This window comes from Pseudomonas frederiksbergensis, assembly GCF_003732275.1.
In the GTDB taxonomy this organism is placed as follows: Bacteria; Pseudomonadota; Gammaproteobacteria; order Pseudomonadales; family Pseudomonadaceae; genus Aquipseudomonas; species Aquipseudomonas frederiksbergensis_H.
The window spans coordinates 1-56,927 of record NZ_MOBM01000020.1 but is presented as its reverse complement, the minus strand read 5'-3'; the positions used below and the strand labels follow the sequence as shown (position 1 = coordinate 56,927).

53 protein-coding genes, 1 tRNA gene and 5 pseudogenes (1 of these 59 running past the window's edge) are annotated in these 56,927 nt (G+C 56.3%); 34 read left to right on the top strand and 25 right to left on the bottom strand.

Translation table 11 applies throughout. The features are described from left to right. The 3 genes in view from BK662_RS16040 to BK662_RS16030 are tightly spaced (each overlapping or abutting the next) and all read right to left on the bottom strand, a layout consistent with a single transcriptional unit that may run on beyond the window. Positions 1-367: the 5' portion of an RraA family protein gene (locus BK662_RS16040; protein WP_123358867.1), read on the bottom strand. 272 nt of this gene lie to the left of the window's left edge; 367 of the gene's 639 nt are visible here — the first part of the coding sequence; it begins with the start codon at positions 365-367; the stop codon falls past the left edge of the window. Then, positions 367-1,029, bottom strand: coding sequence for an RraA family protein (locus tag BK662_RS16035; protein WP_123358866.1), 663 nt, complete (start codon positions 1,027-1,029; stop codon positions 367-369). The genes BK662_RS16040 and BK662_RS16035 overlap by 1 nt, the downstream gene beginning before the upstream one ends. Beyond that, positions 1,029-1,694 carry an RraA family protein gene (locus BK662_RS16030; protein WP_123358865.1) on the bottom strand — a complete coding sequence of 222 codons (666 nt, stop codon included), beginning with the start codon at positions 1,692-1,694 and terminating at the stop codon, positions 1,029-1,031. The genes BK662_RS16035 and BK662_RS16030 overlap by 1 nt, the downstream gene beginning before the upstream one ends. Before the next feature lie 105 nt (positions 1,695-1,799). Between BK662_RS16030 and BK662_RS16025 the strand changes: the two genes are divergently transcribed. The 4 genes from BK662_RS16025 to BK662_RS16010 all read left to right on the top strand — a co-directional run bounded on the left by BK662_RS16025 (position 1,800) and on the right by BK662_RS16010 (position 5,493). After that, on the top strand, positions 1,800-2,693 hold the full coding sequence (locus BK662_RS16025; protein ID WP_123358864.1) for a LysR family transcriptional regulator: 894 nt from the start codon (positions 1,800-1,802) through the stop codon (positions 2,691-2,693). Between the two features lie 132 nt (positions 2,694-2,825). Beyond that, the gene (locus BK662_RS16020; RefSeq protein WP_123359007.1) at positions 2,826-3,644 is read left to right on the top strand and encodes an alpha/beta fold hydrolase; all 819 of its coding nucleotides are present in this window, start codon (positions 2,826-2,828) and stop codon (positions 3,642-3,644) included. Positions 3,645-3,818: 174 nt separating this feature from the next. Then, complete coding sequence (locus BK662_RS16015; RefSeq protein ID WP_123358863.1) at positions 3,819-4,706, top strand: universal stress protein; 888 nt, start codon at positions 3,819-3,821, stop codon at positions 4,704-4,706. 82 nt (positions 4,707-4,788) lie between these two features. After that, positions 4,789-5,493 (top strand): phosphoribosyltransferase, encoded by a 705-nt coding sequence (locus BK662_RS16010; protein WP_123358862.1) that lies wholly within the window; start codon positions 4,789-4,791, stop codon positions 5,491-5,493. A gap of 36 nt (positions 5,494-5,529) precedes the next feature. Here the strand turns inward: BK662_RS16010 and BK662_RS16005 are convergent, their stop codons facing one another. Continuing rightward, complete coding sequence (locus BK662_RS16005; protein WP_123358861.1) at positions 5,530-6,954, bottom strand: homospermidine synthase; 1,425 nt, start codon at positions 6,952-6,954, stop codon at positions 5,530-5,532. Positions 6,955-7,194: 240 nt separating this feature from the next. Here BK662_RS16005 and BK662_RS16000 point away from each other — a divergent pair, with 240 nt between their 5' ends. After that, positions 7,195-7,524, top strand: a complete 330-nt coding sequence (locus BK662_RS16000) for a hypothetical protein (protein ID WP_123358860.1) — start codon at positions 7,195-7,197, stop codon at positions 7,522-7,524. Between the two features lie 137 nt (positions 7,525-7,661). On the opposite strand, the gene BK662_RS15995 is transcribed toward BK662_RS16000, so the two are convergent. Next, complete coding sequence (locus BK662_RS15995) at positions 7,662-8,564, bottom strand: LysR family transcriptional regulator (protein ID WP_123358859.1); 903 nt, start codon at positions 8,562-8,564, stop codon at positions 7,662-7,664. A gap of 106 nt (positions 8,565-8,670) precedes the next feature. Here BK662_RS15995 and BK662_RS15990 point away from each other — a divergent pair, with 106 nt between their 5' ends. Both BK662_RS15990 and BK662_RS15985 read left to right on the top strand, forming a co-directional pair. Continuing rightward, positions 8,671-10,068: an MFS transporter gene (locus BK662_RS15990; protein ID WP_123358858.1), complete on the top strand. Its 1,398-nt coding sequence runs from the start codon at positions 8,671-8,673 to the stop codon at positions 10,066-10,068. Next, on the top strand, positions 10,065-11,339 hold the full coding sequence (locus BK662_RS15985; RefSeq protein ID WP_123358857.1) for a glucarate dehydratase family protein: 1,275 nt from the start codon (positions 10,065-10,067) through the stop codon (positions 11,337-11,339). Before BK662_RS15990 ends, BK662_RS15985 begins: the two co-directional genes overlap by 4 nt. Positions 11,340-11,424: 85 nt before the next feature. On the opposite strand, the gene BK662_RS15980 is transcribed toward BK662_RS15985, so the two are convergent. Next, positions 11,425-12,102 (bottom strand): glutathione S-transferase family protein, encoded by a 678-nt coding sequence (locus tag BK662_RS15980; RefSeq protein ID WP_123358856.1) that lies wholly within the window; start codon positions 12,100-12,102, stop codon positions 11,425-11,427. A 275-nt stretch (positions 12,103-12,377) separates the two neighbouring features. Here BK662_RS15980 and BK662_RS15975 point away from each other — a divergent pair, with 275 nt between their 5' ends. Beyond that, positions 12,378-13,295, top strand: a complete 918-nt coding sequence (locus tag BK662_RS15975) for an alpha/beta fold hydrolase (protein ID WP_123358855.1) — start codon at positions 12,378-12,380, stop codon at positions 13,293-13,295. Here BK662_RS15975 and BK662_RS15970 read toward each other — a convergent pair. From BK662_RS15970 to BK662_RS15955, 4 genes are read right to left on the bottom strand one after another with little or no spacing between them, the layout of a single operon-like run. Next, on the bottom strand, positions 13,272-13,736 hold the full coding sequence (locus BK662_RS15970) for a response regulator (protein WP_123358854.1): 465 nt from the start codon (positions 13,734-13,736) through the stop codon (positions 13,272-13,274). The genes BK662_RS15975 and BK662_RS15970 overlap by 24 nt on opposite strands. Continuing rightward, positions 13,733-16,060, bottom strand: coding sequence for an ATP-binding protein (locus BK662_RS15965; protein ID WP_123358853.1), 2,328 nt, complete (start codon positions 16,058-16,060; stop codon positions 13,733-13,735). Before BK662_RS15965 ends, BK662_RS15970 begins: the two co-directional genes overlap by 4 nt. After that, positions 16,057-16,710, bottom strand: a complete 654-nt coding sequence (locus BK662_RS15960; RefSeq protein WP_123358852.1) for a response regulator — start codon at positions 16,708-16,710, stop codon at positions 16,057-16,059. Before BK662_RS15960 ends, BK662_RS15965 begins: the two co-directional genes overlap by 4 nt. Further along, positions 16,707-17,891 carry a sensor histidine kinase gene (locus BK662_RS15955; RefSeq protein WP_123358851.1) on the bottom strand — a complete coding sequence of 395 codons (1,185 nt, stop codon included), beginning with the start codon at positions 17,889-17,891 and terminating at the stop codon, positions 16,707-16,709. Before BK662_RS15955 ends, BK662_RS15960 begins: the two co-directional genes overlap by 4 nt. A 171-nt stretch (positions 17,892-18,062) precedes the next feature. Between BK662_RS15955 and BK662_RS15950 the strand changes: the two genes are divergently transcribed. Next, positions 18,063-18,581, top strand: a complete 519-nt coding sequence (locus tag BK662_RS15950) for an SgcJ/EcaC family oxidoreductase (protein WP_048393224.1) — start codon at positions 18,063-18,065, stop codon at positions 18,579-18,581. 243 nt (positions 18,582-18,824) lie between these two features. On the opposite strand, the gene BK662_RS15945 is transcribed toward BK662_RS15950, so the two are convergent. After that, positions 18,825-19,793, bottom strand: a complete 969-nt coding sequence (locus BK662_RS15945; protein WP_123358850.1) for a bifunctional 5,10-methylenetetrahydrofolate dehydrogenase/5,10-methenyltetrahydrofolate cyclohydrolase — start codon at positions 19,791-19,793, stop codon at positions 18,825-18,827. Between the two features lie 248 nt (positions 19,794-20,041). Next, positions 20,042-20,401: a DUF6124 family protein gene (locus BK662_RS15940; protein WP_123358849.1), complete on the bottom strand. Its 360-nt coding sequence runs from the start codon at positions 20,399-20,401 to the stop codon at positions 20,042-20,044. Positions 20,402-21,259: 858 nt separating this feature from the next. Here BK662_RS15940 and nirB point away from each other — a divergent pair. The 4 genes and pseudogenes from nirB to BK662_RS35880 form a co-directional block, all read left to right on the top strand. After that, entirely contained in the window at positions 21,260-23,821 is a 2,562-nt protein-coding gene (gene nirB / locus BK662_RS15935) for a nitrite reductase large subunit NirB (RefSeq protein ID WP_123358848.1), read from the top strand. Then, positions 23,821-24,207, top strand: a complete 387-nt coding sequence (nirD, locus tag BK662_RS15930) for a nitrite reductase small subunit NirD (RefSeq protein ID WP_123358847.1) — start codon at positions 23,821-23,823, stop codon at positions 24,205-24,207. The genes nirB and nirD overlap by 1 nt, the downstream gene beginning before the upstream one ends. Positions 24,208-24,238: 31 nt before the next feature. Beyond that, positions 24,239-24,679, top strand: a complete 441-nt coding sequence (locus BK662_RS15925) for a CBS domain-containing protein (protein ID WP_123358846.1) — start codon at positions 24,239-24,241, stop codon at positions 24,677-24,679. Between the two features lie 35 nt (positions 24,680-24,714). Next, positions 24,715-24,895: pseudogene (locus tag BK662_RS35880) on the top strand (methyl-accepting chemotaxis protein); the annotation flags it as partial. A gap of 30 nt (positions 24,896-24,925) precedes the next feature. Here the strand turns inward: BK662_RS35880 and BK662_RS15920 are convergent. Next, the gene (locus BK662_RS15920; protein WP_123358845.1) at positions 24,926-25,699 is read right to left on the bottom strand and encodes an L-iditol 2-dehydrogenase; all 774 of its coding nucleotides are present in this window, start codon (positions 25,697-25,699) and stop codon (positions 24,926-24,928) included. A 180-nt stretch (positions 25,700-25,879) separates the two neighbouring features. Then, complete coding sequence (locus BK662_RS15915) at positions 25,880-27,190, bottom strand: ABC transporter substrate-binding protein (RefSeq protein WP_123358844.1); 1,311 nt, start codon at positions 27,188-27,190, stop codon at positions 25,880-25,882. Between the two features lie 324 nt (positions 27,191-27,514). On the opposite strand from BK662_RS15915, the gene BK662_RS15910 reads away from it, so the two are divergent. Both BK662_RS15910 and BK662_RS15905 read left to right on the top strand, forming a co-directional pair. Beyond that, positions 27,515-28,420 (top strand): helix-turn-helix domain-containing protein, encoded by a 906-nt coding sequence (locus BK662_RS15910; protein WP_123358843.1) that lies wholly within the window; start codon positions 27,515-27,517, stop codon positions 28,418-28,420. A gap of 283 nt (positions 28,421-28,703) precedes the next feature. Then, positions 28,704-28,777 (top strand) — tRNA-Cys (locus tag BK662_RS15905). A gap of 610 nt (positions 28,778-29,387) precedes the next feature. Here the strand turns inward: BK662_RS15905 and BK662_RS15900 are convergent. Beyond that, positions 29,388-29,612, bottom strand: a complete 225-nt coding sequence (locus BK662_RS15900; protein WP_259695923.1) for a helix-turn-helix domain-containing protein — start codon at positions 29,610-29,612, stop codon at positions 29,388-29,390. 653 nt (positions 29,613-30,265) lie between these two features. On the opposite strand from BK662_RS15900, the gene tnpA (BK662_RS15895) reads away from it, so the two are divergent. The 3 genes from tnpA (BK662_RS15895) (at position 30,266) to tnpC (ending at position 32,530) form a co-directional block, all read left to right on the top strand. Further along, the gene (tnpA, locus tag BK662_RS15895) at positions 30,266-30,589 is read left to right on the top strand and encodes an IS66-like element accessory protein TnpA (RefSeq protein ID WP_123358841.1); all 324 of its coding nucleotides are present in this window, start codon (positions 30,266-30,268) and stop codon (positions 30,587-30,589) included. Then, positions 30,586-30,921: an IS66 family insertion sequence element accessory protein TnpB gene (gene tnpB, locus BK662_RS35320; protein ID WP_038452917.1), complete on the top strand. Its 336-nt coding sequence runs from the start codon at positions 30,586-30,588 to the stop codon at positions 30,919-30,921. Before tnpA (BK662_RS15895) ends, tnpB begins: the two co-directional genes overlap by 4 nt. Before the next feature lie 61 nt (positions 30,922-30,982). Further along, positions 30,983-32,530 carry an IS66 family transposase gene (gene tnpC, locus BK662_RS15885; protein ID WP_123358840.1) on the top strand — a complete coding sequence of 516 codons (1,548 nt, stop codon included), beginning with the start codon at positions 30,983-30,985 and terminating at the stop codon, positions 32,528-32,530. A 41-nt stretch (positions 32,531-32,571) separates the two neighbouring features. On the opposite strand, the gene BK662_RS15880 is transcribed toward tnpC, so the two are convergent. After that, the gene (locus tag BK662_RS15880; protein ID WP_123359006.1) at positions 32,572-33,054 is read right to left on the bottom strand and encodes a GNAT family N-acetyltransferase; all 483 of its coding nucleotides are present in this window, start codon (positions 33,052-33,054) and stop codon (positions 32,572-32,574) included. Positions 33,055-34,551: 1,497 nt separating this feature from the next. Between BK662_RS15880 and BK662_RS15875 the strand changes: the two genes are divergently transcribed. Next, positions 34,552-34,812 (top strand): transposase, encoded by a 261-nt coding sequence (locus BK662_RS15875; protein ID WP_148057936.1) that lies wholly within the window; start codon positions 34,552-34,554, stop codon positions 34,810-34,812. Here BK662_RS15875 and BK662_RS34820 read toward each other — a convergent pair. Then, positions 34,804-35,046: a hypothetical protein gene (locus tag BK662_RS34820; RefSeq protein ID WP_185047144.1), complete on the bottom strand. Its 243-nt coding sequence runs from the start codon at positions 35,044-35,046 to the stop codon at positions 34,804-34,806. The two genes, BK662_RS15875 and BK662_RS34820, sit on opposite strands and share 9 nt — an antisense overlap. Positions 35,047-35,056: 10 nt before the next feature. Between BK662_RS34820 and BK662_RS15865 the strand changes: the two are divergent. The 3 genes and pseudogenes from BK662_RS15865 to BK662_RS15850 form a co-directional block, all read left to right on the top strand. Continuing rightward, positions 35,057-35,976 (top strand): annotated as a pseudogene (locus tag BK662_RS15865) (transposase); the annotation flags it as partial. 1,075 nt (positions 35,977-37,051) lie between these two features. Beyond that, positions 37,052-37,780: a metallophosphoesterase family protein gene (locus tag BK662_RS15855; RefSeq protein WP_123358836.1), complete on the top strand. Its 729-nt coding sequence runs from the start codon at positions 37,052-37,054 to the stop codon at positions 37,778-37,780. 109 nt (positions 37,781-37,889) lie between these two features. Next, positions 37,890-38,294 carry a DUF6957 family protein gene (locus BK662_RS15850; protein ID WP_123358835.1) on the top strand — a complete coding sequence of 135 codons (405 nt, stop codon included), beginning with the start codon at positions 37,890-37,892 and terminating at the stop codon, positions 38,292-38,294. A gap of 28 nt (positions 38,295-38,322) precedes the next feature. Here the strand turns inward: BK662_RS15850 and BK662_RS36025 are convergent, their stop codons facing one another. Continuing rightward, positions 38,323-38,958: a hypothetical protein gene (locus BK662_RS36025; RefSeq protein ID WP_259695922.1), complete on the bottom strand. Its 636-nt coding sequence runs from the start codon at positions 38,956-38,958 to the stop codon at positions 38,323-38,325. Positions 38,959-39,066: 108 nt separating this feature from the next. Further along, positions 39,067-39,366 (bottom strand): hypothetical protein, encoded by a 300-nt coding sequence (locus BK662_RS15835; protein WP_123358833.1) that lies wholly within the window; start codon positions 39,364-39,366, stop codon positions 39,067-39,069. 198 nt (positions 39,367-39,564) lie between these two features. Here BK662_RS15835 and BK662_RS15830 point away from each other — a divergent pair, with 198 nt between their 5' ends. From BK662_RS15830 to BK662_RS15815, 4 genes and pseudogenes are all read left to right on the top strand, one after another. Beyond that, complete coding sequence (locus BK662_RS15830; RefSeq protein ID WP_123359004.1) at positions 39,565-39,864, top strand: hypothetical protein; 300 nt, start codon at positions 39,565-39,567, stop codon at positions 39,862-39,864. A gap of 145 nt (positions 39,865-40,009) precedes the next feature. Continuing rightward, positions 40,010-40,146, top strand: a pseudogene (locus BK662_RS35310) (peptidase S24); the annotation flags it as partial. A gap of 340 nt (positions 40,147-40,486) precedes the next feature. Next, positions 40,487-41,858: pseudogene (locus BK662_RS15820) on the top strand (transposase). A gap of 347 nt (positions 41,859-42,205) precedes the next feature. Then, positions 42,206-43,519 (top strand): hypothetical protein, encoded by a 1,314-nt coding sequence (locus BK662_RS15815; protein WP_123358832.1) that lies wholly within the window; start codon positions 42,206-42,208, stop codon positions 43,517-43,519. 44 nt (positions 43,520-43,563) lie between these two features. Here the strand turns inward: BK662_RS15815 and BK662_RS15810 are convergent, their stop codons facing one another. Next, a complete protein-coding gene (locus BK662_RS15810; protein ID WP_123358831.1) occupies positions 43,564-43,842 on the bottom strand; it encodes a hypothetical protein in 279 nt (92 codons plus the stop codon). Between the two features lie 197 nt (positions 43,843-44,039). Beyond that, positions 44,040-44,237 carry a hypothetical protein gene (locus tag BK662_RS15805; RefSeq protein ID WP_123358830.1) on the bottom strand — a complete coding sequence of 66 codons (198 nt, stop codon included), beginning with the start codon at positions 44,235-44,237 and terminating at the stop codon, positions 44,040-44,042. A gap of 928 nt (positions 44,238-45,165) precedes the next feature. On the opposite strand from BK662_RS15805, the pseudogene BK662_RS15795 reads away from it, so the two are divergent. Both BK662_RS15795 and BK662_RS15790 read left to right on the top strand, forming a co-directional pair. Continuing rightward, a pseudogene (locus BK662_RS15795) lies at positions 45,166-46,595 on the top strand (IS1182 family transposase). Positions 46,596-46,903: 308 nt separating this feature from the next. Next, the gene (locus BK662_RS15790) at positions 46,904-47,143 is read left to right on the top strand and encodes a DUF1652 domain-containing protein (protein ID WP_123358828.1); all 240 of its coding nucleotides are present in this window, start codon (positions 46,904-46,906) and stop codon (positions 47,141-47,143) included. A 269-nt stretch (positions 47,144-47,412) separates the two neighbouring features. Here the strand turns inward: BK662_RS15790 and BK662_RS15780 are convergent, their stop codons facing one another. Next, positions 47,413-47,727 carry a hypothetical protein gene (locus BK662_RS15780; protein ID WP_185047134.1) on the bottom strand — a complete coding sequence of 105 codons (315 nt, stop codon included), beginning with the start codon at positions 47,725-47,727 and terminating at the stop codon, positions 47,413-47,415. A gap of 624 nt (positions 47,728-48,351) precedes the next feature. On the opposite strand from BK662_RS15780, the gene BK662_RS15770 reads away from it, so the two are divergent. The 4 genes from BK662_RS15770 (at position 48,352) to ltrA (ending at position 51,293) form a co-directional block, all read left to right on the top strand. Further along, entirely contained in the window at positions 48,352-48,783 is a 432-nt protein-coding gene (locus tag BK662_RS15770; protein WP_123358826.1) for a bleomycin resistance protein, read from the top strand. Between the two features lie 104 nt (positions 48,784-48,887). After that, positions 48,888-49,364, top strand: coding sequence for a GNAT family N-acetyltransferase (locus BK662_RS15765; protein ID WP_123358825.1), 477 nt, complete (start codon positions 48,888-48,890; stop codon positions 49,362-49,364). Continuing rightward, the gene (locus tag BK662_RS34815; protein WP_185047143.1) at positions 49,267-49,476 is read left to right on the top strand and encodes a hypothetical protein; all 210 of its coding nucleotides are present in this window, start codon (positions 49,267-49,269) and stop codon (positions 49,474-49,476) included. The genes BK662_RS15765 and BK662_RS34815 overlap by 98 nt, the downstream gene beginning before the upstream one ends. A 50-nt stretch (positions 49,477-49,526) precedes the next feature. Then, positions 49,527-51,293 (top strand): group II intron reverse transcriptase/maturase, encoded by a 1,767-nt coding sequence (gene ltrA / locus BK662_RS15760; protein WP_375538999.1) that lies wholly within the window; start codon positions 49,527-49,529, stop codon positions 51,291-51,293. A gap of 254 nt (positions 51,294-51,547) precedes the next feature. Here the strand turns inward: ltrA and BK662_RS15755 are convergent, their stop codons facing one another. Next, a complete protein-coding gene (locus BK662_RS15755) occupies positions 51,548-52,438 on the bottom strand; it encodes an alpha/beta fold hydrolase (protein ID WP_123358823.1) in 891 nt (296 codons plus the stop codon). A 2-nt stretch (positions 52,439-52,440) separates the two neighbouring features. Further along, a complete protein-coding gene (locus tag BK662_RS15750) occupies positions 52,441-53,520 on the bottom strand; it encodes a sugar phosphate isomerase/epimerase family protein (protein WP_123358822.1) in 1,080 nt (359 codons plus the stop codon). A gap of 107 nt (positions 53,521-53,627) precedes the next feature. Between BK662_RS15750 and BK662_RS15745 the strand changes: the two genes are divergently transcribed. Both BK662_RS15745 and tnpA (BK662_RS15740) read left to right on the top strand, forming a co-directional pair. Beyond that, positions 53,628-54,218: a TetR/AcrR family transcriptional regulator gene (locus tag BK662_RS15745; RefSeq protein WP_123358821.1), complete on the top strand. Its 591-nt coding sequence runs from the start codon at positions 53,628-53,630 to the stop codon at positions 54,216-54,218. 245 nt (positions 54,219-54,463) lie between these two features. Beyond that, a complete protein-coding gene (gene tnpA, locus BK662_RS15740) occupies positions 54,464-54,787 on the top strand; it encodes an IS66-like element accessory protein TnpA (protein ID WP_123358820.1) in 324 nt (107 codons plus the stop codon). A gap of 372 nt (positions 54,788-55,159) precedes the next feature. Here the strand turns inward: tnpA (BK662_RS15740) and BK662_RS15730 are convergent, their stop codons facing one another. Next, positions 55,160-56,146 (bottom strand): hypothetical protein, encoded by a 987-nt coding sequence (locus BK662_RS15730; protein WP_123358819.1) that lies wholly within the window; start codon positions 56,144-56,146, stop codon positions 55,160-55,162. Between the last annotated feature and the right edge of the window lie 781 nt (positions 56,147-56,927).

The following is a 56,927-nucleotide window of genomic DNA, read 5'->3' as shown; positions in this document are numbered from 1 at the left end:
ATACCGGGAACTGGCGTTTCTTCAACGCAGCGATATCGCGTACACCACCATCGATCACCAGACCAACCACACCAGCCGCTTCGGCCGCCACGGTGAGCACCTCGCCCCAGTAACCGGCGATGAAGCCGCCGGTGCCCACGACCAGTACGCTGCCACGGGGTACGCGTTCCATCGCCAGATGCAGGGCCAGGTTGTCGCCCGGCGAACATTCCAGCGGGTAGGCGGGGGCGGCGATGAAGGCGCCGTCCCAGATCGGGCGGATCGCACTGTCGACCGCGCAGGGCAGATGGGACGCTTCATACAGTGTCGAGCTGCCCAGTATTTTTGCCCGCACACGAAAATCCAGGGGGAAGGGGAGCGTCGTCATCAGACTTTCCTCTGCAGGTTGTGGTAACCCAGGGCGGCCCGGGCTTCTTTAAGGGTTTTGCCTTGGGTGATCAGGGCGCGAATGTCGGCTTCGACCGATTCGATCTGACGGGCACACGCCGCCACTTCAGCGGCATGGGCGCGAGGCACGATCACCACGCCATTGGCGTCTGCGATCACGATGTCACGGGAGCAGACCCGCGCCGTGCCGATGGACACCGGCTGGTTGACCGACTGCGCTTGCACGCGGTCTTTGCCGGTGCGCATGAAGCGACCTTTGCTGAACATCGGATAGCCATCGCCCAGCGCTTTGTTCACATCACGGCACACCCCGTCGATGACCGTGGCGGCGATCTGTCGGGTGCCGGCGTACTGGGTCATGATGTCGCCCCAGACGGTGCAGTCGGTGCGGCCGCCGTTGTCGATCACTACTACGTCGCCGGGCGCGACGTCTTCGATAAAGTCGCCCACCGTGCCCGGCGGGACACTGGCCGAGACGTACTGCACGGTGAACGCCGGTCCGACGATGACCTTGCGGTAATTGTCCAGCGGCGCCACACCGAGGCATTGCCCGGGCAGGCCGAGCTTGTCCAGGGCATCGGAGACGCCAGGAGTGTCGAGGCCTTCAAACAAGGCGACCAGTTCTTTATCTTCAAGATTCATCAGACGTGCTCCACGCGGATCGCTTCGAATTGGGTGTCATGCATCACCTCGGCCACCGAGCGACCGCTGCGAACGGCCTCGACCATGCCGTCCTGGCGGCGGGCGATGCGCTCGCCGAGATCGATGACCTTTTCGATATAGGTTTGGGGGACGAATACGGTTCCGCAGGTATCGGCAATGACATAGTCATCCTCGCTGACGTCGACACCGGCTACTTTGATCGTCACCGCCGCATCGATCTGCACCACGCGGTTGCGCGCACTGATCATGGTGACCCCACGGCCATAAACCGGGTAACCAATCGCTTCGCTACCGTCGATGTCGCGGCTGAAACCGTCGATCACCGTGCCGCGCACCTGCTTGCCGGCCGCCGCGTTGGCGAGGATGTCGCCCCAGCAGGAAATACCTTCGATACCGCCGGCGATCACCAACACACGATCGTCGCTGTCGATCTGTTCAACCACCGGGGTAATCAGGTGCACGGTCGGTACGGTGTCTGACTTGGGCGCCAGCAATACGGTACTGGCGCGGCCGACGATCTTCGGGCAGTTCCACAGCGGACGTAGCCCCACGGTGGTGCCCGGCAGGCCGAGGAAGTCGAGTGCGTCGGAAACCGTGTTGGTGTCCAGCGCCGCCAAGCGATCCAGTAAACTCTTATTGATCATGGGAAAGCCTCAGTGGTGACGGAGGCGCCCAGTGTCAGCGAGACAATTTGATAGGTATATTACTAATCACAGAAGCATTACATACGTTAAACCTATGGATTAGCCATGATCAATTTTCGTCTGATTCGTCACCTCTGGTTGTTCCTGGCCGTTGCCGAAGAACAGAATTTCGGCCGCGCCGCCAAACGCCTCGGAATGTCCCAGCCGCCGCTGAGCGAGCAGATTCAAGTGCTGGAGCAGGCGCTCAAGGTCAAGCTGTTCGATCGCTCGCGGCGAGGGGCGAAGCTGACTCCGGTGGGTGCGGCGATCCTGCCGGCGGTGCGCAAGTTCGCCGAGCAACTGGAACGCCTGGAACTGGCCGTGGAGGAGGCGGTGGCGGGGCAGTCGGGGATGTTGACCGTCGGCGCGATTTCCACGGCGATGTTCGATGTGTTGCCCGGGTTGATCGAGCAACTGAAGATCGATTACCCGCACCTCACCGTGTCCGTGCGGGAAATCGACAGCGTCGAAGCCGTACCTGCGCTGGAAGCCGGGGACATCGACCTGGCCTTCGCCCGTCTGGACGGTGATTTGGGGGCCTCGATCAAGTCGCTACCGCTGACTGAAGATCGCCTTGTCGTGGCCCTGCCCAGCGATCATCCATTGGCTTCGCGCAAGCGAATCAGCCTGTCGAGCCTGGCCACAGAGCCCTTGGTGATGTTTTCCCGAAAGGTCAGCCCGGTGTACTTCGACAACCTGATCGCGACCTGCCGCGCCAGCGGTTTTTCTCCACGCGTGCTGCATGAAGTGCGCTCCGTCGCTTCGCAAATCGCTTTCGTCAGTTGTGGACAAGGCATCGCTTTGGTGCCGGCGTCGCTGAAAAAACTGGCCCCCGATAATGTGGTGTTGCGACCACTGAGCCAGCCGCTCAATGTGGTGACGACAGCGGTGGCCTGGAACGCCGATCGGCCGAATCCGCTGGTGGAGGAGGTGGTCGCACGGCTGCAAAAAACAGTTTGATAGGTTTGACCTATGACGGTATTCCCGAATGAGGAATTTACAGAAGGCCCCGATCCCCGCGAAATTGTCGGCTTTGCTGCGGGCGGCAATTTCGGCCCGGCGGTCACCCTTTTCGTTCAAGGAATCCATCACGTGTCCAAACCCGAAACCTTCACTCAAGCGTACATCCCTCTGACAGTGGAGGGCGTCCAGTTGAACATCGCCACCCTTCATCGCGACGGTGGCCTGGCGCCGATTGTGTTCCTGCATGGGTTTGGCTCGACCAAGGAAGACTATGCCGACATCGTGCAGCAGGCTGCCTTCGCCGGTCATCCTTTCGTCGCTTATGACGCTCCGGGTTGCGGGGAAAGCCAGTGCAGTGACCTTTCGCGGATTTCCATCCCCTTTCTGCTGAAGACCGCGTTGCAGGTACTGGAGCATTTCGGTATCGAACGTTTTCATCTGGTCGGCCATTCCATGGGCGGACTGACCGCACTGATGCTGGCTCATCAGTGCCCGGACCGGGTGCTCAGCTTCGTCGACATCGAGGGCAACATCGCCCCGGAAGACTGCTTCCTCAGCCGGCAGATCGTCGATTACCCGGCGGACGATCCCGAGGTGTTTTTCGCCGCCTTCATCGAACGCGCCCGGCACGCGCCGGCTTATGCCAGTGCGCTTTATTCCGCCAGTTTGCGGCACAAGGTTCGTGCCGGAGCGGTGCGCGGGATCTTCGAGTCAATGGTCGATCTCTCCGACAACGCCGACTTGATGGGCAAGTTCCTCGGCCTGCAATGCCCGCGCATGTTCATGTACGGCGAGCAGAACGCTTCATTGTCCTATCTGCCGCATATTCAGGCCCAAGGCGTGCGGTTGGCGCCGATTGCGCAGTGCGGGCATTTCCCCATGTATTCCAACCCGATCGCGATGTGGCAGCAGATCGCCGATTTTCAGGCGAACGGCCATCGCGGATGAGTCCGGCACGAGTTGCACAGCACCGTTGTGAACTATTCTTTTCAAGTGGCCCCTGCAATGCCTCATTCAAGGAATTGATATAAATCAACGCTTAAGAGGCTTTAATGGCGGAGTCTGGGCCTGATGCTGGATTCTCGAGCCGGCGTCGAGGATCAACCTGTCTGGAGTCAGATCATGAGCCAGTATCAACGGTTATTACTGATCATCAACCCGCTGCTGCGCCATTCGCCTGCGATAAACCATGGCGCCGCCCTGGCCAAGGCCAGCGGGGCAAGCTTGCACATTGCCGGCCTGATTCCCTCGTTGGACATTCTGTCGCTGCTCGAAGAAGGCGACCGCAAAATGGCTCGGGCGACCTACCTGCAGGAGCACCGCGACTGGCTCGAGGAACAGGCGGTAAAGATGCACGGCCGGGGGATCGAGGTGACAACCGAAGTCGCATGGGCTGACAACATGCGCCAGGACATCCTTGACCTCGTCACGCAAATGCAGCCCGATCTGTTGATCAAGCAAGTGCAGCATGAGCCGGTGCTCAAGCGCGCGTTCTTCACGCCGCTGGATTGGCGTTTGTTGCGCCATTGTCCGGTCCCGGTTTATCTGGTGGGGGGTGAATGCCATGCCTTGCCGCAGAAGGTGGTGGCCGCGGTTGATGTGTCAGACACCGAGCCTTCGAACAATGAACTCAATGACCGGATCATCCTGCAGGCGTCGAGCCTTGCGCTGCAGTGCAATGCCGAGCTGCATCTGCTGTACGCGTGTGACATTTCGGCAGCCTTTCTGGCGGATATGGACGCCGGTCTGACGCTCGCGGAGCTTACCCGGGAGTTGCGCAGCGACCTGGAAAAGTCTTTTCTCCAGTTGGCCGCTCGGTTCGGTGTGACCGCTGAATGCCGGCATTTCATCATGGGGCACCCTGTCTCGGTACTGAGCGAATTTACCAATGAGCATCAAGTGGATGTGATCGTGATGGGCAGAGCTCAATACCGTGGTCTGGAGCGGCTGCTTGGCAGCACGACGGAACATATTCTGTACCAGGTACCTTGCAGCATTCTGGCGGTCTAGGGGCGCACGCCCCTATTGGAATGATGGCCGCCGTCAAACGAACGCCCGTTTTTTGGGGCTCCCGCCCCTGGGAGGTTTTCAAATGACTAGTCCTTCATTGCAAACCATCTTGCATGACCGGGTCGATGCCGGCCGAGGCCTGGTGGAACCGTTGCTTAAATACGCTAAAAGAGCCGACGTCATCGTCCTTGCCTTGCCCCGTGGCGGCGTTCCGGTCGCCTATGAAGTGGCCACGGCCCTGGAGGTTCGCCTGGACCTGATGCTGGTGCGCAAGCTGGGAGTACCGACCCACCAGGAGTTCGCCATGGGCGCGATTGCCAGCGGCGGCATACAAATCGTCAATGAAGATGCGCTGCGGGCTAACGGTATTGATCAACGCACGCTCGATGGCGTGGTTGCAAAGGAAACGCAGGAATTGTTGCGTCGCGAGCGGGTATACCGGGCATCCCGCGCACCTGTGGCGCTCAAGGATCAGGTGGTGATCCTGATTGATGATGGCCTGGCGACAGGCGCCACGATGATGGCCGCGATACAGTCCGTGCGCCTGCAAGCGCCGTCCCGCATCGTCGTTGCCGTGCCGGTGGCCCCCCTTGAGACGGCAGAGGCGCTGCGCGACGAAGTGGACGAGCTGATCTGCCCGCTGATCCCTGATTGGCTGATCTCGATCGGGCATTGGTACACGGACTTTTCGCAGACATCGGATGAAGAAGTCATCGATCTTCTGCACCGGGCGTGGCAGAGAGAGACCGGTTCGGGCGACTCATTTCAGAACGGTTCCGGTATTTGAGCCGTTGCCTGGCGTGGAATAAACCACGTCAGGCCTTCAAGTAATCCTGACGTTCACGAATTGCCATGGATCGGATTCATCGGTCTGCTCGGGCATCAGTGAGTGACGTCCGGAAAGCGGCGTCCAGTCGGTATAAATGCCTTCTACCTTTCCCAGGTAGGGCATGCAGATCTGCAGAATCTCCCTGAAGGGCAATTCATCCGGTTCGATGATGCCGCGTTGAGGATTGCGAATCGCCCAGATCACGCCGGCCAGCACTGCCGCCGTCACTTGCAGGCTGGTGGCGCTGTTATGGGGGCACAGGGCCCGGGCTTGGTGGATCGATAAGCGCGAGCCATACCAATAGCTGTTTCTGGCATGCCCCATCAGCAGCACGCCGAGTTCCTCATCGCCATCGAGGATGTCGTCATTGAGCAGACGTTGGCTGGTCTGGGGTTTCCAGTTGCGCTCGGCGAGTTCATGCACCGAGAGCAATGCATCGTCACAGGGGCGATAGGCGTAGTGGACGGTCGGCCGGTAGATTGGCTGCCTTCCCTGGCCAAGAGTCAGGTAGTCGGCAATCGACAGGGCTTCGTTGTGGGTCACGAGCAGCCCGTGGGTTGGCCCCGTCGAGGGTGTCCAGGTACGAACCGGCGTGGAGGCACCGGGACGTTGCAGGTAGATCCCGGCCTGACACCCAAAGGCGTGGTAATACCCATCCTCGGGAAGCGCTTTCTCGTGGCTGCCCCAACCCAGCTCTGCCGGTTGGCTGCCTTCACTGATGAACCCGTCCACTGACCAGGTATTGACGAACTCGTTGGCGGTTTTGTGTTGCGATGCATACTGCGAATCGCGCTCGGCAATGTGAATGCAGCGGATATTCAGCCGGCGGGCCAGTTGCGCCCATTCTTCGCGAGTGACGGGCAGGGGGGTTGTGTCACCCAAATCCCGGGCGAGGTTGAACAGTGCCTGCTTGACCAGATGGGATACCAGCCCCGGATTGGCCCCGTGGGTCAAGAGGGCGGTGGGCAGGCCTTGCGCGCTTTCATCCCGAAGCCGGAGTGCCGCTTCTCTCAATGCATAGTTGGATCGTTCGGACAGGGATTTGTCGGGATCGGTATAACCGCCTTCCCACGGCTCGATGCAGGTGTCCAGATACAGCACGTCTTTACGCTGGGCGAACTGAATCAGGGACAGGCTGGATACCCCCACCGAGAGGTTGAGCAGAAAGTCGCCAGCGCTCAAAAGAGGGGCCAGCACCGCCTCGTAATTGTTCTGATCCAGTTTCTCGGTTCGGTGTGCGACGCCGAATTCCTGCGCGAGCAAGCGTGCATCTTCATCGGGGCTGAGGATCAGCAGTCGCTGCGGCTCAAGCTCAAGATGACGCAGTAGCAGCGGGAGTACGCCTTTTCCGATACAGCCAAAGCCGATCATCACCAGCCTGGCATTAAAGGGCTGAGTGACATGCTCAAGGTCGGACATCGATTGCCTCCACTGCCTGACAGCGCATTCGCCGTGAATGACCTGTCGATAATCACGACGTTCTCAACTAGAGACTGCAACGCTCACTTAAAACTCAAAAAATTTCGGCCACCGTCAAGGAGCGTCTACTGCGCCCACAGAGACCAAAAAAACTCACGAGAATGAGGCGAACTGCTGGCCCCCGGATGTCCATTTCGTTGTCAGACTTGCTTTCTTTTCAGAAGGTTAGGCATTGGCGATATGCGGACTTTGGTATGGATGGCTGCAATGTTTGTCCTGGTGACTCTCTCGCTTGAGGCTCAGGCAAAGGACCTGAGCAAGAACAGTCGTTTCGTCTGCAGCTGGGGCTCGGACATAGCCGCAGACGCGCAAGCGTCGAAGCTTTCCGGATTCACGCTTTACGGGGCACGCAAGAAACTGCAATCGCGAAAATTCCCCCGGCCGTGGATGCGCATGACGGCCATGGGGATTACCGAACAAACCTATAACAGTCCCTCGCGCCTCAAGCCTGCTGGAATCAAGCAAACGTATTACGAGCAATGCATCAACCATGAACTGGCGCAACGGTAGCCTGGAGGACGGCTAATTTGTAGGAGCTGCCGCAGGCTGCGATCTTTTGACTTGGCGTTTGTGCAGGCAACGAGTCGCTTGTTGGAAAGATCAAAAGATCGCAGCCTGCGGCAGCTCCTGCGGGTTGCGCAGGCAACTCACAACCCCCATCCCTCTCTGACAGCCTTTCGAATCCCCTCCAGCAACATCGCAAACGCCGGGTTGTCGTTGTTCTCGCACCAGATCAAATGCAGCTCGCTTTGCACGCCTTCCCCCAGATCGATATCGCGAAACACCACGTTCTTGAACACGACGCTGGTGGCGCAGCGCGGCACCAGGGCCAGGCCCATTCCGGCGTTGACCAGGGCCAGGATGGTCAGGGACGAGCCGAGCCACTGCACATATTCCGGGGCGACGCGGGCCGAGCGGAGCATACCGGTCAGCAGTTCGTTGAACGGCGGGTACGCCGCATGGGAGTACATAAGGAAGGGTTGTGCGTCCAGGTCTTTGACGGACACGGTTTCGGCGCTGGCCAGCCGATGATTGTGGGGGACGGCCAATACGAAGGGTTCACGCACTAGGCATTCGGTGGCGTAGCCCGGCTCCAGCAACGGCGCGCGAACAATGCCCAGATCGATACGGCGGGCGCGAAGGGCTTCGTGTTGCTGGTAGGTGTTCATCTCCGACAGATCGATTTTGACCTGAGGCTGTTTGAGCCGTGCTTCAGCGATGACCTTGGGCAGGAACTCGTAAACGGCGCTGCCGACGAAGCTGATGTTGACCGTACCGATGTCCCCTTCGGCGAAGCGCCGGGCTGTCACGGCGGCTTGCTGAGCGCGCTCCAGCAGGTTCTGCGCTTCGATGAAAAAGGCACGGCCGGCGGCGGTCAAAGCGACGCTGCGCGTGCTGCGGGTGAACAACTCGACGCTCAGGTGATGCTCCAACAATTGAATCTGGCGACTAAGAGGCGGTTGGGTCATGTTCAACCGTTCGGCGGCCCGGCGGAAGTTGAGTTCGGTGGCCACGGTGGTGAAGCAGCGCAGTTGCGTCAGTTCGAACATTGATCTAATCCGGGTATCAATCGAGTGCCAAGTTAGATTAGACGGGATCAATAGGCGCGTCCATGATCGTTTCTCCCCTAAAAAAACAATGAACGGGAGTCGCCCCTTGAATAACCATCAGAGTCCGCCGGACCCTAGCGTCCTCGCCCGAGCTGCGGCGAAGGTCAAGCGCCATGTGCTGCCGCTGTTCGTGGTGATGTTCATCGTCAACTACATCGACCGGGTCAATATCGGCTTCGTGCGCAGCCACCTGGAAACCGACCTGGGCATCGGCGCCGCGGCCTATGGTTTGGGCGCCGGGCTGTTTTTCATCGGCTACGCCATCTTCGAAGTACCGTCCAATATGTTGCTGCAACGCTACGGTGCCCGTGCCTGGCTGACGCGCATCATGTTCACCTGGGGCGCGGCGGCGATGGCCATGGCCTTCGTGCGTGGCGAAACCAGTTTCTATGTGCTGCGCTTCATTCTCGGCGCCGCCGAAGCGGGTTTTTTCCCCGGCATCATTTATTACTTCACCCAATGGCTACCGTCGACCGAGCGAGGCAAGGCCATGGCGATTTTCCTCAGTGGTTCGGCCATTGCCTCCGTGATTTCCGGTCCGGTGTCCGGCGCGCTGCTGCAGGTCAACGGTCTCAGCTTGCACGGCTGGCAATGGATGTTCCTGATTGAAGGCTTTGCCTCAATCGTGCTCTGTGGATTTGTCTGGTTCTGGCTGCAATCCCATCCACGCGAGGCGAAATGGCTGAGCGTCGAAGAAAAGGACGTACTGGTAAGCGCCATCGCCCTGGAACAGCAGGCTCGCGAAGCCGTGCAGACAGTCAAACCGTCGATGTTCAAATTGCTGGCCGATCGGCAGATTGCGCTGTTCTGCTTTATCTACTTTTCCATCGCCCTGACGATTTATGGCGCCACGTTCTGGCTGCCCAGCATGATCAAGAAAATGGGTAACCTGGGCGACTTCCAGGTCGGCCTGTTCAACTCGATCCCGTGGATCATTTCCATCCTGGCGATGTATGGCTTCGCCGCCATGGCCAGCAAATGGAAATACCAGCAGGCCTGGGTGGCCGTGACGCTGGTGATTGCCGCGTTCGGCATGTTCATGTCGACCACCGGCGGGCCGATCTTCGCCTTCGTCGCCATCTGTTTTGCGGCCATTGGTTTCAAGGCGGCTTCCGCATTGTTCTGGCCGATTCCCCAAGGCTATCTGGATGCGCGTATCGCCGCGGCAGTGATCGCCTTGATCAACTCCATCGGCAATCTCGGCGGCTTCGTGGCGCCGACCGCGTTCGGGTTCCTGGAGCAGACCACCGGTTCTATCGAAGGCGGTTTGTACGGCCTGGCGGCCACTTCGCTGGTAGCGGCCGTGGTGATCTTTTTTGCCCGCACGGCACCGCGTGGCGACACGCGCCGCTCGCTCACCGCTAAACCGGTCGACGCTGCAGCGCCGAAAAAACCTGTCAGCCATCAAGCCTTGAATACCGAGCCAAAGGGAGCTGCCTCTTGAAAATCAAACGCGTCACCGTCACCCCCATCGCCTTCCGTGATCCACCGCTGCTCAATGCCAGCGGTATTCACGAACCCTTCGCGCTGCGCTCGATCATCGAGATCGAGAGCGACAATGGCTACATCGGCCTGGGCGAAAGCTACGGCGATGCCCCGGCGCTGGCGATTCAACAGCAATTGCAAAGTCAGCTGATCGGTCTCGACCCGTTCAACCTCAACCAGTTACGCGCCATCGTGCAGGCCACTGTGGCGGCGAACAAAACCCCAAGCATCGCCGGTGCGGAATTGGCGCCCGGCTCTCATGCCAGCAAAGCGGTGAGCAACGCGTATTCGGCGTTCGAAGTGGCGTTTCTCGATCTCCAGGCACATTCCCTGAACGTGCCGTTGGTGGACCTGCTGGGCGGGGCGATTCGTGATGAGGTGCCGTTCAGCGCCTATCTGTTCTTCAAGTACGCGCAACACATCGATTCGCCGTACAAACCAGACAGCTGGGGGGAAGCACTGAACGAAGAGCAGATCGTCGCCCAGGCCCGGCGCATGATCGAGGCCTACGGTTTCAAGAGCATCAAGCTCAAGGCCGGGGCACTGCCGCCGGAGCACGAAGTGTCATGCATCAAGGCGCTGAAAAAAGCTTTTCCCGGCTACCCGCTGCGCATCGATCCGAACGGCAACTGGTCGCTGGAAACTTCGATTCGCATGGCAGAACTGCTGGGCGATGACTTGCAGTATTACGAAGACCCGACGCCGGGCCTCGACGGCATGGCCGAGTTGCACAAGCGCACCGGCCTGCCGCTGGCGACCAATATGGTGGTCACTGACTTTGACGAGTTCCGCCGCAGCGTGGCCCTGAACAGCGTGCAGATCGTGCTCGCCGACCACCACTACTGGGGCGGCCTGCGCGACACCCAGGCGCTGGCGAAAATGTGCGACACCTTCGGCCTTGGCGTGTCCATGCATTCCAATTCGCACTTGGGCATCAGCCTGATGGCCATGGCGCATGTCGCCGCCTCGGTGCCCAACCTTGATTACGCCTGCGACACCCATTACCCCTGGCAGGAACCGGACGAGGAGGTGATCAAGGGCGGCAAGCTACCCATCGTCGATGGCTGCGTGAAAATCACCCGTGCGCCAGGATTGGGCCTTGAACTGGATCACGATCAATTGGGCAAGCTGCACGATCAATACCTGACCTGCGGCATTCGCCAGCGCGATGACGTGAAGCAGATGCAGCGTTACAAGCCGGAGTGGAAGACGGTCAAGCCGCGTTTTTGATCGCGCATTCCTTACAAACCGGCAACTGTCCCTTCGCGCTTCAGCCCGCCCGACTGGCATCAGGCGCGAAGGCAGTCAGAGCCACTCATGTGTTATCCGGCGCCAGAAACCGTTGCTCGATGGCATCCGCAAACGGGTACAACGAAAACCAGGGCCTGGCTTCATCGATCACTCGCTGAAATGACGGTCGCTGTACCAATCTGTCGAAATAGGCATTCAAGTGGCCGTAGTCGTCGGGGAACGGCACGAGCGTGCTGGCATAGAACAGTGCCGGGGCGGCGGCGCAATCGGCCATGCTGAACTCCGGGCTGGCCACCCAGATTCTGGACGCCATCCGGCGATCGAGCATGCCGTACGCCGTTTCCAGCGTGGACCGCTCTCTGGTCAAATCACCGTTGGTCGCGTGTAGGCGATCACTGACAATCTGTTGCATCGGCACTTGTACATAATGGTCGAAGAAACGATCCCATAACCGGACCTCGAGCGCGCTATCCCAATCGTCTGGAACCAGCCGGTGTTTGCCTGGATACAGTCGATCCAGGTACTCGATGATGATGCTGGACTCCGGCAGATTCCGCTGGAGAGCATGGTCACGGATAATCGGGAACTTTCCGATTGGCCACAATGCCTGAAGTTCTGCGCTGTCGGCAGCGTCCCCGAGATCGATGATTCTTCTCTCGAATTCGGTGCCGTTTTCGTAGAGCGCGATGAGCACTTTGTGGCAGAACGACGCCAGCGGATGGTAGTAAAGCGTCAGCGACATCTTTCAACTCCTCGGTGGATTGAGGGGGTAATGAACAATCATAGACGGATGTCGGCAGGGCGTCAGGGCCGCCACTTTCAAGCGTGCGTACTTGCACACGGGAAAATCCCTGCTTAACTGTGAACCACTGGTCGGTTTGTGACTTGTTGGTCATGGCGTTCATCTCAGCGCCCTTGTACCGTTGTCGCTGGTTCTTGCTGTCAGGCTTGCCCGGAGGAAGCCGGATAGTCATTCACGCTGGGTGTTGATCCAATTTGTTCAAGGAAGAGAATGAAATGACGTTGAAAACTGCGATCGTCGAGATTGGTAAGAAGTACAAGGTTTATACCGAGCATTATCTCAACGCCACCGCCGACAAGACCATTATTCTGGTCAATGGCTCGCTGGCAACGACCGCATCTTTTGCCCAAACGGTGCGCTACCTGCGGCCACGCTTCAACGTAGTCCTCTACGATCAGCCCTACGCCGGTCAATCGAAACAACACAACCAGCACGACCAACCGATCCGCAAGGAAGACGAGGCGGCAATCCTGTTGGAGTTGATCGAGCACTTTCGCGCGCAGCATGTGATGTCCTTTTCCTGGGGCGGGGCAGCGACCTTGCTGGCGCTGGCGCAGCATCCGCGACGAATCGAAAAGGCAGTGATCAGTTCATTCGCCGCACGGATCAACACACCGATGCGCGATTATCTGGAAAGCGGTCGGCATTTTCTTCAGGCCTGCGATCGTCGCAATGTCGGGCGCTTGATCAACAGCACTATCGGCAAACATCTTCCGTCGCTGTTCAAGCGTTTCAATGAGCGCCATGTCAGCAGCCTGGACGAACACGAATACCGGCAGATGCATTTTCACGTCAATGAGGTGCTGACTCAGGATACTCACTGCTACGTTTCCTGTGCCGATGCCATCGAAGTTCCGCTGCTGTTTATCAACGGCGAACGGGATGAGTACACCTCGGTGGAAGATGCTCGTCTTTTTGCCGCTCATAGCCGTCAGGCTCAGTTTCAGACCATCAAGAACGCCGGGCACTTCCTCGATATGGAACACCCGACGGCCTGGAATGATACCCAGCAGGCCTTGCTGGGCTTTCTGCAACCGGTCGCCAAAATACCGAGCCAGCCCCGTGACCTGACATTCAGTAGCAAAGCGTCAGTGATTCCGCCCCTTCAGTCAGCCAACTGGGTGCGGCTTTAACTGGCGCAGCAACTCGATCTGATCTGCCGGGACCAGGGTGCGCAAGGCTTTATATAGCGCGCGGGTTTCAAGCAGGTTCCAGACGCGCAGCATGGTTTCCAGGGCATCCAGTGGCTTGCTGATGAAGTCTTTGGCGCCCAGGGCCAGCGCGCGCAGGCGGGTATCGCGGGTGGCGTCGGCGGTGAGCACGAGGATCGGCAGGTATTCGCCGGTCGGGATGCGCCGGTTGAGTTGTTCCAGTACGGCAAAGCCATCGAACTCCGGCATGTGCAGGTCGAGAATCACCAGGTCAGGCTCGAAGCTGTTGAACAGGTCCAGGGTTCGCAGCGGCTGAGTGCTGCTCAAAACATTGGTCAGCCCTTCGCGGATAAGCAACTGCTCCATCAAATCGAGGTTGGGCCGCTGGTCGTCGATGATCAGAATGCGCAGGTCGGTGTTCACACGGGCTCCGGTAGATGCTGGTCAAGATGGGCGAGAAATGAAGGGATGTGAATCGGCTTGGTCAGCACCGCCGTCGCGCCCGCTTCCAGCAACGCCAGATGAGTGAGGTCGCTGGCATCGGCGGTGATCATCAGCACTGGAATGGCACGGGTGATGGAAGACTGACGCAAGCGTTGCAGAACATTGAAACCATCCAGATCCGGCAGCGCCACGTCGAGCAAAATCAGTTGCGGCACATGTTGACGGGCCAGATCCAGACCCATTTGCCCCTGCATGCTTGAAAGCAATTGGATGTGCGGTCGTCGTTGCAGCAGGGTTTCGATCAGGGCCAGGCTCGAAAGATTGTCTTCGATGCACAGCACTTTCCCTTGGTAATCGGGAGCGTTGAGGGCGGCCGTGACCGTTGGATGGCTGATTCGTGCAACCGGTGGCTCGGTGACTGGCTGCAGGCGCACGAAGGGCAGTTCCAGGGTGAAACTGGAGCCTGCGCCGGGCTGGCTTTTGACGGTCAGGCTGCCGTTCATCATTTCCAGCAGACTCTTGCTCAAGGCCAGGCCCAGGCCGGTGCCTTCCACGTTCGGATCGGTCTCCAGGCGCTCGAATGGCTTGAACAGTTGCTCCAGTCGATCGGCCGCAATGCCCTTGCCGGTATCGCAGACCGACACGGCAATTCGCTGTTGAATAACCCTGACTTCGATGTGCACCTGGCCCTGGGGCCGGTTGTATTTGATGGCGTTGGACAACAGGTTGAGCAGCACCTGAACCAGGCGTTGCCGATCGGCGACGATCCCGCTGTCGGCGGCCAGCATCGGCAGCTCAACCAGCTGAATGCCGGCGTCGCAGGCCATCGGGGAAACCAGTGTCAGGGCTTCTTGCAGCACCACCGCCAAGGGCACGGCTTCAACATTCAGCGGCAGGCGCCCGGCTTCGATCTTGGCGATGTCCAGCACTTCGTTGATCAGGGTCAGCAGGTGTTGTCCGGCCCGCAGAATGTGACCGATCTGCGCCCGTTGTCCCTTGGGCGAGTCCATGTCCAGCAGTTGTGCGAAGCCGAGAATGGAGTTGAGCGGGGTACGCAATTCGTGGCTCATGCGCGACAGGAATTCGCTTTTGGCGCGGCTGGCGCGTTCGGCTTCTTCCCGTGCGGTGCTCAGCGCGATCTCGGCCGCACGGCGATCGGTGATGTCGCGGGTGATCTTGGAAAAACCGCGCAGGGCGCCACTGCTGTCGTATTGCGCGGTAATCACCACGCTGGCCCAGAAGCGGCTGCCATCCTTGCGACAACGCCAGGCCTCTTCCATGTAATGACCATCGCGAGTGGCCTCGCGTAGCGCCATGTCGGGATGCTGCGGGCATTCTTGCGACAGATAAAATACCGAGAAATGCTGGCCGACGATTTCTTGTTCCGTGTAGCCCTTGATCCGTTCGGCGCCCGCATTCCAACTGGTAACGAAGCCCCGCGTGTCGAGGGCGAAAATACCGTAGTCCTTCACCCCGTCGATGATCAGCCGCAAGCGCTCTTCGTTATCGCGCAACGCGCGTTCACGTTCGGCCAGCAACAGCCCGGCTTCGACCAGACGTGTGCCCAATTGACCAATCTCATCGTTCTCTGGCGGTTGCGGCAGCAACGGCTGACCGAGTGCCAGCCGTTGTGCGTTGCCCTGGACCTGTTTGACCCGGGCGACGATGCCTTTGGACAGGAACAGCACCGCCACAATGGCGCCAAACAGTCCGCAAGCGGCGGCCAGCAGAGTGGAGAACAACAACCGCTGTCGAGTGGAGGAGGCGGCCGCAGTGCGCTCGGCCAGCAAAGTATCCTCGAGGGTGCGCATGGCGCTGATGCGTTCGCGCAATTCGTCGAGGATGTGTTTGTTGGTGATCAGGATCGTGGTGATCGACTCGGGTGTGGCGCTGCGATCATCGAGCAGTTCAACCAGGCCCTCGACCTTGGTCTCGATCAACGGGGTGATTGCCTCCAGATGTTTACGCACCCGCTCATCACGAACATTGCTGTCGAGCCGGCGCAGGGCCGATTCGATCAAGGGTTTGGCTTGCCGATAACCCGGCAGGAAATCCTCGCGGCGGGTCAGCAGATAACCGCGCACGCTGGCGGCGGCCTCGGCGAGTAGCGTATGCACCGCCTGAATGTCGCCTTGCACCAGCAGCACTCGGCGCACGTCCTCTTCCGCGCGTGCGGTCTGACGCTCGGTGATGTAGATCAGCACCAGCGAGAGCAACAGGATCACCAATGGCAGGGAAATCACCACGAGGGCTTTGCCGCGTAATGGCAGATCGGCCCAGCGTCGAGCGTTTGAAACCTTCATGGCTGGGTCACCAGGCCCAGGGCGATGCCACGGACAGCGGCCTGGGTTCGGTCGGCGGCGCCGAGTTTACCGATGACCCGTTCCACGTGGGCCTTGGCCGTGCCCGTGGTGATGCCGAGTTCTTCGCCGATTTCACGATTGCTGAAACCGCCGGCCACCAGCCCGAGGACCTGGCGTTCGCGGGCGGTCAAGGATTCGGCAGGGGCGGCACCACTGGCGTTGCGTTCGGTCATGCGCCGCAGCAGGCGGGCGCTGACCGCGCTATTAAGGGCTTCCTCACCCGCAGCGACGCGTTGCAAGGCGTTGATCACTTCATCGCGGCTGGCGTCTTTGAGCAGGTAGCCCACGGCACCGGCATTCATTGCCGCTTCCAGGTGATCCGGGCTGTCGTCCATGGTGAAGATCACCACTTTCAGGGTCGGCAGGCGTTGCTGAAGAATTCGCGCCGCGCCCAACCCGTTGAGCACGGGCATGCGAATGTCGAGGATGACGATGTCGGGCAGCAGGCGTTCGCACGCGTCTACTGCTTCCTGGCCATCGCGGGCCTGGCCGACCACTTCGAATTGCGGATGGCCCGCCAGCAGCGCGACGAAGCCGGTTCGGGTGACCTCATGATCGTCCGCCAGAACCAGGCGTAAAACTTCAGTCATTGAGCTGTTCCATTGAGATCGGAAGGGACGGTGGCGCGCAGTTGGGTGCCGCCGTGTGCATGGCTGACGCAGGTGAAATCACCGCCCAGCAGGCTCGCGCGCTCCCGCATCGCCGCAAGTCCCAAGTGCCGGGCGCCGCAGGTGTCGAGGCGTTGCTCCATGGCAAAGCCCTTGCCGTTATCGTCCACCCGCAGCGAGGCTTGCCCTTCGTGCAGTTCCAGCGCCAGGACGACGTGGCAGGCCTGCGCATGTTTGAGAATGTTGTTGATGCCTTCCTGGGCGATCCTGAACAGGGCGATCTCCACCTGACTGGGCAAGCGTGCTTCGCAACGCGTGCTCCAGTTCACTTTGATCCCGGCGTCGCGCAGGCGATCCGCTTCTTTGTCGACCGCCTTCAGCAAGCCAAAGTCGTCGAGCACCGTCGGGCGCAGGCCGCTGATCAATTGCCGGCCTTCACCCACGCAATGCTGGGCCAACGCAAGAATCGTCTGTAAGTCCGCACCGAGTTCCTCGGGCAGTGGCGGGCAGCGACCGGCAAAACCTTGCAGGCGTTGATGCAGCCCGGCGAGGGTTTGCGCCAGGCCGTCGTGCAGGTCGTAAGCCATGCGTTTGCGTTCGTCTTCCTGGGCCCTGAACAGCCGATGCACCAGATCGGACATGGTGCGCTCCCGCGCAACCAGTGCATCCAGCAGACGCTGGTTTTCCAGGTGCGCGGCCAGCAGGGTGGCGAGCAATTGCAGGGATTCGATGTCCTCGGTGTCCGGCGCACTGATGCTGACACTGTTGGCCAGCACCAACGCACCAAACGCTGCGCCATCGCCACCGCGCAAAGGCACCCGCAGCACATTGGGCAGGACCGCGCTCGGCTGCTCCTGCCATTGCGGAGTGCGCATCGCGGTATCGGCGAGGTGTTCGAGGCTGTTTAAACGATCACGGCTGCCGTGACTGGCGGTGGTCCTGACCTGCGCATCCTCGTCCCATTCCAGCAATAGCGCGTGGTCCATCGCCAGGAAGGCACAGGCCCGTTGCAGCACGCGTTGGCGCATGGCTTCGGGGGCCAGTTGCGTCAGTTCCTGGCCGGTATCTACCAACAGCCGCAGTCGCGCGGCGCGACTTTGCGATTGCCGATATTGGGTCCGAATGGCCAGGGCGCTACCGGGGTCATGATCAGGAATTTGCATGGGCGGGGTCCGGCGCAGGCACGCCCATACGGGCAGGAGGCGTCATTAAACCTTGTTAACGGGGCAGGGCGCTATCTGCCGAATGGCATAGGCAAATGGCTCCGGTTGGCCGATGGCGGGCGGCGTTTCGAGCGGCACAGTGTGGCCATCGACCACCATTGGAATCGCGCAATGAAATTCAAGACCTCAACCATCGCCCTGTTGTTCGCCCTGACCGCCCCTTTGGCCCAGGCGTTGGAGGCAGTGCCTTACGTTTACAGCAGCGTGGCCGAACAGCCCGGTAACGTGAAGGATCGTGAAATTGCTGCACTGTTTGATCAATGGAATAGCGCGTTGAAGAGCGGCAATGTTCAGAGCGTGGTCGACCTGTACGCGCCGAACGCCGTGCTGCAGCCGACGGTTTCCAATAAGGTGCGCACCACGCCGGCGCAGATCAAGGACTACTTCGATCACTTCATGGCGCTCAAGCCGGTGGGGCAGATCAACTACCGTGAGATCCGCCCATTGGGTGCCAACGTGGCCATGGACAGTGGCGTCTACACCTTTTTCCTGACCGAGGCCGATGGCAAGACCCGTCAGGTGCAGGCGCGTTACACGTTCGTCTATGAACAAGTGGGCGGTCAGTGGAAGATTCTCAACCACCACTCTTCGGCGATGCCGCAAGCGCAAGTGCTGCACGCAGGGAAATAAAGAAGTCTTCGACGCCTGATCGCAGAAACTGTGCAAGTTAAGGACTTGAATACTGCAGCCCCTGTGGGAGCGAGCCTGCTCGCGATAGCGGCGGGTCAGCCAACATTGATACTGAATCTACCGCCGTCATCGCGAGCAGGCTCGCTCCCACAAGTTTCGCACTTTAACTGACTGGCATTGAGGCTTGCCGGCGAAGGCGAACTGAAGGACGCCTTCGCCGGCAAGCCTGGCTCCTACATGTGCTCAGTTCAACGCCAGGTCGTCCACAGGCTGCTGCCCACGGGCCAGCGCGGCGCGTTGCAACTGGCTGGCGATCAGGGTGTTTTTCAACAGGTAGGCAATGGTCATCGGCCCGACGCCACCGGGCACCGGGGTGATCGCACGGGCGACGGTGCGGGCGCTGGCGTAATTGACATCGCCCACCAGACGGTTGCCGGACTCGCTGGCGATGCGGTTGATGCCGACATCGATCACCACTGCACCGGGCTTCAGCCAACTGGCGTCGATCAACTCTGGTCGGCCCACCGCCGCGACCACGATATCTGCCAACCGGCACAACGCCGGGGCATCGACGCTGCGCGAATGCACCACGCTGACCGAACAGTTGGCCTGCAACAGCAAGGTCGCCATCGGCTTGCCAACAATGTTCGAACGGCCGATGACCACCGCGTGCAAACCGCTCAAGTCAGCACCGCAGGTTTCGTACAACAGGCGCATGCAGCCGCTGGGCGTGCATGGGGTCAGAACCTCGAAGCCTTGCACCAGCCCGCCGACGTTTTCCCGATGAAAACCATCCACGTCCTTGATCGGGTCGATGGCATGAATCACTGCTTGTTCATCGATAGCATCCGGCAAGGGCAGCTGCACCAGGATGCCATTCACCGTGGGATCGGCGTTGAGTTGCGCAATCAGTTCCAGAACCTGGGCCTGGCTGGCGGTTTCCGGCAGGCGGTATTCCAGGGAGCGGATGCCGACTTCCTTGGCGCGCAGCAGTTTATTGCGCACATACACGTGGCTGGCCGGGTCGTCGCCGACCAACAGGACCGCCAGGGCGGGGTAGATCTGCTGGCCGGCCAAGGCCAGAACCTCTTCCCGGACCTCGTCGAGAACCTGGGCAGAGATGGCTTTGCCGTCGATATCGCGGGCAAATGCGGGGGTGCTGCTGGTCAAAAGAGTCACCGTTGTCTTGATTGAAAGGGATGAAGTGATCATCAAGGCATCTTCTCGCGCCGATGATCCATCAGAGACATGCAGGCAAGGGCGCTCAGGCTACCAGTTGAGGGCAGGCGAACACCACCGCAACACCGGAAGATTAGACGGGCAGGTATCGAGGAAAAAACAGGCGACGCTTAGCGAGAAACCTGTGGCGAGGGAGCTTGCTCCCGCTGGGGCGCGCCGCGGCCCCAAAAAAGGAGCCACTGCACAACCCTGCGTCAGTCACTCACCACGGCAGACCACGCCTACTCAGGCGGATTCATTTGATCCAGCACCCGGTTCGCCGTGATCTCCGCCACCATGATGCTGTTCGAAATGCCCAGCAGGGCATGACGCGACTCACCCTCCAGATGATCTACCAACTGATGGACCATCACATCGACCGAGGCTAGCGTCTCGACCAAAAAAACCGCCAGGGTTTCGGTAGTCGTCTCTGGGTCTACGGCAAACAGCTTGCTGGGTTTACGCGCGGTGGCTTTGATGTCGGCGATCGAGTTGAGGTGATAATCGAGGGCCCGCTCGGCGGCCTCGTTGAGTTTTTTTGAACCGGGTTCGTAGGGGGAGACCGGATCGGTGTCCGGCGGATTGGGCGTAACCTTGAACATATGCTCGCTTCTCTGATTGGGTGCCACCCTCCTGCGACTAAACGAGAGGGAGGCAGCTGTACGCAGGTTAGTCGACCGGGGAAGCTAGCAAAGCCGGCGCGCCCGAAGGCGCCCTGCGCACAACCACCATCAAGTGCAGGCATGGGAATGCCTGACTGACAAGAGCTTGTGCACCTTGCTTGTAACCCCGGGCGACTAAACCCGATCACTGATGGGCAGTGACACGAATCAAGTTACCGAGTGACCCCAAGGCGCACAAGCCGGCGGATTCTGGCGTAAGCGTAGGCAACGGCGCAAGGTCTTGTAGCTTGCAGGAAGTAACCTTGATAGCGCTTAAACAGGTTCCTTCAGTCGATGTTTAATTATCTGGCGCGCACTTCCTACAGGCGGTGAAAGCCTCGAAAAAAACGCTACATGCACTTTTATAAAGCGCGATGCCATAAAAACGTGCACCCGCCGTGAGCGGTGCACCGGTTTTTCTCCTCTGCCAGTGCTCCCAGCGATCCGCGCAACAACTTCTGAAAGACCGTCCTCCCCCCGCCAGAACAGGCCTATCCCATGGTCGCCAAGCCTATTCGCCGATTGTTCAGCCGTTAGGTTTTCAGCACGGGTGAAGTATCAAGTGGTCGGCTGGCACAAAGGCTGCATTGCTCCCCTCAGGTCCATCGAAAACAGATGGGCAGCCCACTCGATCAACGAAGATCGACCGGCCGAGCAGGTCGTGGGCAACATCGGTGGATCAGGCGAAGGCGCCAGGTCGAACACCGCGAAGAACAGGCAAAGACGCCTGAAACCGAGAGGTTTCAGGCGTTTTTTTTTGCTTTTTTAACCGTGATTGGCTTTGGCTGGGTGCTTACTATGAATTCCAATGTTGCCGCGTTGAACAAACTGCAAACACTGATCGTGATCGGCAATGGCATGGTCGGACATCATTGTGTCGAGCAGCTCATCGAGCGCGGCGCCCTCGACCATTACCGCCTGCATGTCTTCAGCGAAGAGCCGATGCGCGCCTACGACCGGGTGCATCTGTCCGAGTATTTCGGCGGTCGCGATGCCGAGTCGCTGGCCCTGGGCGAAGCCTCTCTGTACCAGACGCCGGGCGTCACCCTGCATTTGGGTGTGCCGGTGCTGGAAATCGACCGGGCGCGACGCCAGGTGATCACCGCACAAGGTTGCGTCGCTTACGACAAACTGGTTCTGGCCACCGGCTCTTATCCCTTCGTGCCACCTATTGAAGGTGCGGAAGGTGACTCGCGCCTGGTGTATCGCACCCTGGAAGACCTCGACGCGATTCGTGCCGCAGCGGCCAATGCCCGGCGTGGCGTGGTGGTCGGCGGTGGCCTGCTCGGCCTGGAAGCCGCCAACGCCCTGAAAAGCCTGGGCCTGGAAGCGCATGTGGTGGAATTTGCCCCACGCCTGATGCCGGTGCAGCTGGACGAGCAGGGTGGCTTGGCGTTGAAAGCGCAGATCGAGCGACTCGGCGTGGGTGTGCATCTGTCCCGTGGCACGCAGTCGATCAGTGCCGGCGAGCAGTACCGCTACCGGATGAATTTTGCCAATGACGAATTCCTCGAAGCCGACCTGATCGTGTTCTCCGCCGGCATCCGTGCGCAAGATGCGCTGGCCCGCCAATGTGCGCTGGACATCGGTCCGCGTGGCGGCGTGGTGATTGACGATCAGTGCCTGACCAGCGATCCGAACATCTATGCCATTGGCGAGTGCGCCGCCTGGAATGGCAGCCTCTTCGGTCTGGTCGCCCCCGGTTATCAAATGGCCCGTGGCGTCGCGACGCTGCTGTGCAATCAAGTGGCGGAGCCGTTCCAGGGCGCCGACATGTCGACCAAGCTCAAACTGCTCGGCGTCGATGTCGGCTCCATCGGCGATGCTCACGCCCAGACGCCGGGTGCGCGCAGCTATCAATTCATCGATGAAGCCACGGCCAGCTACCGCCGCCTGGTGGTGGATGCTACCGGCAAACGCGTGCTCGGCGCGGTGCTGGTCGGCGACAACAGCTATTACGACACCCTGTTGCAATACATGCAGAACGGCATTGCCTTGCCGTCGGAACCGGCGAGCCTGATCCTGCCTTCGTCCACCGGTGCGCCAACCCTGGGCCCGGGCGCTTTGCCTGAGGCAGCGACGGTGTGTTCGTGCCATAACGTCACCAAGGGCTCGATCTGCTCGGCCATCGACGGTGGCTGCACCGACCTGGGCCTGCTCAAGTCGCAAACCAAGGCCTGCACCGGTTGCGGCGGTTGCGCAGGGCTGCTCAAGCAAGTGTTCGAGCATGAACTGATTGCTCGCGGCGTCAGTGTCGACAAGAGCCTGTGCGAACATTTCGCCTATACCCGTCAGGAGCTTTACGCGCTGGTGCGGGTAGAAGGGGTGATCACCTTCGAAGAACTGCTGGCCAAGCACGGCCGTGGCCATACCGGTTGCGACGTATGCAAACCGGCGGTGGGCTCGATCCTCGCCTCATGCTGGAACCAGCCGATCATGGACGCCTCGCTGGTGCCGTTGCAGGACACCAACGACACCTTCATGGCCAACATGCAGAAAAACGGCACCTATTCGGTGGTGCCGCGCATCGCCGGGGGCGAGATCACGGCCGACAAGTTGATCGCAATCGGCGTGGTGGCGAAGAAATACGACCTCTACACCAAAATCACCGGCGGCCAACGGATCGACCTGTTCGGCGCGCAGTTGCATCAGTTGCCGGACATCTGGTCCGAGCTGATTGAGGCCGGTTTCGAAACCGGCCACGCCTATGGCAAATCGACCCGCACGGTGAAGTCTTGCGTGGGCAGCACCTGGTGCCGTTATGGCGTGCAAGACAGCGTGAAAATGGCCCTGACCCTCGAGGATCGCTACAAAGGCCTGCGCTCGCCGCACAAGCTCAAATTCGCCGTCTCTGGCTGCACCCGTGAATGCGCCGAGGCACAAAGCAAAGACGTGGGCGTAATCGCCACCGAGAATGGCTGGAACCTCTATGTGGCCGGCAACGGCGGCATGCGTCCGCGTCATGCGGAGCTGTTCGCCACCGACCTGGACGATGAAACCCTGATCCGTTACATCGACCGGTTCCTGATGTTCTACATCCGCACCGCCGACAAATTGCAGCGCACCTCGGTCTGGCGTGAAAGCCTGGAGGGCGGCCTGGATTACCTCAAGGATGTGATCATCAACGACAGCCTGGGCCTCGGCACGGAACTCGAATCGCAGATGCAACTGGTGGTCAACCGCTACGAATGCGAATGGGCCAACGCCCTCAAAGACCCGGAAAAACTCAAGCGCTTCCGCACCTTCGTCAACGATCAACGCCCGGACCCGGACATCCACTTTGTTCAGGAACGCGGTCAACGCCGGCCGATCATGGCCGCCGAACTCAACCTTATCCCTGTCACCGAGGAGAATGCCTGATGAGTCAGTCCAATACCCAGCGTGTCAACGCCCTTGCCACGGCGGCCAATGCTCAAGCCTGGCAGGCGGTGTGCAGCCAGCAGGATCTGGTCAGCAACTCCGGCGTCGTCGTCTGGCTCGACGGCGCGCAGGTGGCGCTGTTCTACCTGCCGCAGGCCGAAGGTCGCACCCTCTACGCCATCGACAACCATGATCCGCAATCCGGCGCGAACGTCATCGGCCGCGGACTGATCGGCAGCCTCAAGGGTGATCTGGTGGTGGCGTCGCCGATCTACAAGCAGCATTTTCGTCTTGAGGATGGCAGTTGCCTGGAGTACCCGGAGCAGCGCCTGCGGGTGTGGCCGGTGCGCCTGAACGCCGGCGTCGTGGAAGTCGCGGCGGCTTGACTGCCGCCCTGAACCGTATCGGAGAACGTTGATGAAGACAGCCGCACAGTTGCTCAAACTGAAAGTCGTGCAAAACCAGCAGGTGCATAGCATCGCACCGGACCAGATGGTGCTCGACGCCCTGAAAATGATGGCCGAGAAAAACGTAGGTGCGTTGCCCGTCATCGAAGACGGGCAGGTGGTCGGCGTCATCAGCGAGCGCGACTATGCGCGCAAGGTGGTTCTACAGGGGCGATCTTCGGTCGGTACGCCGGTGCGCGAGATCATGAGCGCGCCGGTGGTGACCGCCGACAGTCAGCAGAGCATCGAGCGCTGCATGGCGGTCATGACCGACAGTCATTTGCGCCATCTACCCGTGCTGGATAGCGGCGAACTGATCGGGCTGCTGTCGATTGGCGATCTGGTCAAGGAAGCCATCGTCGAGCAGGCCGATTTGATTCGGCAGCTGGAGCACTACATTCGCGGCCACTGAGAACGCTGCGTCGCCGAATCACAAGATCAAAACGCGATAAGGGCATACCACAGGTCGTAAAAACGGCTCGGGTGGAAATAGGCTTAAGTAACTGGTTGGAACGCCACGCTCAACACCACTGAACTGGTCAATGACATCAGCCGCACGATCGGTGAACAGAGCCTGGCCAGCAACGAAATCCAGCTTTCGCAATCGGTGGATCGGTTTCGTCTTTGAGGCATCGGCTGGCTCTGTTTCTGGGGCCAGTCAGCTCATCCAGTTGCCGCCATCGACGTTATAAGTCTGCGCCACGATGTACTCGCTCTCGTTTGATGCCAGGAAAATCGCCATGCCGACAAGATCGTCTGCCGTGCCCATGCGTCCGTAGGGGACTTCCTGACCCGCCAGCCTTTTCTTTTCCCCGAGCGGCCGGTTTTCATATTTGGCGAACAGCGCATCGACGCCATCCCAATGCTCACCGTCCACCACGCCCGGTGCGATGGCATTCACATTGATCTTGTGGGGAATGAGATTGAGACCGGCCGATTGCGTGAGGCTGATCACCGCGGCTTTGGTCGCGCAATACACCGCGACAAGCGCTTCACCGCGCCGCCCGGCCTGACTGGCCATATTAATGATCTTGCCGCCGTGGCCCTGGCTGATCATCTGTTTGGCCGCGGCCTGCAGCGTGAACAGGGTGCCGGACACATTGATCGAGAACAGCCGTTCGTAGCTGTCGCGAGAAATCTCCGTAATCGGCGCGAGATCAAACAGTGCCGCGTTGTTGATCAGGATATCGAGCTTGCCTGCAGTAGCGATGACCGTCGCGATGGCGCCGTCGATCGATTGCTGATCGGTCACGTCCATCTCGATCGCATAGGCATTCGGTCCTAGCTCGGCAGCGGTGGTTTGCGCGCGTTCCAGGTTGATGTCTGCAATCGCGACCGTAGCGCCTTCGCGGATATAGGCTTGCGCGAACGTTCTTCCGATGCCCCTGGCAGAACCGGTGATCAGGGCGCTTTTTCCTTCCAAACGTTTCATTTTTTCCATCCATTCATTAGAGCTATAGAGAGACGCCCCCGTTGAGGGCATTAAATGCGGTCGTCAGTCTGCGAAGAACCCTTGTGGGAGCGGGCTTGCTCGCGAAGAGGCCGGCACATTCAACATCGATGCCGTCTGACACGCCGCCTTCGCGAGCAAGCCCGCTCCCACACGGATTACCTACTTGGGATAACCAGCGCGCTTCATCTCGCGTTCGGTGGTTTGCTGGGCCGAGGCCAGGGCCTGCTCCACCGGCATCTGCCCGGTGAGCGCCGCAGACAGCAGCTTGCCGACCGACGTGCCGATGGCCTGGAACTCAGGAATGGTCACGTACTGGATACCGACGTAAGGCACCGGTTGGACTGACGGGTGCGCAGGGTCGGCGTGCTGCATCATTTTCAGCGTGACACTGGCGAAGGGCGCGGCCTGCAAGTAGGCGTCGCTGTAGGTGGACATGCGGGTGCCCGGCGGTACGTTGGTGATGCCATCCTTCTCGGCGACCAGTTGGATGTATTCCTTGGAGGTCGCCCACGTCACAAAGGCTTTGGCCGCTTCCTTGTGTTTGGACGTCGCAGGGATGGCCAGCGACCAGGCATAGAGCCAGGACGAGCCCTTGTCAGTGACTTGCGTGGGCGCGGCGACGAAGGCGACGCTGTCGGCCATTTTGCTTTGGGTTTTGTCGGTGATGAACGAGCCCGCGACACTGGCATCGACCCAGATCGCGCATTTGCCGCTGTTGAACAGGGCCAGCGTCTCGTTGAAGCCGTTGCTCGAAACACCCGGCGGGCCATACTGCTTGAGGGTATTGACGTAGAAGGTGGCGGCGGCGGTCCATTCCGGCCCGGTGAGTTGCGGCTGCCACTGCTCGTTGAACCAGCGCGCACCGAAGGCGTTGGACATGGTGGTCAGCAGTGCCATGTTTTCACCCCAACCAGCCTTGCCGCGCAGGCACATTCCATACTGCTCTTTATCCGGCTGGTGCAACTTGCCGGCGAACTCACCGAGCTGCGTCCAGGTCGGGTGCTCGGGCATGCTCAGGCCGGCGTTCTGGAACAGGTCGGTTCGGTAATAGGTGAGGGTGCTTTCGCCATAGAACGGCAGGGCGTAGAGGGTGTCGTTGACCGACAGACCCTGACGAACCGAGGGGAAAATATCCTCTAGGTCATAGCTGGCGGGCAGGTCTTTCATCGGCTCCAGCCAATGCTTGGCGCCCCACAGCGGTGTTTCGTAAGTGCCGATGGTGAGCACGTCGAATTGACCGCCCTGAGTGGCAATGTCAGTGGTCAGGCGCTGACGCAACACGTTCTCTTCAAGCACCACCCAGTTGAGCTTCACGTCCGGGTGCTGCTGTTCGAACGTTTTGGACAGCCGCTGCATGCGGATCATGTCGCTGTTGTTCACGGTGGCGATGGTCACCGTTTCGGCAGCCTGGCAGAGCAACGCAGAGGACAGGCCGGCGGACAGAAAAAACGCGCTTGGAATGATCTTCATCGTGTTCTCCGCTCTGCGCCTTGGGCGACAGAGGCTCTTATTGTTGTTGTAGTCCACGGTGCGAGTCATCGCCGCAACGGGATGACCACAGGATTACAGCAACCTAAGCGGTGAACAAATGAACGGCATACGCGGCACTGATACTTTTTTAACCGGGCAGGAGCATGGAAAAAAAGTATCAGTGGCCGCCATACAGCGCGCTAGACGTGCTGCCTGTTTAGGGTGAATCTGATAACAGCGCCGTAGAGTTTCGAATCGGCTTCGACTCGTCCCGGGCTTCGCGGTAGCCTTGATAAAACCAACAAAAATGGAATCGCCAGGGTGATGAACCATCACGTAACTGCAGACAAGCCGCCAGCGCTTGAAGTCATTCTGAACGAGCCCCAGCACAGCTTTCGTTGGTATGAGCATGATTATCCCTTCGACCTTGCGCGCTGGAACCATCATCCGGAATTCGAGATCCACCTGATCCGCGAAGGCAGCGGACGGCTGTTGGCCGGTGACTATATCGGCCTGTTCGAGGCCGGCCATGTCGCCCTGATCGGCCCTGGCCTGCCACACGACTGGATCAGCGATCTGGGCAAAGGGGAGGTGATTGCCGGCCGCGATGTCGTGTTGCAATTCGATGGCCAGATGCTGATGCAACTGCGCGACAAGATCCCTGAGCTCAGCGAATTGCAAAGCCTGTTTCGCCAGGCGGCCCAGGGTATCCAGTTTCATGGTGTGACCCGCAAGAAAGCGGCCCGACTGCTGGAAGACATGGGCCAGTGCCAAGGATTGCAGCGCTTGTGCCTGTTCCTGTCGTTGCTGCAGTTACTGGCATCGACCCCCGACAGCGAGCGACAGACGCTCGCCAGCCTGCAATATGCGCCCATGCTCGACGCATTGACGGCCCAGCGCATGAGCATTGTCTTCGACTACATCCTCAACGACCTCGCGGATGAGTTGCGCATGTCCGTCATTGCCCAGCGCCTGGACATGAACGAACCAGCCTTTTCCAAATTCTTCAAGCGCGCCACTGGCCATACCTTCGTCGACCTGACACGCAAACTGCGAGTCCAGCGTGCCTGCCGTTTGCTGGCGCAAAGTAGTTTCAGCGTCGCAGATATCTGCTTTGAGGTAGGGTATGCCAACCTGTCGAACTTCAATCGACACTTCCGCCATGAAATGCAGGAGACGCCCAGCCAGTATCGACAGCGGTTGCAACGGGTGGTGGCGGTCAGTCATTAAAAGGCCCAAGATCAAAAGATCGCAGCCTTCGACAGCTCCTACAGATGTACGCGATCCATGTAGGCGCTGTCGAAGGCTGCGATCTTTTAAGGCCGGGACGAACCTGGAATTATTTTCCTCCAGTTCTTGACATGCCTTTCGAACCAGTCCAGAATTGCGTCCATTCCTGCTTAGGGAATACGAAAACCCCTTAGATTTCAAAGGGTTGGAAGCTAGATTAGAATCTTGTTTCCAGATACGAGTTTACACGTTTGGTGTTGTGCTACTGACATCAGATGTTTGAGGCCGAATAGCAAAATGGTTATGCAGTGGATTGCAAATCCACCTACGCCGGTTCGATTCCGACTTCGGCCTCCACTTTAAACGAGCTCCGTAGATCCATGATCTACGGAGCTTTTTTATTTTCGCAGCCCTGCAAGATTTAGTCTTGAAAAGGATCTTTGCGAACTTGCTTCACCGGGGCGGGATGTATATATTTCCCCCTCTGTTGCACAAGCGTCAGAACTGCCAGATCGTTATTGCTCAGTGTCCAGACTGCTTTACCGCGCTACCGCCCGAATGGCGAAACTGGTAGACGCATGGGACTTAAAATCCCTCGGGGGTCAACCCCCCATCATCCCTTCCGCGTTAGTAAAATCAAGAAAAACCTCAATTAAATCAGCCTGTTGAAGCGAATTTCCTTTCTGTAAAATATTATCCAAGTCCATCCAGATCAGCGCTTGGGAGCTATTTGGGAGCCGCAGCGCTCAAAAGTCTAATCTCCAGCAAGCTACGCACCGCCCACCTAAGCTCCCGCCAGCCACAGATGCTCCTGATTGATCGCCACTCTCTATTGGCAAACGAGCAGCTCCCAAGTGGATCTTTGGTGATGATGTGGGGGAGGTGATGGCGCAAAAGAAAAGGCGCACCGTCTCAACTAGAGGCGGTGCGCCTTATTTTCTACCGCGAGTAAAAGACCAGGCTGGTGTTAGGCGGCGGTCATGCTCATTTCGGAAAATCGCTCTACATCAGCTTTTTTGTAAAAGATCTGCCGGCTGATGTGCATAAATGGTGGCAGCATGTCTTTGTACTTGCCGCTGTACCGCCAGAAGCGAAGGGTCTCAGGAGAAAGGCCGAGAATTGCGGCAGCTTCTTTAGCCGGGACGTAATCGCTATTTTGTGGCAAACGCATAAAAATACCTTTTAAACTCAATAAGTTGCACCTTTCGCACGTCCTGGGGCTGTCTGGTGTCAATACATGCTCATTGTTTTCTGCGGGGAGGTCAACGACCGTTCGTCGTATTTATTGGGTTTGTCTGTTGACAGATTGTCAATTTAAGGAAACGAGTACAGAAAAGGTATACCGTTAAGGTTCGACTTAAGCTTGAGGCGGGGGGGGGGCCGTATTTTTGGGGGGTGGCCACAAATGGCCAAAAGCTGGAGTTGCTAAGACGGTTGACATTGCCTACCTTGCTCCATCTGTAGGTGCCCAGCGACACACCTTCAAAATCCCAGCATTAGGGCGATTGTGCCTTTCTATTTTTTAGCGGACGCGATCGCCCATCTCGCTTGGATTTCCATGCGCCAATGAAGCTCTGATCCCAAGCCCTTCAAGACCCAGGTTGTGTAGGAGTGCCTGCAACCCGGAGCCACGGTTTCCAGGTCGCCCTCAGTCACGACATCCAACTTGATCCGCAAATGCCTGCCTAACCACGTAGGTGTATTGGGCAGACGCTTACGCTTTACGAACTTCTAGGCGTATAAAAGTAAGCGTCCGGCGAAGTCACCTACCCTATCCCTGCGATAAGGGCGATGTTCTCCACTTAAAAATACGTGGACACCATCGCCCTTATCTTCAGGATTGCCATGCGCCAAAGAACTTCTTATCCCCAACCTTTCAAAGCCCAAGTCGTCCAGGAATGCCTGCAACCTGGTGTGTCCATGGCCAGCGTAGCCCTGCGCCATGGCATCAACGCTAACTTGGTTCGAAAATGGATACCCGCTTATCGTGATCGTCAGGCGCCGGCGTTGCCCGCTTTCGTCCCGATGAAACTAGAGCCCGCGACTCGGCCTGATCAGCAAATGCCTGTCAGTATCGAGATCCCTTTCGGGCAGCAAAAATTAACCGTGCACTGGCCATCTTCAGACCCTGAAGGGTGCGCCCATTTTATCCGTGAGCTTGCCCAGTGATCCGCATCGACTCTATCTGGCTAGCCACCGAACCGATGGATATGCGCGCCGGTACCGAGACTGCATTGGCCAAAGTGATCGCGGTATTCGGTGCGGCGAAGCCGCACAGTGCTTATCTCTTTGCCAATCGCCGCGCTAACCGGATGAAAGTCTTGGTGCATGACGGCGTGGGCATCTGGCTTGCAGCGCGACGATTGAACCAAGGCAAGTTTCATTGGCCCGGCATCCGTCACGGATCGGAAGTCGAACTCGATAACGAGCAACTTCAAGCCTTGGTACTGGGTTTGCCGTGGCAGCGGGTCGGCGCGGGTGGTTCGATCACAGTGCTGTAGCACCGGCTATTAGCCTATCGGTTTATCGCCGCTGAAGGCCTGCTCTGGCACAATCAGCGGCATGACTTCCTCTCCCAATCTCGACCAGATGACACCGGAACAGCTACGTGCCTTGGCCGAACAGGCCATTCAGTTGCTGTCCCAAGTCGACTCCATGGGCCAGAAAATCCACCGCCTAGAAACGGTCAACGAGCAACTCGCCCATGAGATCGCCATCCTCAAGCGGCACAAGTTTGCCAAGCGCAGCGAACAGCTCAGTCCTGACCAAGGCAGCTTGCTAGATGACCTGCTCGATGCTGATATTGCAGCCATCGAAGCAGAGCTAAACGCGGTCAATCCGCGACCTGCACCGACCGAGCCATGCCAGAAACCCAAGCGTGCGCCGCTGCCACCACAGTTCCCACGCACCGTGATCCGTCACGAGCCAGAAAATACGCAGTGCACCTGTGGCTGCCAGCTTCAACGCATCGGCGAAGACGTCAGCGAGAAGCTCGATTACACACCCGGCGTGTTCACCGTCGAACAGCATGTGCGTGGGAAATGGGCCTGCCGGCAGTGCGAAACGCTGATCCAGGCGCCGGTGCCGGCCCAGGTAATCGACAAGGGCATCCCGACCGCAGGCCTGCTGGCGCATGTGATGGTGGCGAAATTCGCCGACCACTTGCCGCTGTACCGCCAAGAGAAAATCTTTGGCCGAGCAGGGCTGATGATCGCACGCTCAACGCTGGCACAATGGGTTGGACAAACCGGCGTACAGCTTCAGCCTTTGGTCGATGCGTTGCGCGAAGCGGTGCTGGCCGAAAGCGTAATTCATGCCGATGAAACTCCGGTGCAAATGCTGGCACCCGGCGAGAAGAAAACCCACCGAGCGTATGTCTGGGCCTACAGCACGACACCGTTTTCGGCGCTCAAAGCCGTTGTTTACGACTTCAGTCCAAGCCGAGCGGGCGAGCATGCGCGCAACTTCCTCGGCTCCTGGAACGGCAAGTTGGTGTGCGACGACTTTGCCGGCTATAAGGCAGGCTTCGAGAAAGGCATGACTGAAATCGGCTGCATGGCTCATGCCCGCCGCAAGTTTTTTGATCTGCACGTGGCGAATAAAAGCCAGTTGGCCGAACAAGCACTGCACTCGATTGGCGGCTTGTACGAAGTTGAACGTCAAGCGCGAGACATGAGTGATGCGGATCGTTGGCAAATACGCCAGGAAAAAGCCGCACCAATAATCAAAGCACTGCATGACTGGATGTTGGCCCAGCGAGATATGGTGCCCAACGGATCAGCGACGGCCAGAGCCTTGGATTACAGCCTTAAACGCTGGGTAGCGCTGACGCGCTATCTGGGAGATGGGGCTGTGCCCATAGACAACAATGCGGTCGAAAATCAGATCAGGCCATGGGCACTTGGACGTTCCAACTGGTTGTTTGCTGGATCGTTACGCAGCGGCAAGCGTGCGGCTGCAATCATGAGTTTGATCCAATCGGCACGGCTTAACAGGCATGATCCGTATGCTTACCTGAAGGACGTTCTCACACGTTTGCCGACGCAGCGGGCGAGTGAAATTAACGATCTACTGCCACATAAGTGGGCTGTGGAAATCCAGCGCACTTAGAGGATTTGACTAATTAGGCATGAAAACCAATAAGAGGCTTGTTAGAGGCGCATTCCCATCTCGAATGCACGAGTCTCGAACCCCAGTTCTGCATACAACCGAATTGCCGGTGCATTGAAAGCCCAGACCGACAGCCTGATGTCTTTAGCGTCGCGCTCAGCAGCCCATTTTTGAACTTTTTGGACAAGGCCCCGCCCGATGCTCTTCCCCCAATATTTCTCTGCTACACACACAGATCCAATGCGCACGAAGCTCAGTGGCTCCATCAGTGGCCCGGAGCTTGACGATAGGCTGGCAGTGATAAAACCTGCCGCATGGAGACCTACATGCGCTATAAAAACAATCTGTGACGTATTTTCAAAAAAACTCATCCAGTGTGGCAGGTCGCGCGTAGGTTCAGGCGTTGCAGCGGCGTAGATATCTGGGCGTGCAGCATGGTGAACCGAGTTGAGCAATTGTCCTAACTCACAAATCGTTGGCGCGTCCTTTTCTGTTGCTTCTCGATAGCTTATGACTTCGTCCATACGTTTAGCCTCCATGTTAAGGCGCTCCTGAGAAGTATCTTTGTCTCATACTAAACAAGCCATTCCAACGGTTGTTTCTGATCGATTGCTGGCATGGGACGGTGTAGGCCAAGCGTGGGCATGAGGAAGGAGTCAAGCGCGAGGCAAATGGCTGTTCAGGCCGTATTCAAACGCTCGCAAGGTGTTTTGGGCGGACGCTTACGTATAAAAGCTCATCGCAACACTCGGGCAAGCGGTGAGGAGAGCCGGGAATCAGAAGTCGTGCCAGCGCGTAATCCGAAGACCTGTAGGGGATCAAATCGCACTCAGCCATCGCCAGCCGGTGCCTATCACGAAAAAACTGCATGAGCCTACTCTTGAGCGCCCTGCAGAAATATGCGGGTGAGGTGATAGTGTCACCTCGGGATGTGAGTCCGGGTAGGGCTTCCTGGTTAACGTGCCAAGTGGCCGATCCGCTCTAAGGAGGGAGTCGAATCCGTCAAAAATTTTCTCGTCTGTGAGTTTTTTCAACCCCAGCTTCGTTGTTTTTATTTTGACGGCATGGCGATTCTCAAATTTTGGACGTAGTTATCCCCAAAAATTTAGCTACTTGATTTGGGCTCAAAAGACAAGCTAGCCGTCCTGCGGCCGGATAAACGACTAATACAAGCTAAGCGGCCTCCTAAAGCTCTCGGTACAGTTGATTGGGTTTCCTCTACAGATTATCAATTGGCCAGTAAGTAAGTTGAATGTCAGAAGCGCTAGGCAAAGGTCAGTTGGGCGTTGCTTGAAGGTGTGAGTATTGATTGAAGGCTTTGGAGAAAGCTGTTTTTGAATTCAATAACTATACACTCCGTTTTAAAAAACCGAATTCAAGGGGGTACCCAAAAATATAATTTGGTTGACTTTTTAGAATTACCGTAAAGATTGGGGTTTGCGTCGCTTGTGGCTAATTGATGGCTGACGCGTAAGCAGCTAGTCACCTAGGCTTGTATCGTTTTGACACCACCACTTGAGGGGAAGGTTCTTACCAATGCCACCCGATCCCCTCGAAATTACACCTGCGCTTCCTTGCGAAATTTTTGTAGCATGCTGGATCGGTGGCTCTGCTGCCCTGGAACTGTCCGTTTACCTGAACCCGCACCTAGTAGGATCACTCCGAAGATCTGGCGTCGGTTCGCGGTGTCTGAAAACAAGCACCTTGGGCAAACATGCACCACGTCATCTAGGTTGTGATGAGGTGGGGGATAGCGGCGAAAAAGTACGGTATTCCAGATCCTGATGGTTGGAGCCGCCGGTGAATCAAGAAGCTCGCAAGACGTTGGTCAAAGCACTGCACTGCACTGCACTGCGTAATTGCACTGACTTGACCAGCTATTTGCATTCGACTTGACCGCCCCGCTTGCATTCGGTAAACGACCGGCGAACTCACCTACCTGAACCACGCGCCAAGAGCGATAAGGGCAATAGTGTCCACTTATTTTTGTGGACACCACCGCCCTTATCGTCAGGATCACCATGCGCCAAAGAACCTCTTATTCCAAACCTTTCAAAGCCCAAGTCGTCCAAGAATGCCTGCAAACAGGCGTATCAATGGCCAGCGTAGTATTGCGCCACGGCATCAACGCTGCTCTGGTTCGAAAATGGATACCTGCTTATGGTGATCATCAGGCGCCGACGCTGCCCGATTTCGTTCAGATGAAGCTCGCGCCCGTAGCCCAGCACAATCAGTCTCTATCACCATCGAGATCCCTTTTGGCTACCAACAACTCACTGTGAAGTGGCCATCTTCAGATCCTGAAAGATGCGCCCGGTTTGTCCATGAGCTGGCACGCTACTGAGCCCATGGGTATGCGCGCCGGCACCGAAACCGCGCTGGCCAGGGTGGTTGGAGTGTTCGGTGCGGCTAAGCCGCACAGTGCTTAGTTCTTTGCCAATCTCCGAGACAACCGGATGAAAGTCCTGTTGCATGACGGCGTTGGAATTTTGCTTGCTGCCTGACGGTTTAACCAAGGCAAATTCCACTGCCCAGGTACCGAACAACGCGCTAAGTGAGCTTGAGCGACAAGGCATCGTGACGCTGTGCAACAGCAAATCCTATGCGCATCTGCCGCCGAGCTAGATCGTCCCGCGGTTGGCCGACGAGGGACGCTATCTGGCCTCGGAGGCAACTTTGTATCGCGTCTTGCATGCCGCGGGTCATCAGCACCGCTCCCGAGCCAAGCGGCCGCATCGCCATGAGGCGCCAACCGCTTACGCAGCGATATTGGCCAATCAGGTGTGGTCATGGAACATCACCTACCTACCTACCTACCTACCTACCTACCTACCTGCCATCGCCGGTTCGCGGGAAGTTTTACTACCTCTATTTGATCGAGGATATCTACAGCCGCAAGGCCGTGGGCTGGGAAGTCCACGAAGCCGAGAGCGGCGAAAAAGAAGCAGCGTTACTACAGAAAAGCGTGATGCATTGAAAAATGCTGGCGTCAGCCTATGGTGTTGCACTCGGACAATGCTGCGCCGATGAAATCGGTGACGTTGACGATCAAAATGTATGACCTGGGCATCACGCCAACGCGCAGCCGACCACTGGTGAGCAACGACAACCCGTACTCGTAATCACTGTTCAGAACGCTCAAGTACTACCCGCAATGGCCGCACGATGGATTTACCAGCGTGGATGATGCACGTATCTGGGTGAGGAATTTTATGAGCAGGTACAACACCGTGCATCGTCACAGCCGAATCCGCTTCGTAGACCCGGCCCAGCGCCACGACGGGAAAGACAGAGATATCTTGGCGCGTCGGGGCGCGATCTATGGGCTTGCCCGAGAAAGAAGACCAGACCGGTGCTCGGGTGAAACGCGTAACTGGAACCCGATCGGGACGGTGTATCGGAGCCCGCAAAGGGAGTTGACCGTGATCGTAAAAGTCGCGTATTGAAATGGTGGACGCGACAATTACCTAGAAAAACGCCGAATATTCCAAAAAAAGACGAAAATCTTTATGCTGTTTTTTTGCGCAGCAACTAAGGATTTACGTAAAAAAACCTTTAAAATCAATTAGTTATAACATTGTATATAAATTGACACGATGCTGATTTTGCATGAAGTTTAAGGTTTTTGCCCAGAACGGATCAGCAGGCTTGGGCACGTGTTTGACACATCTGAACAACCGGTTAAGCTAGCCAACAAGAAAAGACGGGGCTATGAAACTATGGGCACACGCATGTAGCGGCAAGCAATAACCGTATGGATGATACGTAGTTTCCAACCCGCGCAATTACCCATTTGAAGAGACTGGCTAACTGTATTCGTACAGCAATTTCTGTAAAAACTCCCAACGCCTTTGAACGACGCTCAAAATCAGGCAACCACGATCGGTGTCTCCTGGCGATAGGCGAACGGCATCCAATAATCCATGGATATAGTCTAAGACTTTGCTCTTTGCTCTTTGCTCTTTGCTCTTTGCTCTTTGCTCTTTGCTCTTTGCTCTTTGGCGCACATGCGCGAATCACAGGCGGGTATCTAAAAATGTTTATTTCTCATGAATTTTATAGGGAAGGGCGACCCGGTTTCCCTGGGCCAGGACGAACCGCATGGCGAATGATCGAACGGGAATCAATGGATCCCTGGTATCACGTCATCCTTCGGTTCACGGAGGGAGCCAGACAACTTACCAAGAGGTTTATGCCAACGGACGCCTCTTTATTGTCCAACCTACTGGAGCTGGAAGGCCCAACTTGCCTTATTGAAGAGGTTCAGGTCATAACCGCACCTTGGGTCAATGGAGGCCTCTCAGAGCGTATGGAGAAGCTAATCTGCCTGAACATCGGTTACGACCAGAAAGGCGAGTGCGTGTTACTTCACACGGTTGCAAGCGGAACGGTGTACAGCAGCACTCCCGATTGTCTCGATGTCAGTTCGCTCTCCGACATCCAAACAATCTACCAGGACATGAAGATTGCTCATTCCCCAGTTCAGGAATGTGTCTAGCACCGAACAACACGGTGACGCCGATGAAGCTTCGAATCTATTCAGATCTGCACCTCTGGTTCGCTCGGTTCGATCCCGTCCCAAGCGACGCGGACGTAGTCATTCTCGCCGGTGACATTGATATCAAATCGCGCGGCGTGAAATGGGCGAACGAGGTGTTCAAGTGTCCTGTGATCTATGTGTGTGGCAATCATGAGTTTTACGGTGGCCACATTGATCACACGCTGCAGAAGATGAAGGTGGCGGCAGCGCCACATGTCCACGTACTCGAAAACCAAGTATTGCTCCTGGGTAAAACGCGCTTTTTGGTCACTACAGCCTGGACAGATTACTCGTCGACTGGTGATGTCGTTGCCGCGAAACGGATTGCTTGGGACTGGATGAACGATTTCACCGTGATCAGAACCGATGTAAATTTCCGACGTTTGCGTCCTGATGACTTGATCGCTAAATCACAGGCGGCGTACGCCTGGCTTACTGAGGAATTGGACAAGCCATTCGATGGCAAAACCGTTGTAGTTACGCACCATGCACCGGTATTGGATTATGTTGGTGATGAGCTTCCCGCACACCTGATTGCAGCCTACGCGAACAACTGGCCAGAGCTCGTTGCGCAGGCTGATCTTTGGGTTTACGGACATACCCACATCGCAGCGGATTTCGTAAAGCGTGGATGCCGGGTTGTTTCCAATCCTCGTGGATATCCCACTCAAGAGACTGGTTTCGATCTAGATTTTTTGATCGATATTTGATGCGCAGCGATTCAGCGATGAACCTTCACAGAACTGGATTTCGCTACGTCCTAGCGCCGGGGCAACCTATCAGTGCGACCTGCACCTAATTCGATTTCGAGAAATTTACATGGTTACATTAGAAGAGATTGCGCGGCTCCTATACGGCGCAGGCGAGGAGATGCCTGGCTGGCAAGACACCCAAGATGAGCTGATTGAATTGTCCGCAAAAGCTTTCCCAGGCAAAGCATTCTGCATCGTTCGGCAGTGGATTTTGATCGACCTTACGGTTAATCCCGATGAGAAAGAAAAGCTCACCGGGCTTGGTCTCCTTCCCGCAACCCTATTCGCCCATGAGGTCGTACTCGATAGCCGGAATCGATTTCAACCCAGCATGTGGGTACGCAGCAATTTTGGCGTGTCTTTCAGTGAGGCTTGCATGTTTGAAACCAAAAGTACGGTCTACCTGCTCTGGGGAGCGGGCTTAAGGAAAGAAGCCAGTGTGGGTGCCGCTTTTTCCATGAAGGCCGGTTAAGCAATGACCGCTGCAAATACATTTTGAGTCATTTTGGAGCTTTGGCCGGATGCCTGAAATCATCGAAGTCGAATTTCATAGTAAGTATCTCAGTGACTTTCAACTGAGTCGTCTTGTACAGGCGAGTCTTCGAAAATACACCGTAGCCATTACGGCTTTTATCAGTGATGCAGTGATCATTGATGATCGGTGCCTTGGCGTGTCTTTCGATCACCTGCAGCAAGACGACGCGTACCGAACCGCCAATGGCGGAATTATTCGCACGGAAAAAATCGAGAGGGCATGGAAAGAAGGGCGTTTTTGGCTTCTTAAGACGCGAGAAGGAAACTACCTCGTCGGCAGCTTCAAACGTGGAGGCGGGCGACGGAGTTTTCTTGAATTGCTTCGGTCGGGTGAACGCCTTGAATCTGATCCAAGATTGAATGCTTGATCTCGATGGATGTGGAGTCGTGACCGCATGGCAATGGAAGAGCGCTGGACGGCTAGTCGCGCAACGAACAATTTTGATGAGTTGCTCGAAAAGGTAATCACGACTCGTAAACCAGTTTTCATCGATGGTCAGCGAAGGAGCGCTGTGCTGATCTCGATTGAGGAGTGGAACGCTATCCAGGATGAGCTCCGCCCCCGCGTTCCGCCAGTCCGCTGAGAAATCGCTGCTAGGCATCGTATGATCTTAAATCTGCAGCGCTCCGAGTTAGCCGTGCGGAGCGCCTTTATCGGCATCTGTCCTTTAACGTTCGTGCCATCGGGCGGAGTCACCGCTCGCCTTGGCTCAGTAACCGTATTCGTTCAGCAGTTTTTGCAAGAATTCACGTCGCCGCTGGACGATACTCAAAATGAGATAGTCGCGCTCGGTGTCCCTCGTCGATAAATGCCCCGCGTCCACCAATCCGTGAATGTATCCCTCTGCCTTACCTCTTGCTTCGAGCAATGCATCGATGGACGTGCTTTTGTAGATGTCTTCAGCGATGAGCTGCCACCGCTTCATTTGACGCCGTCCGGCAGGGGCGTCCGAAAATTTTGGTGCGTTGATCAGGGTGTAGAAATCGGCACGTGTGTCAGGTGTGTTCAAAGCGTTTTCTCAGAACAGTGATAACTGAGCGGAGGCTATCATGCGCGCACTATATCGCCTGTTGCTGGCTGGTTTTTGTAGGCGCTGGCGCGAAGGGACGATTTCAATGATGGTGCATGCTTTCGGTGGCGCCTTTGAACATTGTGGAACGTACAGGCAGTGCTATTCAGCGAGTACATTCTTAGCCCGGAGTACGATATGGGATACCTCAGCCTAGAGGATATTTACCCCGATGACGTAGAAAAATATGGCCATATGCGGGTAGGAATGACCGACCTCTACGTAAAAGACAATCACGCCGTTTATGGTGTGGTTACGCGCGGCGAATACCGCGAGCTGACCAGCAGGTTACTGCGTGATGAAGCGGTACAAATGATCATCAGCGCTAAGCTCGCCGCAGTACCCGTGGACTACGATCCTTGGATTAGGCGGATCGAACGCAATCGCGCCTTACGCGCTAGGTATAGGGACAAATTCGATCCATGGGAAGACGACTGACAGCCCCCACGTCATCACGAATGCAGCGCCTCAACTTACTCGGTCGACCTGGTAGTTTCGCTTCTCGAAAATCCACCCGTCGTAATTTTCCTCGCTCAAGATTGACCGCAAGCACGCATGTACAGCTTCGATTAAGGCATGTCTCATGAGCGTCACCATCCTCGGCCCGTTGGCGGAAGGGGGAGTCCAGCTCCCTTTTTACTCTTTCAAAGTTCCTGCAGGCTTCCCATCGCCGGCTGCGGATCACCTTAGCGACACATCTTCATCGACGAGCTTCTGGACAGAGAATACAGGCGGTTAGGCTAGGTAACTTTTTTCACATTTTTTTGTTTTGAGGTGGTCGTCGACCACGTTAATCGCGCTCTACCCATCCGCTATCCGTGTGGTTCCAAGGATCAGGCATGGAAGGGTGTGGCAGAACTCCACTCGGCAATCGAGTTTCTGGCTGGGTAGTTGCACAGACTTGCCCGCCCGTTTGCATTCGACCTGACCAGTGGGCCGGATTCGACCAGCACGCTTCTTGATCATGACCGGCAGAGGACGACCGATTCTGTTGAAAAAGTAGCTCCCCTGTCTGGCCTGCGGCAAAATCTCTGCATTGGCCAGCAGGGAAGCACGCAGCATGATGGGACAGTTATCGAGTGGGCAGGAGCGGCTGTTTTACTCGTTCAACCTTGAAGATCACATTCCAGCCAATCACCTTCTGCGCAGCATTGATCGGTGTCTCGATCTGAGCGACCTGCGCCATTACCTCGCCGATTTCTATCGCCCGATTGGGCGTCCGTCGATTGATCCCGAACTGATGATTCGCATGCTGATCGTCGGCTACTGCTATGGCATCCGCTCCGAACGGCGGTTGTGTGAAGAGGCCCATTTGAACCTGGCGTATCGCTGGTTCTGCCGGTTGAGCCTTGAAGACGAAGTGCCCAATCACTCGACGTTTTCTAAAAATCGACATGGCCGTTTTCGGGACAGTGATCTGTTTCGCTGGTTGTTCAATGAAGTGCTACGTCGCTGCATGGACGCAGGCCTGGTTAAAGGCGAAGGATTTGCCGTGGACGCCAGCATCATCAAAGCGGATGCGAGTCGGCAGCGCGGCGTACCGGGTGATGAACAGGTCAACTGGAGCGATCCGGCCCTGAGCACCCGCGCCGTGCGTGAGTACCTTGAAGCCCTCGATGAAGAGGCTTTGGCCGAAACGCTACCGAAGCGCCTATCGCTGACGGATCCTCAGGCCCGCTGGACCGCTGCTCCAGGCGGCCCAGCGTTCTTCGCTTACTCCACGAATTATCTGATCGATACCGAGCACGGCGTAATCATGGATGTGGAACCCACACCGGCTCATCGAACCGCAGAAGTCGAGAGCACCAAGACGATGATCGATCGGGTCGAAGCGCAGTTCGACATCAAGCCAGAGCGCCTCATTGGCGACACCGCTTACGGCACAGCGCCGATGCTGGCCTGGATGGTGGAGGAAAAAGACATCGAACCGCATGTGCCGGTGTGGGACAAAACTGAGCGCAGGAACGACAGCTTTTCGAGTAACGATTTCCACTGGAATGAGGAGGCTGAGGAATACCGCTGCCCAGCCGGCAACGTATTACGAAGCGAATGGCGAGCCTTCAAGAACGAGCGTTCGCACGTCACCAAAGCCAACACCATCATCTTCCGATCCAGACAGACCGACTGCGCGACATGTCCGATGAAAGCCAAGTGCTGCCCGAACACTTCGATTCGCAAGATCGTCCGCAGCGTCCACGAAGCCGCTCGTGATGTGGCTCGACGCATCGCGGTGACGCCGGAGTACGTGCGCTCTCGCCACGAACGTAAGAAGGTCGAAATGTTGTTTGCCCACCTCAAGCGCATCCTGAAACTGGATCGCTTGCGACTACGTGGCATGAGTGGCGCGTCCGATGAGTTCACGCTGGCGGCCGCGGTACAGAACCTGCGACGTCTGGCCAAACTTGTCTCAAGGGCCACCTTCTACGGGATAGGTGCGCCTGCACGAAGCAAAAAACCTCAAACCAACCCATTAACAGAGCAGCAAAGGTCAACGAAGGGCCGAGAAACCACTCAATGTGGTGAGTAGGTTCTCCGGTGGTGGTCGCGCCTGAGTTCAGGTGAGCTGAAAATCCGACTTTTTCAACAGAATCGACCCATAGCTGACGTTCGCGCCTCCATCGCAGCTTGCCGGGGATCAATCGGCTAAAACTGGCCAATTAACGACGCCAGTTACCCTACAGTTCATAATTGCGGCGGCCTCACGATTGCTATAGTTATGGTGCGAGGCGAAGAAATACCGCAACCTTCACAGGCTTGATGATCCAACATTGGACGCCTTATGCGAATAAAACAGCCGGTTCTGCCCCTTGCCAAAGCCGCATTCGCCGCGGCTCTCAGGACAGGTCATGGGCGCGCTATCTCTCACGTCGAAAATCATGGATCGAATGGGCTGGAAGAGATAATCATCGAAGCGTGCCTAACATGCGTTTCCTATGATCCTCAGCTGGAGGTAGATCGGGCTCCGTGGCTGTTTTCGATTGTTGATCGCGCGAAGCTGAACGCAAAGGTGGTGCAGGCAATCAAGGCGCTAGAGAACACGCCACCGCCCGAGAATCAACGCGACAGTAATCAGCGCAGTGCGATCCTGAAAGAGCTGGCTGCTTCAGGATCAGAAGACGCGAAACGTCTTTTGTATTCTTCCCTCGCGCTCTTTCCGGGTACCGCTAGCGTAATTGGCGCTGAGGAAATCATCGCACTCGACGGCGTGGATGGCTTGATATATGTCGTCAGGGAGATGGGGCAATGGTTGCTGGCGGATCCGGATTTCTGGGTTGATGACTATCCGATCAAACAATTTGATGCCTCCACAGGGATTGAAGGAGGGCTTGCCGCATTGGAGCGTAAGGCCGCAGTTGATTCCGATATTGCGAGCTATCTCGTGGGGATACGCGAGACACACGATAGCCTTGGCGGTTCTTCTACCCGTTTTGAACCAATGTTATTTGATGGCAATGAGGTCGTGGCATATATCAAAAAGAACCCCAGAGAACAATGTTATTGGCTCAGAAGATGGGGCACGCAAGCCACTAACGATCAATGCGACATAGTATTCGCAGCCCTGCTTGCGTCGGAGGAGTCGGAACATGTCAAACGGCTGTTCAGATGCTTTGCAAAAAACGGCGTTCCTCGATTCGAAAGTCGATTACTCCGCTGGATTGACCATGCCGACTCACAAGTTCAGTGGGCGGCAGTAGAGGCTCTTGCACCTAAAACGCACGGAGAACTGCGAGATGTGGCTAAGCGATTGATCGCTGATGGCAACGTCCCAAACGGTGTCGCGTTGCTGGTGAACAATTTTTTTGAGGGCGATTTTTCATTGTGCACGCAGCACCTAACACAGCTTGATGATGCTGACAAAACGCACCATCTCGTCGGAGAACTCTTGAACTTGTGCGAAGCGCATCCTGGCCAAGAGGCGCTCGACTGTCTCCTCTACGTATATGAGTTTTCGCCGTGTTCGACCTGCCGAAAGCGGGCAGTGAAGGCGTTGACCGACACGAACATCGCTCCGGCCTGGGTGCTTGCAGAGTGTGCATTCGACGCCGATCCCGAAACGCGAGCACTCGCCCGGGCAGACCGGCCCTTCAATTAGTCTTGTTACTCTCGGCCCGGTCGGTAACCATAAGTTAAGTACCTTCAGAAAGCTGCATCGTGAGCGTCCATAGCTTCCGTCAAGCTCCGATGTCCATCACTCCTATCGCGCGGCGAAACCTCGATAAATAGCTCAATCAACTGACTATCAAGGAAGGTTTGATTAGAGGTGTCCAATGGCAGGTTAAAAAAATCAGCGCTTTGTACGGTGTACAGTGAGGTTTGGAAATTCAAAAAACAGACGTATCTCACCGCTGCCGAATCGCTGAGCCGGCGCCATGTGATGATTTGCTGGTAGGTGTCTCCAAGAAAGCCCATGTTCATTTACCCTCTTACTATGCTGGAACGCAGCAGGTGAAGGTATAGCAGTTACATATCACTCTTTGCTCTGGCTACGCGTAAGTCTGTAGATCCTTGGGCATCGATGGCGGTTTCTGGCGGTAATCGGCGAAGTCTGAATGACCGCTTTATGGTTGTTGCCTTTCGTGAAGGGCCGCAGCCGATCCATAGCGCACATCACCTCAACGGCCACTGGTATGGATGAGCCAGACTATGAAAGCCGCGAAAGGAGCGAACAGTACCAAGACGCCGACGGCGACTGCCCAGCCCCAGGCAACACCGCTTTCTCCTTTGAAATGGCCGCCACTAAGCAAGCCCAGCACGTAAACGCCAATGCGATGTGCCAACAGGTTGATTACGATGTCGAAGATGAACTCCATTTGATCCTTGTATTTCCTTGTCGGTTTTTTCTACGCACATCCGAATGACTTTTCTGGCCGATTGTTGCCTGTCGCCAAGGGCCGTAAACCCTTTGCAGACATTCATAACGACTAAGCTTGCAGGCGAGCAAAAGTGAAACTTTTTCGAGTCCAGTGAGCGAGGCGAGCGTTTTGAATCGATTGTTATGAGTTACTTTGCTCAGCTCTTTGGCGTGGCCAATAATATATTTATATACATACTGGGCCCGTAGCACAGCCTAGCCATAAAATGATTGGAAGGCAAGAAGCGAAAAATATTGCGCCGCCGCATATTGCGTAGATGATGCATGTAGTTAAGTTAAGCTTTAATTGTGCAAGAAAAATAGACGCCGCAACTAGATAAAAAGCAAGTGAGGCGAAAATAGCTACATTGATTGGATGCTTCTGAATTGTCAGATGAAGAATTAGCTCCAGGGTGGTAAAGGCTAAAATAGAAACCATGATTGCAAAGGCTATGTAGAATGGCGCCTGGTTGCTCTTTAGTGTTTTGGCAAATTTGAATACATGAAGTGATGAGATTAATAAGGCAGCCATTATCAGCGCTGTGAGTGCTAGGGCATATAGCGTAATTGGGTAATAAATATGCAACTCCTAACTCCTATTAGGCGACATCGCTGTCGCATTCAAACGCGGTAGTGCCCTATAACGTTTCTTGTTGTCCTGGAAGCCATTGTCTAGCCTGGAAGAAGTCGCAGTAACCGCAACATAACCCATAGAGAAACGAAACTGGGATGCGCCAAGCTCATCTGCGGTAAAGATTCAGCGCAGAAGGTCGAAGCTACCTATTTGCGACTAGTCTGTCCACCGACCGCTTTTGGCCCAGAGTGTGTAAAAACGCCTTCGCGAACACTTGCTATGATTTCTGAGGATTTCATCGCAGGGATCGCCCATGAAGCGCTTTATCCAAGGTGAACATCGAGGCCAAGGCACCTTACTTCCCGAGAACCTCGACGACTACGTCAGCGATACCAATCCGGTGCGTGTAGTCGACGTCTTTGTCGACGAACTCGACCTGGTCAAGCTGGGTTTTGACGGTGCCATCCCAGCCGATACTGGCCGGCCGGCTTACCACCCCTCGGTCTTGTTGAAGATCTACATCTACGGTTATCTCAACCGCATCCAGTCGAGCCGACGTTTGGAGCGAGAAGCCCAACGCAACGTCGAGCTGATGTGGCTGACCGGGCGTTTGATGCCTGATTTCAAAACCATCGCCAACTTCCGAAAAGACAACAGCAAGGCCATCCGAGGCGTCTGTCGCCAGTTCGTTGTGCTGTGTCAGCAGTTGGGACTGTTTGGAGAACATCTGGTCGCCATCGATGGCAGTAAATTCAAAGCAGTCAACAACCGCGACCGCAATTTCACCAGCGCCAAACTGAAGCGGCGAATGGAAGAAATTGAATCGAGCATCAACCGTTACCTGACTGCACTCGATGCTGCCGATCGGCAAGAACCCACAGTTACCGAGCCCAACGCCGTGCGGCTGGAAGAGAAAATCGCCAAGCTCAAAACTCAAATGAAGGAGCTTCAAACGATCGAAATCCAGCTCAATGAATCCCCGGATAAACAGGTCTCACTGACCGATCCAGACGCCCGCTCCATGAAGACGCGGGGCAGGGAATCGTCGGTTACAACGTGCAGACAGCGGTCGATACTCAGCACCATTTGATCGTTGCACATGAGGTGACCAACGTCGGTTCCGACCGCGATCAACTCAGCTCGATGGCCAAGCAGGCCCGCGAGGCGATGGCGTCAGATACGTTGTCGGTAGTGGCTGACCGAGGTTACTTCAAAAGCGAACAAATCCTGGCTTGTCACGATGCCGGTATCACCGCCTATGTGCCCAAGCCGATGACCTCTGGAGCCAAGGCTGACGGGCGTTTCAATAACGATGCCTTCGTCTATGACGCGGCAAAAAACGAATACATTTGCCCGGCTGGAGAGGCGCTGATCTGGCGCTATACCAACGTTGAAAAAGGCCTGACGTTGCACCGTTACTGGAGTTCGAAATGCCAGGGCTGCGCGTTGAAATTGCAGTGCACACCGAGCACGGAACGACGAGTTCGACGCTGGGAGCATGAAGACGTATTGGAGAAAATGCAGCTTCGGCTGAGCAAAGCACCAGAGATGATGCGAGTCCGAAAACGGACTGTTGAGCATCCCTTCGGGACGCTCAAACAATGGATGGGTGCAACGCACTTCCTGACGCGAAAGCTGGCCGGGGTGAGCGCGGAGATGAGCTTGAATGTACTCGCCTACAACTTGAAACGGGTCATGAAAATCATCGGTACCCATCACTTGATGAAGGCGCTAACGGCCTAAAAAACGGCCTGTTTTTACGTCTCCCGATGATCTGGCGCGTTGCTGGGGCGGTTTAGCTCATCAGGAAGGGACATCGTGCCTTGATCAGGCTACGGAGCCGGACAGCCACTCAGCCTTGAAAATCAAAACGGGATCTAGCGTTTTTACACACTCTGGGCCGTTTTCTGCCTATCGACCGACTGAAAACGACCCGTAGTGGACATCGACGAAAGGCACTTGCTGGTACCAATTTGGCCTCACGTAAGGCCGCAGACTACCTATTATTATTTAGGGGAAATCAATTCCCTGTGACTCTGAGGACGTAAGTCATGTTCTCGATGCGTGAGCTGCGCCAGATCATCGAATGCGGCTTTCTTCCGTTCTCCTGCACCTGCACGGCAAATCCGGATGGATCGTTGATGATCAAAGTGTTCGATCCATCGACTGGACAGGTTGAATTGTTGGTCACTGCCGTCACGACAGAGAAGCTAACGTCCAGCCGAGCGATAGCGGAACTCATAGGCGAGTTACGTAGTGAGATGGCCATCAGACGTACGAATTTTGCCTAGGGACGCTTAGGCACAGAGCTCCCGAGAACCAAGATGACTATTGAAAAATTCGAAGAGGACTTGGCTTTGGCTCGTACGGAACTGGCTGCTGCAACTGCAGACGTTATGGCTTTCGTTAGAGTGGGGAGGGCCTTCGGGGAACAGTGGGAGGCCGCCGTTGAACGAGAGCGCGAGGGACATAAGAGAATGCAGCGGGTGCTCAATAGCCCGCGGGGCTCATCCGTGGATGGGAAGCAGGAGCCATAATTGTCTCGCCAATCGCAGCCCAATCAGCTCGTCCGTGAGCCGTTGGTGGAGGCGGATGCCACCTGCTTCACTCCGGAGAGCGTCTCTCGTTCGTTTGAAAGTGCAGGGAATTGCTCATTGATTAACGAGAGATGATCCAGCGCTTCACGAAACTTGGCATCTGCCCTCCCTCGAAGCTGCAAATATTGAAGGAAAATTTCACTATCAAGATCTGGTCTATCCAGCAAGTCGATTGCTGATCGATTAAGCGCGTTCGCCTCTTCAAAAAGGTTTTCATTCTGCTCCATCGCCAAGCGGCGACAAGCGGTGAGATGGGCATTGGTGTGCTGGGAGTACATGGCCACCTCCTACTTCATTGATCCCCCTCGAACCGCCACGGCCGAGCCTTCAGGCGAGGTAACGCAACCGTAAGATTTTTGATCTCGCGATAGAGGTATGACCACCCCGTGTATTGATGAATATCAAAGGGAATCGGTTAAAAAATCGATTATTTGAGAGACTGCGGCGTCTGCGGTGTTGTCTGACGGCTAACGCAAGACTGACGATTGGTTGCGCAAAGGAAACGTTGAGGGAATGAACGTTATTGCAGTGGTCTGAATGGCTGCTTCTGGCCAATTCTGTTGAAAAAGTCGGTCTGCCCAAACTGCATGGTCATTGACTGGTGAAAACGCCTTTTTTGCACGCTGCTACGTGAAATCCGAGTCCGGAACCCTCTGCCAAAAGTAAAGATTTCAATCTTGGACGCGTACTTTTCTGACGCGCAAACCATGGTCGACTTTTTCAACAGAATCGACCAGAAGCCGCCATTCAACTCGACTCGATAATACTCAGCCGACCGTGCATCATGATGCTCGCCACCTTCTCCTATGGCGCCGTGCCAGAAGAGCACAGCCTGATTTCGCGAGTCAGCTTTTTACACTGCTCCCCCCGGCGAATGAGCCAATTGAAATGGAAGTCATCTCATGTTCGAACGTAGCAAACTGGTTCCAGAGTTAATGGTCACTGACCTGGATAGCAGTCTGGCCTTTTGGGTTTCTTGCCTAGGACTTGAAGTGGTTTATCAACGCCCAGAAGACGGATTCGCTTACCTCGACTCGAACGGTGCGCAAGTAATGCTTGAGCAGGCTGAACCGGACGCAGGCCAATGGCTAACTGCCCCCCTGACTAAGCCGTTTGGAAGAGGAATCAACCTCCAGATTGACGTTGTGGCTGTCGCCCCGATCATCCAAAAACTTGGTCAGGCTGGATTTCCACTCTATCGAGAATGTAAAGACATCTGGTATCGGGCTAACAATGTAGAAGTAGGCCAGCGCGAATTCATCGTCCAGGATCCCGATGGTTATCTCGTAAGGTTGGTAGAGCGGTTGGGTGAGCGGCCGGTTTGTTCAATCTGAACGCAGGCTAAGGCGACCGTCCGTTTAGGGTCGCTTTCTGCCGGTCTCAGTCACCAAGTGTGCTGGTCAAGTCCGATGCAAACGACAGGTCAAGTCGAATACAAATGGTGGGCAAGCCTGTGCAATACCCAGTTGAGAACAATATGAAAGTTCGAAAAGCCTTACTAACCGATGCAGAATCGGTGTCCAAACTCCTAGGCCAGTTAGGCTACCAAGCCTCGCCAAAGCTAATCCGAGATAAGCTTGAGACTTTAGAACTTAGCGCTCGCGATACCGTGCTGCTGGCACAAGACGGTAAAAATATTATCGGCGTCATAAGCTTACACGTACTTGAACTGTTTCATCAGCCGGGTAGGCTCGGACGCATTACCTCCCTTGTCATTGATGATGACTTCCGAGGACAAGGAGTAGGGGCAATGCTAGTTTCCGCTGCTGACGCGTTTTTTACAGAGCAACTTTGCGTCCGGGCTGAGGTGACTAGCAGTGACCACCGAATACCGGCTCACACTTTTTATCAGCAGCAAGGTTACGCGGTCGACGAGCGTAGGTTTGTCAAACGGTATGATTCTTCCGGGGCATAGTAAGTTTAAATTCGGCGAGCACATCACCTTGATCAAATATAAAACTGGTGAGCAGCGTGTATTGCCCGAACGCTTAGTGCGCCAGTTAAAGCTGGCGGAGGATAGTCGATGAAAGTTCGATACTGGTAAGAAATGGCGAATCAACCAGACCCCGAGTCATGCATGATGCACCGTGAGGTGCAGGGTGAAGCGTTGACAGGGGAAACCGATGGGCCAGCCATTGAGCCGCGTAATCAGGAATCCGGGATGCCGATGCTGTTAAGCGAAGCAGAAGGCAATACGGAGCATGGCGTTATACGCCAGTCATGCTCTGATCCCGCGCGGTCGGAGACCCTGTGCACGTCGGGAAGTCCTTCGCACAGAAACTGGGAGATCTCAGCGGTGCCCGGTGCGCAAGCACCGGGCGGAGCAGGAAAGGCCAAAAGCCGTAACCCTGCTGTCCACGCCGCTGAGAAGTCGGATACGTCCGTAGTACCTGAGAAGCCATCGAACAAAGGGCCAAGCCCTGCGGAGATAGTGGAGGAAAGGGACGTAGCCAAGGGAAACACCGACATGCCCCCCGCGCCCCGGACACTGAGCCGGATCAGTTGCGCGTCGATGGGAATTGAAGGTGTACGTAAAGCTGCCCGAAGTAACAAGGGTATGCAATTCACGGCATTGTTGCACCACATCACACCGCAGTTACTGGTGCAGAGCTTCTATGCATTGCGCCGCGATGCAGCGGTGGGCGTGGACGGCATGTCGTGGCGAGAATATGAGGAAGGTCTTCTCCAGCGGGCGACCGATTTGCATGGAAGGCTCCACAGTGGAGCCTATCGAGCAACGCCGTCGCGGCGGGTCTATATCCCCAAAGCCGACGGCAGGCAGCGTCCGCTGGGCATTGCCTTTCTGGAGGATAAGATCGTACAACAGGCGGTCGTTACCGTTCTGAATGCGATCTATGAAGAAGACTTTCTGGGATTCTCGTATGGGTTTCGGCCGGAACGTAGCCAGCACGATGCGCTGGATGCGTTGACGGTCGCGCTCAAGGGCCAGAAGGTGAACTGGATATTGGATGCGGATATCACGTCGTTCTTTGATGAGATCGACCATGAATGGATGCTGATGTTTCTGGGACACCGGATTGCAGACCGGCGCATGCTCGGACTTATCTGCAAATGGCTTCAGGCAGGTGTTATGGAGGATGGCCGTAGGATAGCTGCGACCAAGGGGACGCCCCAAGGCGCAGTGATATCGCCGTTGCTGGCGAATATCTATCTTCACTACGTGCTGGATTTGTGGGCAAGGCAGTGGCGCCAGCGGCATGCCCGTGGCGATGTGATTGTTGTGCGCTACGCGGACGACAGCCTGGTGGGTTTCAGGACGCAATGGCAGGCTCAGCAGTTTCTGGTTCTGTTGCAGGAACGGCTAGCCAGGTTCGGTTTATCGCTCAACGCCTCGAAGACACGGCTGATCGAGTTTGGTCGTTGCGCTGCGAAAAATCGTAGAAAGCGAGGCTTAGGTAAACCGGAGACTTTTGACTTCCTGGGCTTCACACACTGTTGTAGCAACAACAGAAGCGGTGGGTTTCAAATACTGCGGCTGACGGTTAAGAAGCGGATGCGTGCGACACTGCTGGTTATCCGGGATGAGCTGAAACGTCGACGCCACGAGTCTGTTCAAATCGTGGGGCAGTGGCTCTCTAAGGTGGTCAGGGGCTATTTCAATTACCATGCGGTGCCGGGAAACCTGATACGTCTTGGCGGCTTTCGGTTGGCGGTCTGCCGTCCATGGCGGCAAGCCCTCAAACGTCGCAGTCAGCGTAGCCGGCTTCAATGGTCACGCTACGGACGCCTTGCCGACCTCTACATACCTAGACCCAGAAATGCACATCCTTACCCTGAGGATCGCTTCGCGTCACGTACCCAAGGCAGGAGCCGTATGCGGTAGTTCCGCACGTACGGATCTGTGCGGGGGGCGGCAGGTAACTGCCGTCCCTACCGCGACCATTTCAACCTGCACGGCCACCAAATGAGATCAATGCGAGGAAGGGCCGTTCCTGAGATTCCGAGACCTACATGCTAAGACCGCAGCTAGGAATCTAGTCAATGGAATATATCTATCCTTTGTGCCAGCCGATAATAGCTTTCAAAGTCAGGAACCACACTACATAGACGCGGTCTGCTCCTAGGCACTGCGAAAGGTCATATGGCGATATGGTCTTCAAGAAACGCCATTAGATGGTGGATAAAATCATCAGCTGCTTCCTCCATTACGAAATGGCCACACTCGGCGATAATCGCGCCACGCAAGTTACTAGCGTGATCTTTGAGCGTGAGCAATGGGGCATCCTTCGTGGCGTACTCGGCACCTATCGCCAGCACCGGCATCGTCAGCGGTCGTAGGGAGCGTTGCTTGTTCTGACGAATTGTTTCGGGGATCGCACGGTAATAAGCAAACCCTCCCCGCAGCCCGCCAGGTGAGGAGTAGGCCTGAATGTATATTTCGGAGGCGACCGCATTACGCTTGAACGCCCAGCGGTCAAACATGAAGTTGAGATAGGTGGCCTCCCTTCCTGTGATCAACAGCTCGGGCAAATCCCTGACCTGATTGAACAAAAAATGCCACAGAAAGATGTTTTCCTCCGGGGCTACGAATATAGGCGGTGCTTCGGCTAATCCGGGTATGACGGCTTCCGTTACAGCTAATGTCCGTACCGCCTCCGGGTAGTCACTGGCAAGAGCATACGCAATCCACATGCCGACATCATGCCCGACCAAGTGGTAACGACCGAAACCCAATTGTTCCATCGTTTGGTGCAGTATTTGCGCCACGCTGCCGGTGTCATACCCCTGTTCGGGGCGGTCGGAATCACCCAGTCCAGGCGGATCCACGGCGATCGCCATATATCCTTGAGTGGCCAATGCTTGCATCACATGACGCCACGCATACCAGGTTTGTGGCCAGCCAGGCACCAACAGAACAGGATCACCGGTTCCGGCAACTACGCAATGAATACGGATCCCCTGGATTCGCACATAGCGGTGAGTGAAGTGAGCTTCAATAGGGGAGGTAAGATCGACGGCCTTGTTCATTTTTACGCTATTCCTTCCAGGGGCGCAGTGGCCATACCTAGCATTGACTGAATTTGCTGAAAGTTGACGGGTGCACCAGCGAAGTCGTCGAACACGCGGTCAGTCACCTGGATAATGTGTTGATTGATAAATGCCACGCCCTCCCGTGCACCGTCTTCCTGGTTCTTGAGGCAGCACTCCCATTCAAGAGTCGCCCACCCCGGATAGTCAAATTGGGCAAGCTTGGAAAAAATCCCTTTGAAGTCCACCTGACCATCGCCTAGGGAGCGAAACCTGCCGGCACGATCGTTCCAGTTACTGTAGCCGCCGTAAATACCTTGACGTCCCGTGGGATTGAACTCGGCATCCTTGACGTGGAACATGCGAATGCGCTCGTGGTAGATGTCCAGGTAGCTCAGGTAATCGAGCTGCTGGAGTACGAAGTGACTGGGGTCAAACAGGATGTTGCACCGTGGATGTTCATCCACCAGCGCGTAGAAACGTTCGAAGGTGGTACCGTCATGCAGATCTTCGGCGGGATGAATTTCGTAGCAGAGATTGATGCCCACCTCATCGCACAGATTCAAGATAGGGCGCCAGCGCTTTGCAAGTTCGCTGAAAGCGGCGTCTATCAATCCCTCTGGACGCTGCGGGAATGGGAACAGATACGGCCAGGCCAACGACCCGGAAAACGTACCCATCTCGCTCAAGCCAAGGCGAGCAGATGCGCGTGCAGCCAACTTCATTTTCTCTACTGCCCACTCGGTGCGAGCTTGGGGGCGACCCTGCAGGCGGGCCGGTGTAAAGGCATCCCACATAGCATCATAGGCTGGATGCACCGCGACAAGTTGACCATAGATATGCGTCGTCAATTCGCTGATTTGTAATCCGTGCTCTGCCAGTGTGCCCTTGATCTGATCACAGTAGGCCTGACTTTGTGCTGCTTGGGCGACATCAAACAATCGCTCATCCCAGGCGGGAATCTGCAATGCTTTGAACCCATGGCCCGCTGCCCACTTGCTGATGTGGGCCAAGCTATCGAAAGGGGCTTGGGAGGTGCTGAACTGAGCCAGATGTAGGCTTGGGCCTTTTAATGTTTTCATCGTACAAACCTATTCTTTGTTGATCGACAAAGAATAGGTTTGCTAAGCGATATTCGTCAAGTTGATTTGCGCTAAAATGCGCCATCTGATTTTTTGGGCATAACGGTATGGCAGGGCGACCACGGGAATTCGACAAAGAAGAGGCGTTGACAAAGGCCATGCTCCTTTTTTGGGAGCACGGCTACGAAGGTACTTCCATGTCAGCGCTTGTCGATGCGTTAGGCATTGCATCTGCCCGCATTTATGCAGCATTCGGTAGCAAGCAGCGGCTGTTTGAAGAGGCTGTCGGGCTTTATGAGGCTGGAGAGGGAGGATTTGCAGAGCGCGCCCTGGAGCTAGCTGATATTAGTCAGGCGATCCGGCAAATGCTGTGCGAGGCCGTCAATACCTACACCTCCCCGCATAGGCCTTGGGGGTGCCTTGTGGTCAGCGCAGCTAATAGCGTGGCACCCGAAAATACGCCGGTACTCGCTTGGCTCTCGGAGCATCGGCGCCACCGGACGGAGTCGATCATCTTTCGCCTGGAAGCGGCCAGCAGAGATGGGCAGTTGAGCAGAATGGCAAATGTTCAGGCACTAGGAAATTTCTACGCAACATTTTTGCATGGGATTTCTGTCCAAGCGCGTGATGGCGTATCGAGAGATGCATTGCTTGAAGCTGTTGACTACGCAGTGGGCTTACTGCCAGTGAAGGCCTAGAGGGAATGTTTTGACTGCACAGGCCAAAACGAAAGTTCGAGGCTTCACGATACCCTCAAATCGGGCGTGATCATGGGCCGGGCGGGCCGTAATAAGCACAGATCGGATGGTAGCGACATGTCCTGTTGATTTTCTATTCGTAAGCGTCTGGCCAAGTCACCTACCTGAACCACGCGCCAAGAGCGATAAGGGCAATAGTGTCCACTTATTTTAAGCGGACGTCATCGCCCTTATCGGAATACCAAATGCGCCAGCGAAACACTTATCCAAAGCCCTTCAAAGCCCAGATCGTCCAGGAATGCCTGCAACCCGGCGCATCTGTCGCCAGCGTCGCGTTGAGGCACGGGATCAACGCCAATGTCGTACGCAAATGGCTGCCGCCCAAGCGCGATAACGCGGTCGCGAATTTGCCCGCCTTTGTGCCCTTGCAACTTGCCCCCACGGATCAAGCAAACCCTGAGACATCAGTCAGCATCGAGATACCATACGAGCAGGGGGCCCTGACCGTGACATGGCCCGCCACCGACCCGGCAGGATGTGCCCGGTTTGTTCGGGGTCTGACACGATGATCCGCATCGACTCGATTTGGCTCGCCACCGAACCCATGGACATGCGCGCCGGTACCGAAACCGCGCTGGCTCGGGTGGTGGCAGTGTTCGGTGCGGCGCAGCCGCACTGCGCTTATCCGCTTAGATCAGCTTTCTTGAAAGGATAGGAGAAATGCGAAGCTTCAAGAGCTGAGGGACGGCGTGCTTAGGAGTCACCAGCCATCAATCTATACGGGCAAGAAGATGTGTTAGTTCTTGCTCTATGATTGGCAGGTTTCGCATCGTGATGCGTGTGCCTAAGGCAACGCCCTTCAGCAACTGGTAAAGCTCACGCGCGCAGAAACGGTGTTCGTGTTCAAGCGTGTCGAGAGATAAGCAAAGTTTTACCAGCATTCAGAAGGGGATTGGATCGTCGTAATTTGGACTTCCCTTTGGTTTGTTACGTGGTACTGCAAGGCTTGTAACAACAAACATGTTCACGATGTCATCCCGATCCATGAACAGGATTTGGCTACGTTTCGTCTGATCTAGCTTGTTCCCCAGCCAGTTTCTAGCAGCCTTCGTGATCTCACCGCCCGCGACGATAAATGCGTGATCGACAAGTACGCGTCTGCTTAATTCGGGGTCGAATATTTCGTGTCCCAGCATCATGACCACCTGGTTGTAAATTTCGGCGACGTTGGCGTGAGAGCCTTTGGTAACGCCAGATGAGTCCAGTTTTCCCTTTTTAACCTGAATCCCAAAATATAGTACGTGCAGGGTGGGTAAGGTGTACTTCATCCAAATGTCTTTCCCATATTCGAGGGCTTTGTCCTTATGCCCTGCAGCTGTAATCCTATGGAAGCCGAGTTGACGAAACAGGGGCAACAGGATCACCTCGATGAGCTCATCCTCAGAGCATTGATCTAGGTAGCTGACCAACTGTTCTCGTCGCTCAGTTTCCAATTTTGAGAGGGGCCGATGAGGATTCACATTTCCAGAGGCTACAGTGCCTGTACCAACGTGACGGATATAGCATTGATCGTCCTCCCCGTAGAACGCCTCGAATCCCTCACGCTTCAGTGAGGCATTCAGCGTTCGTAACGCACCCTCTCTAGGCGCTTTTTCGTTAAAAGCATCTTGGGGATCCATCAACGTACGAATTATCCTGGCCATCGTCTCAGGAGGTGTCTGAGGATTGGGATGTGGCTCATCCAGAATTTGCTGAAGGACGTCGGCAATCCAGAGACGGCGGGTTGAACCGTCATGAGCGTAATCGGTATCTGAATCTCGGAAGAAACGTGTGATGTAACTACTGCTCAGATACTTAAAAAAACCTCCTTCTCGATCACCACAAATCATCTCCGCAATTTCTTCAACGGTTCTTGCTTTCCATTTCATGCGATTTCTACCTGATTCAGCGGTCGAATGATTCCTAGAGATTATCCGAAGTTGAGAGAGCTATAAGCGTTTTATGGACTCAGAGGGGAGGGCTGGTTGCCTGGAACGTAAAAAGCGCTTGGTCTGGCGAAGAACTCAGAACATCTGCTCCTTTTCATCGCGACGGTCGGAGCTTTATGGGATCTTTAAAATAGGTGTTGAGGGGTATTTCCACCTGTTCGATGAGCGTGAATATGGCCATCGCACCATGAGTAGGCGGCATGGTGTTTCGCGCGAGGAACCTACTACGTAGAAATTCCAGTTTTGCCTGTGAGCACTCTATTGTGAATCCGGTTCGCTGCGCCTACGGGATACACCCTTGCTCAACGGCATCGTGCCGCCTAGGTCAGCCAGTCGTTTTCCAGCCTTTAGCCTGACATATATCTTCAAGGCGTCGTCGAGGATGTCTTCTATTTGCGATCCTGGATCAGCTAGATTCAATGCAGCGTAAGGGGCCGGGGAACACACCTTCTTCGCCCGGCCGTTATGGGCGATTGTGTCCGCGTATTTTTAAGTGGAGAACATCGCCTTTCTCGCTGGGGTCGGGTAGTTGACTTTGCCAGCCGGATACTTTTCGATTGCAGGTTTTTACACTTAGGGGACGGCGGCGCAGTAATACGCTGCTGTTACGAAGGTGCAATGAAGCCCTGCGCCTTTTTGCCCCCCCATTGGCCGGCACCGAGGACAATTGTCAACACCGGTTGAAAACTGACCCACCCTACCGAAGTAAAACTGACCCACC

Coding starts and splice junctions, on each gene's coding strand:
- BK662_RS16005 (WP_123358861.1), bottom strand. CDS start 6,954: ATGTCCGACCTTGAGCATGTCACTCAGCCCTTTAATGCCAGGCTGGTG.
- BK662_RS15745 (WP_123358821.1), top strand. CDS start 53,628: ATGGCAGGGCGACCACGGGAATTCGACAAAGAAGAGGCGTTGACAAAG.
- BK662_RS15805 (WP_123358830.1), bottom strand. CDS start 44,237: ATGGAGTTCATCTTCGACATCGTAATCAACCTGTTGGCACATCGCATT.
- BK662_RS15810 (WP_123358831.1), bottom strand. CDS start 43,842: ATGAACATGGGCTTTCTTGGAGACACCTACCAGCAAATCATCACATGG.
- tnpA (WP_123358841.1), top strand. CDS start 30,266: ATGCGCCAAAGAACTTCTTATCCCCAACCTTTCAAAGCCCAAGTCGTC.
- BK662_RS15750 (WP_123358822.1), bottom strand. CDS start 53,520: ATGAAAACATTAAAAGGCCCAAGCCTACATCTGGCTCAGTTCAGCACC.
- ltrA (WP_375538999.1), top strand. CDS start 49,527: ATGATGCACCGTGAGGTGCAGGGTGAAGCGTTGACAGGGGAAACCGAT.
- BK662_RS15915 (WP_123358844.1), bottom strand. CDS start 27,190: ATGAAGATCATTCCAAGCGCGTTTTTTCTGTCCGCCGGCCTGTCCTCT.
- BK662_RS15850 (WP_123358835.1), top strand. CDS start 37,890: ATGGTTACATTAGAAGAGATTGCGCGGCTCCTATACGGCGCAGGCGAG.
- BK662_RS15790 (WP_123358828.1), top strand. CDS start 46,904: ATGTTCTCGATGCGTGAGCTGCGCCAGATCATCGAATGCGGCTTTCTT.
- BK662_RS15940 (WP_123358849.1), bottom strand. CDS start 20,401: ATGTTCAAGGTTACGCCCAATCCGCCGGACACCGATCCGGTCTCCCCC.
- BK662_RS15920 (WP_123358845.1), bottom strand. CDS start 25,699: ATGAAACGTTTGGAAGGAAAAAGCGCCCTGATCACCGGTTCTGCCAGG.
- BK662_RS15780 (WP_185047134.1), bottom strand. CDS start 47,727: ATGTACTCCCAGCACACCAATGCCCATCTCACCGCTTGTCGCCGCTTG.
- tnpA (WP_123358820.1), top strand. CDS start 54,464: ATGCGCCAGCGAAACACTTATCCAAAGCCCTTCAAAGCCCAGATCGTC.
- BK662_RS15880 (WP_123359006.1), bottom strand. CDS start 33,054: ATGGACGAAGTCATAAGCTATCGAGAAGCAACAGAAAAGGACGCGCCA.
- BK662_RS15925 (WP_123358846.1), top strand. CDS start 24,239: ATGAAGACAGCCGCACAGTTGCTCAAACTGAAAGTCGTGCAAAACCAG.
- BK662_RS15875 (WP_148057936.1), top strand. CDS start 34,552: ATGCGCCAAAGAACCTCTTATTCCAAACCTTTCAAAGCCCAAGTCGTC.
- BK662_RS15910 (WP_123358843.1), top strand. CDS start 27,515: ATGAACCATCACGTAACTGCAGACAAGCCGCCAGCGCTTGAAGTCATT.
- BK662_RS15995 (WP_123358859.1), bottom strand. CDS start 8,564: ATGTTCGAACTGACGCAACTGCGCTGCTTCACCACCGTGGCCACCGAA.
- BK662_RS15830 (WP_123359004.1), top strand. CDS start 39,565: ATGGGATACCTCAGCCTAGAGGATATTTACCCCGATGACGTAGAAAAA.
- BK662_RS15950 (WP_048393224.1), top strand. CDS start 18,063: ATGAAATTCAAGACCTCAACCATCGCCCTGTTGTTCGCCCTGACCGCC.
- BK662_RS16015 (WP_123358863.1), top strand. CDS start 3,819: ATGAGCCAGTATCAACGGTTATTACTGATCATCAACCCGCTGCTGCGC.
- nirB (WP_123358848.1), top strand. CDS start 21,260: ATGAATTCCAATGTTGCCGCGTTGAACAAACTGCAAACACTGATCGTG.
- nirD (WP_123358847.1), top strand. CDS start 23,821: ATGAGTCAGTCCAATACCCAGCGTGTCAACGCCCTTGCCACGGCGGCC.
- BK662_RS36025 (WP_259695922.1), bottom strand. CDS start 38,958: ATGCCTAGCAGCGATTTCTCAGCGGACTGGCGGAACGCGGGGGCGGAG.
- BK662_RS16030 (WP_123358865.1), bottom strand. CDS start 1,694: ATGATCAATAAGAGTTTACTGGATCGCTTGGCGGCGCTGGACACCAAC.
- BK662_RS16000 (WP_123358860.1), top strand. CDS start 7,195: ATGCGGACTTTGGTATGGATGGCTGCAATGTTTGTCCTGGTGACTCTC.
- BK662_RS16010 (WP_123358862.1), top strand. CDS start 4,789: ATGACTAGTCCTTCATTGCAAACCATCTTGCATGACCGGGTCGATGCC.
- BK662_RS15955 (WP_123358851.1), bottom strand. CDS start 17,891: ATGCAAATTCCTGATCATGACCCCGGTAGCGCCCTGGCCATTCGGACC.
- BK662_RS16035 (WP_123358866.1), bottom strand. CDS start 1,029: ATGAATCTTGAAGATAAAGAACTGGTCGCCTTGTTTGAAGGCCTCGAC.
- BK662_RS15815 (WP_123358832.1), top strand. CDS start 42,206: ATGCGAATAAAACAGCCGGTTCTGCCCCTTGCCAAAGCCGCATTCGCC.
- BK662_RS15960 (WP_123358852.1), bottom strand. CDS start 16,710: ATGACTGAAGTTTTACGCCTGGTTCTGGCGGACGATCATGAGGTCACC.
- BK662_RS15755 (WP_123358823.1), bottom strand. CDS start 52,438: ATGAACAAGGCCGTCGATCTTACCTCCCCTATTGAAGCTCACTTCACT.
- BK662_RS15975 (WP_123358855.1), top strand. CDS start 12,378: ATGACGTTGAAAACTGCGATCGTCGAGATTGGTAAGAAGTACAAGGTT.
- BK662_RS15770 (WP_123358826.1), top strand. CDS start 48,352: ATGTTCGAACGTAGCAAACTGGTTCCAGAGTTAATGGTCACTGACCTG.
- BK662_RS15980 (WP_123358856.1), bottom strand. CDS start 12,102: ATGTCGCTGACGCTTTACTACCATCCGCTGGCGTCGTTCTGCCACAAA.
- BK662_RS15855 (WP_123358836.1), top strand. CDS start 37,052: ATGAAGCTTCGAATCTATTCAGATCTGCACCTCTGGTTCGCTCGGTTC.
- tnpC (WP_123358840.1), top strand. CDS start 30,983: ATGACTTCCTCTCCCAATCTCGACCAGATGACACCGGAACAGCTACGT.
- BK662_RS15945 (WP_123358850.1), bottom strand. CDS start 19,793: ATGATCACTTCATCCCTTTCAATCAAGACAACGGTGACTCTTTTGACC.
- BK662_RS15965 (WP_123358853.1), bottom strand. CDS start 16,060: ATGAAGGTTTCAAACGCTCGACGCTGGGCCGATCTGCCATTACGCGGC.
- BK662_RS15765 (WP_123358825.1), top strand. CDS start 48,888: ATGGTGGGCAAGCCTGTGCAATACCCAGTTGAGAACAATATGAAAGTT.
- BK662_RS16025 (WP_123358864.1), top strand. CDS start 1,800: ATGATCAATTTTCGTCTGATTCGTCACCTCTGGTTGTTCCTGGCCGTT.
- BK662_RS15730 (WP_123358819.1), bottom strand. CDS start 56,146: ATGAAATGGAAAGCAAGAACCGTTGAAGAAATTGCGGAGATGATTTGT.